50 protein-coding genes and 3 pseudogenes (2 of these 53 cut by a window edge) are annotated in these 56,266 nt (G+C 69.0%); 31 read left to right on the forward strand and 22 right to left on the reverse strand.

Going from position 1 to position 56,266, the window contains the following annotated elements; all coding sequences use genetic code 11:
- From ACFV1J_RS01535 to ACFV1J_RS01555, 5 genes and pseudogenes are all read left to right on the forward strand, one after another.
- Window positions 1-118 carry the end of a GNAT family N-acetyltransferase gene (locus ACFV1J_RS01535; protein ID WP_385855165.1) on the forward strand. The gene continues 785 nt to the left of window position 1, outside the view, so 118 of the gene's 903 nt are visible here — the last part of the coding sequence; its start codon lies beyond the left edge, outside the window; the stop codon is at window positions 116-118.
- Between the two features lie 486 nt (window positions 119-604).
- Complete coding sequence (locus ACFV1J_RS01540) at window positions 605-739, forward strand: lasso RiPP family leader peptide-containing protein (RefSeq protein ID WP_018090024.1); 135 nt, start codon at window positions 605-607, stop codon at window positions 737-739.
- 105 nt (window positions 740-844) lie between these two features.
- A pseudogene (locus ACFV1J_RS01545) lies at window positions 845-2,778 on the forward strand (lasso peptide isopeptide bond-forming cyclase).
- The gene (locus ACFV1J_RS01550; RefSeq protein WP_385855166.1) at window positions 2,762-3,013 is read left to right on the forward strand and encodes a lasso peptide biosynthesis PqqD family chaperone; all 252 of its coding nucleotides are present in this window, start codon (window positions 2,762-2,764) and stop codon (window positions 3,011-3,013) included. The pseudogene ACFV1J_RS01545 and the gene ACFV1J_RS01550 overlap by 17 nt, the downstream one beginning before the upstream one ends.
- A complete protein-coding gene (locus tag ACFV1J_RS01555; RefSeq protein WP_385855167.1) occupies window positions 3,010-3,441 on the forward strand; it encodes a lasso peptide biosynthesis B2 protein in 432 nt (143 codons plus the stop codon). The genes ACFV1J_RS01550 and ACFV1J_RS01555 overlap by 4 nt, the downstream gene beginning before the upstream one ends.
- 84 nt (window positions 3,442-3,525) lie before the next feature.
- Here ACFV1J_RS01555 and ACFV1J_RS01560 read toward each other — a convergent pair whose 3' ends face one another.
- The 3 genes from ACFV1J_RS01560 to ACFV1J_RS01570 form a co-directional block, all read right to left on the reverse strand.
- Entirely contained in the window at window positions 3,526-4,710 is a 1,185-nt protein-coding gene (locus ACFV1J_RS01560) for an RNA polymerase sigma factor (protein ID WP_385855168.1), read from the reverse strand.
- Between the two features lie 17 nt (window positions 4,711-4,727).
- Window positions 4,728-5,135 carry a YciI family protein gene (locus ACFV1J_RS01565; RefSeq protein WP_385855169.1) on the reverse strand — a complete coding sequence of 136 codons (408 nt, stop codon included), beginning with the start codon at window positions 5,133-5,135 and terminating at the stop codon, window positions 4,728-4,730.
- Between the two features lie 298 nt (window positions 5,136-5,433).
- Window positions 5,434-6,012 (reverse strand): hypothetical protein, encoded by a 579-nt coding sequence (locus ACFV1J_RS01570; RefSeq protein WP_385855170.1) that lies wholly within the window; start codon window positions 6,010-6,012, stop codon window positions 5,434-5,436.
- A gap of 186 nt (window positions 6,013-6,198) precedes the next feature.
- Between ACFV1J_RS01570 and ACFV1J_RS01575 the strand changes: the two genes are divergently transcribed.
- The gene (locus tag ACFV1J_RS01575) at window positions 6,199-6,846 is read left to right on the forward strand and encodes a response regulator (protein ID WP_385855171.1); all 648 of its coding nucleotides are present in this window, start codon (window positions 6,199-6,201) and stop codon (window positions 6,844-6,846) included.
- Window positions 6,847-7,233: 387 nt separating this feature from the next.
- Here the strand turns inward: ACFV1J_RS01575 and ACFV1J_RS01580 are convergent.
- From ACFV1J_RS01580 to ACFV1J_RS01590, 3 genes and pseudogenes are all read right to left on the reverse strand, one after another.
- Window positions 7,234-8,145, reverse strand: a pseudogene (locus ACFV1J_RS01580) (RNA polymerase sigma-70 factor); the annotation flags it as partial.
- A 29-nt stretch (window positions 8,146-8,174) separates the two neighbouring features.
- Complete coding sequence (locus ACFV1J_RS01585; protein ID WP_385855172.1) at window positions 8,175-9,113, reverse strand: NAD-dependent epimerase/dehydratase family protein; 939 nt, start codon at window positions 9,111-9,113, stop codon at window positions 8,175-8,177.
- Between the two features lie 299 nt (window positions 9,114-9,412).
- On the reverse strand, window positions 9,413-9,931 hold the full coding sequence (locus tag ACFV1J_RS01590) for a hypothetical protein (protein WP_385855173.1): 519 nt from the start codon (window positions 9,929-9,931) through the stop codon (window positions 9,413-9,415).
- 402 nt (window positions 9,932-10,333) lie between these two features.
- Between ACFV1J_RS01590 and ACFV1J_RS01595 the strand changes: the two genes are divergently transcribed.
- Window positions 10,334-10,624: a hypothetical protein gene (locus tag ACFV1J_RS01595; RefSeq protein ID WP_385855174.1), complete on the forward strand. Its 291-nt coding sequence runs from the start codon at window positions 10,334-10,336 to the stop codon at window positions 10,622-10,624.
- A 177-nt stretch (window positions 10,625-10,801) separates the two neighbouring features.
- Here ACFV1J_RS01595 and ACFV1J_RS01600 read toward each other — a convergent pair whose 3' ends face one another.
- The gene (locus ACFV1J_RS01600; RefSeq protein ID WP_385855423.1) at window positions 10,802-12,427 is read right to left on the reverse strand and encodes an FAD-dependent monooxygenase; all 1,626 of its coding nucleotides are present in this window, start codon (window positions 12,425-12,427) and stop codon (window positions 10,802-10,804) included.
- Between the two features lie 128 nt (window positions 12,428-12,555).
- Here ACFV1J_RS01600 and ACFV1J_RS01605 point away from each other — a divergent pair, with 128 nt between their 5' ends.
- On the forward strand, window positions 12,556-13,284 hold the full coding sequence (locus ACFV1J_RS01605) for a TetR/AcrR family transcriptional regulator (RefSeq protein ID WP_385855175.1): 729 nt from the start codon (window positions 12,556-12,558) through the stop codon (window positions 13,282-13,284).
- A gap of 90 nt (window positions 13,285-13,374) precedes the next feature.
- On the opposite strand, the gene ACFV1J_RS01610 is transcribed toward ACFV1J_RS01605, so the two are convergent.
- Entirely contained in the window at window positions 13,375-14,439 is a 1,065-nt protein-coding gene (locus ACFV1J_RS01610) for a hypothetical protein (protein ID WP_385855176.1), read from the reverse strand.
- Window positions 14,440-14,727: 288 nt separating this feature from the next.
- On the opposite strand from ACFV1J_RS01610, the pseudogene ACFV1J_RS01615 reads away from it, so the two are divergent.
- A pseudogene (locus tag ACFV1J_RS01615) lies at window positions 14,728-17,920 on the forward strand (BTAD domain-containing putative transcriptional regulator).
- On the opposite strand, the gene ACFV1J_RS01620 reads toward ACFV1J_RS01615, so the two are convergent.
- Entirely contained in the window at window positions 17,863-19,104 is a 1,242-nt protein-coding gene (locus tag ACFV1J_RS01620) for a cytochrome P450 (protein ID WP_385855177.1), read from the reverse strand. The pseudogene ACFV1J_RS01615 and the gene ACFV1J_RS01620 overlap by 58 nt on opposite strands.
- A 171-nt stretch (window positions 19,105-19,275) precedes the next feature.
- Between ACFV1J_RS01620 and ACFV1J_RS01625 the strand changes: the two genes are divergently transcribed.
- A complete protein-coding gene (locus tag ACFV1J_RS01625; protein WP_385855178.1) occupies window positions 19,276-19,821 on the forward strand; it encodes a DUF1707 domain-containing protein in 546 nt (181 codons plus the stop codon).
- A gap of 203 nt (window positions 19,822-20,024) precedes the next feature.
- Here ACFV1J_RS01625 and ACFV1J_RS01630 read toward each other — a convergent pair whose 3' ends face one another.
- Both ACFV1J_RS01630 and ACFV1J_RS01635 read right to left on the reverse strand, forming a co-directional pair.
- The gene (locus ACFV1J_RS01630; protein WP_385855179.1) at window positions 20,025-20,843 is read right to left on the reverse strand and encodes a tyrosinase family protein; all 819 of its coding nucleotides are present in this window, start codon (window positions 20,841-20,843) and stop codon (window positions 20,025-20,027) included.
- Window positions 20,844-20,883: 40 nt separating this feature from the next.
- Complete coding sequence (locus ACFV1J_RS01635; RefSeq protein WP_385855180.1) at window positions 20,884-21,354, reverse strand: tyrosinase family oxidase copper chaperone; 471 nt, start codon at window positions 21,352-21,354, stop codon at window positions 20,884-20,886.
- A 513-nt stretch (window positions 21,355-21,867) separates the two neighbouring features.
- On the opposite strand from ACFV1J_RS01635, the gene ACFV1J_RS01640 reads away from it, so the two are divergent.
- On the forward strand, window positions 21,868-22,440 hold the full coding sequence (locus ACFV1J_RS01640; RefSeq protein ID WP_385855181.1) for a hypothetical protein: 573 nt from the start codon (window positions 21,868-21,870) through the stop codon (window positions 22,438-22,440).
- A 152-nt stretch (window positions 22,441-22,592) separates the two neighbouring features.
- Here ACFV1J_RS01640 and ACFV1J_RS01645 read toward each other — a convergent pair whose 3' ends face one another.
- Window positions 22,593-24,323 carry a DUF4429 domain-containing protein gene (locus tag ACFV1J_RS01645; RefSeq protein WP_385855182.1) on the reverse strand — a complete coding sequence of 577 codons (1,731 nt, stop codon included), beginning with the start codon at window positions 24,321-24,323 and terminating at the stop codon, window positions 22,593-22,595.
- Window positions 24,324-24,895: 572 nt separating this feature from the next.
- Window positions 24,896-25,924: a DMT family transporter gene (locus ACFV1J_RS01650; RefSeq protein WP_385855183.1), complete on the reverse strand. Its 1,029-nt coding sequence runs from the start codon at window positions 25,922-25,924 to the stop codon at window positions 24,896-24,898.
- Between the two features lie 232 nt (window positions 25,925-26,156).
- Here ACFV1J_RS01650 and ACFV1J_RS01655 point away from each other — a divergent pair, with 232 nt between their 5' ends.
- The 7 genes from ACFV1J_RS01655 (at window position 26,157) to ACFV1J_RS01685 (ending at window position 32,893) form a co-directional block, all read left to right on the forward strand.
- On the forward strand, window positions 26,157-26,609 hold the full coding sequence (locus tag ACFV1J_RS01655; RefSeq protein ID WP_385855184.1) for an Lrp/AsnC family transcriptional regulator: 453 nt from the start codon (window positions 26,157-26,159) through the stop codon (window positions 26,607-26,609).
- Between the two features lie 372 nt (window positions 26,610-26,981).
- Window positions 26,982-27,467, forward strand: coding sequence for a GNAT family N-acetyltransferase (locus ACFV1J_RS01660; protein ID WP_385855424.1), 486 nt, complete (start codon window positions 26,982-26,984; stop codon window positions 27,465-27,467).
- A gap of 203 nt (window positions 27,468-27,670) precedes the next feature.
- The gene (locus ACFV1J_RS01665) at window positions 27,671-28,189 is read left to right on the forward strand and encodes a DinB family protein (RefSeq protein ID WP_385855185.1); all 519 of its coding nucleotides are present in this window, start codon (window positions 27,671-27,673) and stop codon (window positions 28,187-28,189) included.
- Window positions 28,190-28,579: 390 nt separating this feature from the next.
- Window positions 28,580-28,825: a hypothetical protein gene (locus ACFV1J_RS01670; protein ID WP_385855186.1), complete on the forward strand. Its 246-nt coding sequence runs from the start codon at window positions 28,580-28,582 to the stop codon at window positions 28,823-28,825.
- Window positions 28,812-29,291, forward strand: coding sequence for a Clp protease N-terminal domain-containing protein (locus ACFV1J_RS01675; protein ID WP_385855187.1), 480 nt, complete (start codon window positions 28,812-28,814; stop codon window positions 29,289-29,291). The genes ACFV1J_RS01670 and ACFV1J_RS01675 overlap by 14 nt, the downstream gene beginning before the upstream one ends.
- Before the next feature lie 256 nt (window positions 29,292-29,547).
- Complete coding sequence (locus ACFV1J_RS01680; protein ID WP_385855188.1) at window positions 29,548-30,765, forward strand: serine hydrolase domain-containing protein; 1,218 nt, start codon at window positions 29,548-29,550, stop codon at window positions 30,763-30,765.
- An 883-nt stretch (window positions 30,766-31,648) separates the two neighbouring features.
- Window positions 31,649-32,893 (forward strand): NAD-binding protein, encoded by a 1,245-nt coding sequence (locus tag ACFV1J_RS01685; RefSeq protein ID WP_385855189.1) that lies wholly within the window; start codon window positions 31,649-31,651, stop codon window positions 32,891-32,893.
- Window positions 32,894-33,057: 164 nt separating this feature from the next.
- On the opposite strand, the gene ACFV1J_RS01690 is transcribed toward ACFV1J_RS01685, so the two are convergent.
- On the reverse strand, window positions 33,058-33,600 hold the full coding sequence (locus tag ACFV1J_RS01690) for an MBL fold metallo-hydrolase (protein WP_385855425.1): 543 nt from the start codon (window positions 33,598-33,600) through the stop codon (window positions 33,058-33,060).
- Window positions 33,601-33,847: 247 nt separating this feature from the next.
- Window positions 33,848-35,755, reverse strand: coding sequence for a BTAD domain-containing putative transcriptional regulator (locus tag ACFV1J_RS01695; RefSeq protein WP_385855190.1), 1,908 nt, complete (start codon window positions 35,753-35,755; stop codon window positions 33,848-33,850).
- Between the two features lie 345 nt (window positions 35,756-36,100).
- Here ACFV1J_RS01695 and ACFV1J_RS01700 point away from each other — a divergent pair, with 345 nt between their 5' ends.
- Genes ACFV1J_RS01700 through ACFV1J_RS01710 form a run of 3 tightly spaced genes read left to right on the forward strand, consistent with a single transcriptional unit; the run spans window position 36,101 to window position 37,959 of the window.
- On the forward strand, window positions 36,101-36,607 hold the full coding sequence (locus ACFV1J_RS01700) for a stress protein (RefSeq protein ID WP_385855191.1): 507 nt from the start codon (window positions 36,101-36,103) through the stop codon (window positions 36,605-36,607).
- A 57-nt stretch (window positions 36,608-36,664) separates the two neighbouring features.
- Window positions 36,665-37,249, forward strand: coding sequence for a GDSL-type esterase/lipase family protein (locus ACFV1J_RS01705; RefSeq protein ID WP_385855192.1), 585 nt, complete (start codon window positions 36,665-36,667; stop codon window positions 37,247-37,249).
- Window positions 37,250-37,302: 53 nt separating this feature from the next.
- On the forward strand, window positions 37,303-37,959 hold the full coding sequence (locus ACFV1J_RS01710) for a TetR/AcrR family transcriptional regulator (RefSeq protein ID WP_385855193.1): 657 nt from the start codon (window positions 37,303-37,305) through the stop codon (window positions 37,957-37,959).
- An 89-nt stretch (window positions 37,960-38,048) separates the two neighbouring features.
- Here the strand turns inward: ACFV1J_RS01710 and ACFV1J_RS01715 are convergent, their stop codons facing one another.
- Window positions 38,049-39,452, reverse strand: coding sequence for an MFS transporter (locus ACFV1J_RS01715; protein WP_385855194.1), 1,404 nt, complete (start codon window positions 39,450-39,452; stop codon window positions 38,049-38,051).
- 399 nt (window positions 39,453-39,851) lie between these two features.
- Between ACFV1J_RS01715 and ACFV1J_RS01720 the strand changes: the two genes are divergently transcribed.
- Together ACFV1J_RS01720 and ACFV1J_RS01725 are read left to right on the forward strand one after the other, a co-directional pair.
- Window positions 39,852-40,631, forward strand: coding sequence for a hypothetical protein (locus ACFV1J_RS01720; RefSeq protein ID WP_385855195.1), 780 nt, complete (start codon window positions 39,852-39,854; stop codon window positions 40,629-40,631).
- Window positions 40,632-41,043: 412 nt separating this feature from the next.
- Window positions 41,044-41,727, forward strand: coding sequence for a TIR domain-containing protein (locus tag ACFV1J_RS01725; RefSeq protein ID WP_385855196.1), 684 nt, complete (start codon window positions 41,044-41,046; stop codon window positions 41,725-41,727).
- A gap of 164 nt (window positions 41,728-41,891) precedes the next feature.
- On the opposite strand, the gene ACFV1J_RS01730 is transcribed toward ACFV1J_RS01725, so the two are convergent.
- Window positions 41,892-42,239 carry a MerR family transcriptional regulator gene (locus ACFV1J_RS01730; RefSeq protein WP_385855197.1) on the reverse strand — a complete coding sequence of 116 codons (348 nt, stop codon included), beginning with the start codon at window positions 42,237-42,239 and terminating at the stop codon, window positions 41,892-41,894.
- A gap of 848 nt (window positions 42,240-43,087) precedes the next feature.
- Here ACFV1J_RS01730 and ACFV1J_RS01735 point away from each other — a divergent pair.
- From ACFV1J_RS01735 to ACFV1J_RS01750, 4 genes are all read left to right on the forward strand, one after another.
- Window positions 43,088-43,291, forward strand: coding sequence for a cold-shock protein (locus ACFV1J_RS01735; protein ID WP_030809828.1), 204 nt, complete (start codon window positions 43,088-43,090; stop codon window positions 43,289-43,291).
- Between the two features lie 361 nt (window positions 43,292-43,652).
- Window positions 43,653-45,125 carry a DEAD/DEAH box helicase gene (locus ACFV1J_RS01740; protein ID WP_385855198.1) on the forward strand — a complete coding sequence of 491 codons (1,473 nt, stop codon included), beginning with the start codon at window positions 43,653-43,655 and terminating at the stop codon, window positions 45,123-45,125.
- Between the two features lie 173 nt (window positions 45,126-45,298).
- Entirely contained in the window at window positions 45,299-45,634 is a 336-nt protein-coding gene (locus ACFV1J_RS01745; RefSeq protein WP_385855199.1) for a CBS domain-containing protein, read from the forward strand.
- 58 nt (window positions 45,635-45,692) lie between these two features.
- Window positions 45,693-46,001 carry an SCO5918 family protein gene (locus ACFV1J_RS01750; protein ID WP_385855200.1) on the forward strand — a complete coding sequence of 103 codons (309 nt, stop codon included), beginning with the start codon at window positions 45,693-45,695 and terminating at the stop codon, window positions 45,999-46,001.
- A 319-nt stretch (window positions 46,002-46,320) separates the two neighbouring features.
- On the opposite strand, the gene ACFV1J_RS01755 is transcribed toward ACFV1J_RS01750, so the two are convergent.
- A complete protein-coding gene (locus ACFV1J_RS01755; protein WP_385855201.1) occupies window positions 46,321-46,539 on the reverse strand; it encodes an EF-hand domain-containing protein in 219 nt (72 codons plus the stop codon).
- 279 nt (window positions 46,540-46,818) lie between these two features.
- Window positions 46,819-47,106: a hypothetical protein gene (locus ACFV1J_RS01760; protein WP_385855202.1), complete on the reverse strand. Its 288-nt coding sequence runs from the start codon at window positions 47,104-47,106 to the stop codon at window positions 46,819-46,821.
- A 949-nt stretch (window positions 47,107-48,055) separates the two neighbouring features.
- Here ACFV1J_RS01760 and ACFV1J_RS01765 point away from each other — a divergent pair.
- A complete protein-coding gene (locus ACFV1J_RS01765) occupies window positions 48,056-48,472 on the forward strand; it encodes a hypothetical protein (RefSeq protein ID WP_385855203.1) in 417 nt (138 codons plus the stop codon).
- A gap of 50 nt (window positions 48,473-48,522) precedes the next feature.
- The gene (locus ACFV1J_RS01770) at window positions 48,523-50,121 is read left to right on the forward strand and encodes a caspase domain-containing protein (protein ID WP_385855204.1); all 1,599 of its coding nucleotides are present in this window, start codon (window positions 48,523-48,525) and stop codon (window positions 50,119-50,121) included.
- Window positions 50,122-50,213: 92 nt separating this feature from the next.
- Here the strand turns inward: ACFV1J_RS01770 and ACFV1J_RS01775 are convergent, their stop codons facing one another.
- Window positions 50,214-50,867, reverse strand: coding sequence for a MerR family transcriptional regulator (locus ACFV1J_RS01775; protein ID WP_385855205.1), 654 nt, complete (start codon window positions 50,865-50,867; stop codon window positions 50,214-50,216).
- Window positions 50,868-50,954: 87 nt separating this feature from the next.
- Here ACFV1J_RS01775 and ACFV1J_RS01780 point away from each other — a divergent pair, with 87 nt between their 5' ends.
- Window positions 50,955-51,437 (forward strand): DUF4188 domain-containing protein, encoded by a 483-nt coding sequence (locus ACFV1J_RS01780; RefSeq protein ID WP_385855206.1) that lies wholly within the window; start codon window positions 50,955-50,957, stop codon window positions 51,435-51,437.
- Between the two features lie 239 nt (window positions 51,438-51,676).
- Here ACFV1J_RS01780 and ACFV1J_RS01785 read toward each other — a convergent pair whose 3' ends face one another.
- On the reverse strand, window positions 51,677-52,141 hold the full coding sequence (locus tag ACFV1J_RS01785; RefSeq protein WP_385855207.1) for a MarR family winged helix-turn-helix transcriptional regulator: 465 nt from the start codon (window positions 52,139-52,141) through the stop codon (window positions 51,677-51,679).
- Between the two features lie 91 nt (window positions 52,142-52,232).
- Here ACFV1J_RS01785 and ACFV1J_RS01790 point away from each other — a divergent pair, with 91 nt between their 5' ends.
- Window positions 52,233-52,832 carry an isochorismatase family protein gene (locus ACFV1J_RS01790; RefSeq protein WP_385855208.1) on the forward strand — a complete coding sequence of 200 codons (600 nt, stop codon included), beginning with the start codon at window positions 52,233-52,235 and terminating at the stop codon, window positions 52,830-52,832.
- 303 nt (window positions 52,833-53,135) lie between these two features.
- On the opposite strand, the gene ACFV1J_RS01795 is transcribed toward ACFV1J_RS01790, so the two are convergent.
- Window positions 53,136-56,266, reverse strand: the final stretch of a protein-coding gene (locus tag ACFV1J_RS01795; protein ID WP_385855209.1) for a hypothetical protein. It continues 12,985 nt past the right edge of the window; the window shows 3,131 of its 16,116 coding nt (coding positions 12,986-16,116); the start codon falls outside the window, past its right edge — the gene reads right to left on this strand; the stop codon is at window positions 53,136-53,138.

Raw genomic sequence — 56,266 nt, forward strand, 5'->3', positions numbered from 1 at the left:
GGTGGCGCGGGGCGCGACGCGCATCGCGGCCGCCACCGACCAGACGAACCTGCCGATGGCGGCACACTTCGCGAGGGTGGGCTACCCGGTCAGCGAGGAGCGCATCGACTTCGTCTGAGCGGACGGGACTTCACGGCGGGCCGCCGCCGGTGCACGGGGGCGGCCGGCCCGCCGTGGGTCAACTGCCGGGAGGCGCCCAGGAGGTGGACCAGCCAGAAGGTCTCGTGCAACTGCCCCGAGGAAGCCTGCGAGGGAGGCCTTGAGGAGTCCTGGGAGGAAGCCCCCCGGGGGGCCCGCGAGGGAGACCCTGAGGAAGCCCACGAAGGAGCCCCCGAGGAAGCCCCCAAGGAAGCCTGCGAGCAAGCCCCGACGAACGCCCCAGTCAAAGCCGTAAGTTTCCTCAACTCCGCTCACAGCAAAACGGATTGATCCCCTCCAGCACCTCGATCCGCCTCCGATCAGCAGGTATGTTCCCGGCCCCGCTCCACCGCACCCGGCCGCCGCCACCGCACCCGTAAATAAATTCGATCATGGCGCGTTCTTTCGGTGTTAGCTTGAGCCGGTGCAGTCGGATGACTGCCGCTTTATACCCATGGAGGCTGATATGGAAGAGCAGAACGAGCTGTCGACCGTGGAGCCGTACGCAGCCCCGATGCTGGTCGAGGTCGGCGAGTTCAACGAGGACACGCTGGGCTTCATCGGCTGGGGCAAGGACATCTTCGGCCACTACGGCGGCTGACCGTCCCTCTGGCTGTCGGCAGCTGACTGGCAATCACCAGCTGGTTCGGCAGCTGGCTGAGCATCACCAGCTGATTCGACGGCTGACTGGTAGGAGTAAGCACAGATGACCGGTGCTGGGTTCGTGGTCCTCCCGGATACGGCGTCCACGGAAGAGGTTCGTGCGCAGGTGCCCTGGTCGGCGCCCCAGGTGTACTCGCATGCCTCTGGACGCCCGTGGCTGGTGGGCAGGTGGCTGCCTGACGCACTACAGGTGGCCACGGCGGGCCCGGTGCAGGTGGCGGTGATCGGGATCTGCCCGGTCACCGCCACGCGGTTGTCCCAACTCACCGCACGCATCCGCAGCATCGCCGACGTCGACGCCTTCGCCGCAGCACTCCCGGGCTCCTGCCACGTTGTCGCCTCGGTCGACGGACAGACCCGCGTACAAGGCAGCATCACCGGACTACACCGGATCTACCACACCCACCTCAACGGCCTGCCCATCGCCGCCGACCGTGCCGATGCGCTGGCCGCGATGACCGGCGCCGGAATCGACGAACGCGCCCTGGCCCTACGCGTGGCCTGCGGCGGACTCGTTCCCCCGCCCCTGAGCGACGCACCCCTGTGGTCAGGCATTTCCGCGTTGCCCCCGGACCACTACCTGGTGCTGCAAGAGCGGCAGACACGTACGGTCCGCTGGTGGCAGCCACCCATCCCGGACCTCTCCCTCGCCGCCGGTGCCACAGCCGTTCGCGAGGCCCTGCAGACCGCCCTCGCCGACCGCAGGCCCACCACAGGCCGGCTGAGCAGCGACCTGTCCGGCGGCATGGACTCCACCTCGCTGTGCTTCCTCGCCGCTCGTACCACCCCCGACCTGCTCACCTTCCGGTGGGGCGAGGCCGAGGCAGGCAACGACGACGCCGCCTTCGCCGCCCACTCCGTCGACGCCCTCGACCAGGCCGAACACCTCGTCATACCCCCCGCCGACCTCCCGGCCCTCTTCACCGACCCGGCCAGCTGCACCGACACCGAAGAGCCCTACCCCTTCGTCCGTACCGCCGCGCGCACCCGCCACACCGCACAGCTGCTGGCCGACCGACAAGCCCACCACCACCTGGCCGGACACGGCGGCGATGAGCTCTTCACCCCCTTCCCCGGCTACCTGCACCCCCTGCTGCGCCGCCGCCCCGTCACCGCGCTGCGGCACGTCCGCGGCTACGCTGCCCTCAAACGCTGGCCGCTGCTGCACACCCTGGCCGCCCTGACCCACCCCGGCACCCAGGCATCGTGGTGGCGCGCCCAGGCCGACCACCTCACCGACCCACCGTCGCGCGAACGCCGCCCCAGCCTCGGTTGGGGCCTGTGGCCGCTACGCGCCCCCACCTGGGTCACCCCCGAGGCCATCGAGACCGCCCGCGAGGCCCTCCGCCACACCGCAACCCACGCCGAGCCCCTCTCCACGGACCTCGGCCAGCACCAAACCCTCCTCGCCATACGCACCAGCGCCCCCTGGTACCGGCTGCTGGCCCGCCCGTTCGTCGACGCCGGCGTCCAACTCGACTCGCCGTTCTTCGACGACCGCGTCGTCGAGGCCGTCCTACGGGTCCGCACCCATGAACACGCCGGCCCCTGGCACTACAAACCCCTCCTCGCCCGGGCCATGCGCGGCATCGTCCCGGCCACCGTGCTGGGCCGCGCCACCAAGGGCGAGTTCAGCGATGAGGCCAACACCGGCCTCCGCCGCAACATCCCCACCCTGCTGACGCTCTTCGACGACTCGGCCCTGGCCGCCCACGGCCTGATCAACCCCGCCGAACTGCGCCGCCAACTCCTGGCCCCCCAGGCGACCAACGCCATGAACATCGCCCTGGAACCCCTCATCGGCTGCGAAACCTGGCTCCGCGCAGCCACCCAACCCACGCCCAACTGACCCACGCCCAACTGGCCCACGCCCGACTGAACCACTCCCAACTGCCCCACGCCCACCCCATCCCACCCTCGCCCGCCCGACCCACACCCGCCCAAAGGACGACCGACAGCCATGCACCTGCACCCTGACGTGGTCTGCACCGACACCGACGACGGCACCGTGCTGCTCAACCAACGCACCGGCCGCTACTGGCAACTCAACACCACCGGCGCCGAGGTACTGCGCCAACTCCTCGACGGCCGCACCCCCCAGGCCATCGCCGCCGACCTCGCCACCCGGCACCACATCGACCCCGCCCGCGCCGAACAGGACGTCACCGCCGTCCTCACCCAGCTGCGCACCGCCGACCTGGTGACCACATGAGCCTCCCCGTCGCCCTGACCGAACGGCCCCGCCTCCCTCTGCACCGCCGTCCCGTACCTCTCCTGGCCGTTGCCGTGGCCCGCCTCCTGGCCAAGACCAAACCCGCCCGCCTGCGCCGCATCCTGGAATTCGCCCGCCGCGGCGCCCCACCGGCCACCGCCGACCACACCCTCGCCGCCCGCGAAGCGGTCGTCTCGGTCAGCCTGCGCTGCGCCGGCCAGGGCTGTCTGCAACGCTCCATCGCCACCGCCCTGCTCTGCCGCCTGCGCGGCACCTGGCCCACCTGGTGCACCGGCGTACGCACCCACCCCTTCGCCGCCCATGCCTGGGTCGAAGCCGAAGGCAACCCCATCGGCGAACCCCATCCCAAGGGCCACTTCAAACCCCTGATCTCCATCCCACCCCTCTCGGGGCAGGGGAAGGACTGAGCAAAGGCACCGAGCAGGCAGGCGGATGGCCCCACGACAACCCCACTACCGAACGGCACGGAGCGGCCGGCCGAGCGCGGTCCGTCAACGACACCGGCGGGCGTTGAGCCGGGCGGCCCGGCGCGTCAGGTGGTCGCGTTCGGCGAGGTTGGGTGCCTGGCGGGCCGCCTCGGCGTACAGCCGTGCCGCCGTCGCCAGGTCGCCGTCGCGCTCGTAGAGGTAGGCCGCCACCGCGGTGTGGCGGGGCAGTGAGTCGTCCAGTTCCGCGAGCGCCGCCAGCCCGGCGCGCGGTCCGTCGGCCTCGCCGACGGCCACCGCGCGGTTGAGCCGGACGACCGGGCTGTCCGTCAGGCGCACGAGCTCGTCGTACCACTCGACGATCTGGACCCAGTCGGTTTCCTCGGCGGTGGGCGCGTCGGCGTGGAGTGCCGCGATGGCGGCCTGGGCCTGGAACTCGCCCAGCCGGTCGCGCACGAGGGCCGCCTGCAGGATCGCGACGCCCTCGGCGATCAATTCGGTGTCCCACCGGCTTCGATCCTGCTCGGCGAGCGGGACCAGGCTGCCGTCCGAGGCGGTCCGGGCGGCGCGCCGGGCGTGGTGCAGCAGCATGAGGGCGAGCAGCCCCGCGACCTCGGGATGGTCGATCTGGGCCGCGAGCTGCCGGGTGAGCCGGATGGCCTCGGCGGCGAGGTCGACGTCGCCGGAGTAGCCCTCGTTGAAGACCAGGTAGAGGACGCGCAGCACGGTGGCGACGTCGCCGGGCTGGTCGAACCTTCCCCGAGCTCTCGGCTTCGCTCCAGCAGGGGAGACCCCAACGCCGGAGACGGTGCGCTTGGCGCGGCTGATGCGCTGCGCCATGGTCGCCTCGGGCACCAGGTAGGCCTGGGCGATCTGGCGGGTGGTCAGCCCGCCGACCGCGCGCAGCGTGAGCGCGACCGCGGACGACGGGGTCAGCGAAGGGTGGGCGCAGAGGAAGTAGAGCTGGAGCGTGTCGTCCACCCCGGACGCGGGGCCGGGCGCCGGCTCCTCGTCGACGCGCTCCTCCCGCCGGCGGCGGGCGGCGTCCGCGCGGGTCGCGTCGAGGAACTTGCGCCAGGCCACGGTGACCAGCCAGCCCTTGGGATCCCGCGGCTGCTCGGCCGGCCAGACACGGACCGCCTCGACCAGCGCGTCCTGCACGGCGTCCTCGGCCGCCGCGAAGTCGGCTCCGCGGCGGACGAGGACGGCGAGCACGCTCGGGGTGAGGCTCCTGAGCAGGGCCTCGTCCATGTGAGACACCTGAGAGGTCACTCCGTGATGGTGGGCGGCGCGGTCAGGAACGGGCGCACCTCGAGCCATTCGTGGATCGGCTTCCCGCCCGCCCCAGGAGCGGCCGACAGCTCCCCGGCCAGCTCGACGGCCCTCTCGTCACTGTCGACGTCGATCACCATCCAGCCGGCGATGAGGTCCTTGGTCTCGGCGAACGGGCCGTCCGTGACCGGCGGGCGCCCCTCACCGTCGTACCGGACCCACATCCCCTCCGGGGCGAGCGCCTGACCGTCGACGAACTCGCCGGTCTTCTCCAGCCGGTCCGCGAAGTCCTGCATGTACTGCACATGCGCCGAAATCTCCTCCGGCGTCCACCGCTCCATGGGTACGTCGTTCACCGCAGCCGGGGCGCCGCGGTAGTGCTTGAGCAGCAAGTACTTGGCCATCGTGTCTCTCCTCGGTGCTGATGCGACCCATTGTGGTCGCCTTCACCCCGGGGACGGAGCCCGTCACGCGTTCTCGACATCATCGACCGAATTTTTTTGGCCCGCGTGGAAGAGCCTGAACTGAATCAACGGAATGCCACGCACTCATCACTGTGTGTGGTTGTTGGTGTGAGTCTTGGTGTGCTCGGAAAGGGCGGCCGGTGGCCGCCGCCCGGGGTCGCCGGTCGCACCCGACGGCGTGGTGCCCTCGGACCGACGAGTTGTCTGGAGTGGAGGCCAGGCACGGCCGAGGCGATTTTCAGTCCTGGCGGTAGGTGTTGCCGTGTTCGTTGATGAGTACGTAGGAGGGGTTGAGCGCGGCGGCCGCGCGGGCGCGTGCCAGCAGTGCGGTCAGGGGAGGGGCCGGGGCCAGGCCGAGGCGGTTGAGGAGTTCGGTGCGCATCCCGGGCAGGTCTTCCAGTTCCGTGGCCTCGATGTACTCGGCGTCGTTCTCGTCGCGGAGGGCTATGAGTGCCTGCTCGTCCATTTCCCGGCCTGCTTTTTCCCAGTGCAGGGCTTCGTCGGCGCACGGCAGGGCGATGAGCAGGAGCAGTGCGTCCCGGAGGTTGGTTCCTATGAGCCCGGCGGAGCCCTCGGAGTCGGCGAACAGTACTGGGCGGTGCTCGTCGTCGCCCTCACCGCACAGGAAGTACGTACCGCCGCCGTGGTCCTTGGCGATCGGCTCCAAGGGGGCACCGGAGGCCAGCCGTACCGGTTCGACGTGGGTAAGGGGGCCGAAGGCTTCGACGAGGGTGTCGAACTCGAAGGGGAAGTCGGCGAGCAAGGCAGCCTCGCGGTCGGCCTTGAGCCGGTCGAGCAGTGATCCGGATGTCTTCACGGGCGGGACTCTATAGCGGGAATTGGGAACGTCTCGGGCCGGTCGCCGCTGTCCGCTCCCGAGGCTGGCCGCGATGGTGACCACGGTTAGGCCATTGGGTCCGCCGGCCGCGCGTGCCTAGCGATCGCACGATCGATGTGATGGGACCATCACCCTGTTTTCCGTCTCACAGGGGCAGGTTGTGTCATGCAAAGTACGGTAGATCTGCTGGGTGCGCTGTCGACTTTCGCATGGCCCATCATTGCCGGTCTGGTGATCTGGCGCCTGCTTCCCACCATCAAGAAGGTCATGGGCTCCCGGGGATTTACCGTAAAGATCGGGTCGGCGGAGCTGTCGGTGCAGGAGGTCTCGGAAAAGCTCTTGAAGACCACGGCCGACATCCAGGGAAAACTGGCTTCAGTCAGTGCGTCCGAATACCCGGAGGAGGAGAGCAGAAGCACCCTCCCGCCCCTGCGAAGAGTGCTCTGGGTTGATGACCATCCCTCGCACAATGCCTACGAGGCGGCGCAGTTGCAGGCCTTGGGCGTGGACGTGGTGCAGGTCGAGACGACTGATCAGGGAATCAAGGCTGTGTCGGCGGCGGTACCGCCGTTCGACGCGGTCATCTCCGACATGGCACGGAACGAGAACGGCAGCTTTCACGCGGATGCGGGCCTGGAGCTCGCGAGAGAGATTCGCGCATGCGGCCAGCACGTACCTGTATTCGTCTACGCATCCGCCCAAGACCTTGCCAGAACGAGCGAGATCCTCGCAGCAGGCGTCAATGACGTCACCAGCTCGTCCACCCGACTCTTCGCGATGCTGCGCAAAGTGGGGGAGTTCCCGCATGAGTAACGGGGGGACAGGATGCTCCCTCGCTGCGCGCGGCGAGTGCCTGGCTGGTGAGCAGGCGGCCGGAGGCCGTTGGCTCCGAAGGCTGGGCGACGCGGGATGACCTTTCCTGCTGGTTGCTACGCGTTCTGGTGAGCGGTCCTGGCAGGCGTGCGGAGCGGGGCGAGTGCCTGCGCCCACGCCAGCAGCTCGTCGACCAGCCGGTGCACCTCCGCCGTGTGCAGTTCCCGTGGCTGGAAGTCGGTGAGGTGGGTGGTCCTTGGCGTTGCCGTGATGGCCCTCGGCGGATTTCTCTGGTGGGTTTCTCTCGGCGGGTTTCTCTCGGTGTCCTTGCCTTGGCGCCCGCTGCATCCAGCGCCACAAGGTCCGAAATCCCGGTCGGTCGTGCGATCAGTCCGCGTCGCGGCGGGCCTGCCGCGTTTCGCGCAGGATCGCCCAGGCATCCGCTACGGGGCCGACATGTCCGAGCTTGTCGGGGTTGCTCACCGTGCGGATCGTCTGGATCTGCCCGTCGAGGATGTCGAGGGTCCAGGTGTGGGTGAGCTTGCCGTTCCGGTCGCGGAAGATCGCGCCCGGCTGGCCGTTCACCTGATGCGGCTCCATGATGCCGCCGATGCGGACGAACGGCGGGAGGAGGGCGGCGAGCACCCGGGACACATGGTCGACGCCGTAGAAGCCGTTGGCCCACTGCGGGGCCTTGCCGCCGCTGTCCGCGACCATCTGTACGTCGGCGGCGAGCAGTTCCCGCACCCCGTCGATGTCCCCTTCGGTGAAGGCGTCGAAGAACCGCAGCGCGAGTTGCTCGCGCTCGCGCCGGTCGGCCTCGAAGCGGGGCCGGCCGGCGTGCATGTGGCGGCGCGCCCGTACCACCAGTTGGCGGCACGCCGCCTCCGAGCGGCCCACCGCCGAGGCGATGTCCGCGAAGCCGAACTCGAACACCTCCCGCAGTACGAACACCGCCCGCTCCAGCGGGGTGAGCCGCTCCAGCAGGAGCAGGGCCGCCATGGACACCGAGTCGGCCAGCTCGGCCGAGCGTTCGGGGTCCTGGTAGGGATCGGTCAACAGCGGCTCCGGGAACCACGGCCCGACGTATTCCTCGCACCGGACGCGGGCCGAACGCAGCACATTGATCGAGATGCGGGTCACCACGGCCGACAGGAACGCCTTGGCCGAGGCGGGGGGCGTCGGGGATGCCGCATAGCGCAGCCAGGTCTCCTGGACGGCGTCCTCCGCCTCGGTCACACTGCCCAGAATCCGGTAGGCGATCGAGAACAGCAGCGGCCGCAACTGCTCGAACTCCTCTTACGGCGCGGCCTTTTCCCTGTTCAGGGTCACGCCAGCTCCTCCTTGAAGCCCTGCCGCCACGACGGATGACGCAGCTGCCAGCCGAGCTCCCGCTTGGCCTTGGCGTTGGAGAAGCCGCGCCCCTCGGTCATCATCACCACCGCCTGGTCGCCGGCCAGCAGCCGGGCCAACCACACCGGGGTCCGCATCGGCCGCTTGGCGCTCGCACACGCCGCCAGGTGTGGCAACCAGTCACTCGCCGGAGCCGGTTCGTCGTCGACGATGTTGAAGACGCCCGTCGCCTTCTGCTCCACGGCCAGGACGGTGGCGCTCGCCGCATCATCGAGATGCACCCACGAGCTGTAGCCGGTACCACGTCCCACCAGCGGGTATTGCCGCTTGCGCACCAGCTCGACCTGGTCGTCGATGGCGCCCGGCCCGTAGAACGCGCCGTAACGCATCACCGCACCGCCGGCCTTGAGGACCACGTCCTCGACACGGCTCAACGCCTTCAACCCCACATGCGCCGCCGTCCCCTCAAGCAGGTCCAACGGATCCTGTTCGGTCTTCACCCAGCCGCCCTCGCGGATGCCGTTCCACGAGGCGTACGCCTGCGCAACGACGTGGGACACACCGGTGGCCTCGGCCGCCGCCAGCAGGTGGTCCGTTCCTTCAGTGCGCAGCCGGTTGGTGGTGGCGAACCAACGGTCCGGATGCTTGATATCGGGCTTACCGGCGTGCGTTACGGAGATCGCGGTCATCTGGTGCACGATCGCCTCCGGCCGGGCCTTGGCGATCGCCTCACCCACCGACGCCGCATCCAACCCGTCCATCACCACACCATCCGCGCCCACCTGCGCCAGCTGGCCCAGCTTGGCCGCACTTGTGGTCGTGGCCGTCACCTGGTGACCACGGGCCAGAAGTTGCGACACCAGCCGCCGCCCCAGAACCCCGGTCCCACCTGCCACGAACACCCGCATGCCCATCACCTTCCTGCCTGACGTGAGCGTCTGTCTTCGCTACTCAAGACAAGACAGCCCGGCCGTTTGTGACATGGGAGGGAGGGCGGACGATGAAACAGGCAGTCTGTAGGGGCGATTGCCGCCCTGGCCCGGACCGCACCGCCCTGGCCTGGCCCGGCCCGGCCCGGACCGAGAGAGCTGGCTGGGCTGCCCGCGGGTGCCCCGGCATTCCACCTGCTCCGGGAAGCAGCGACTCAACAGTCATCCATCAGTCGGGGAACCAGCGACTCATCAGGGGCGGTTGCGAGTGGGTCCGCGCCCGGTCACGCGCGTTCCCGGGGGCGCTGGATACCGTCTTCCGCTTTGACCGGCCGCCACGATGGGTCTTTGACCCTCTGCGCATCGGCGGCGATCTGCATCCAGCCGTGTTCCTCGGCGAACACCTCGCCGGTGCCCTCGGCCAGCGCCCTGCGGACGATGTCGCACACGTAGACCGGCCCGGCCTTGTGGACGGGGTCGACGATCACGGCGGGGTCGTCGTCCTCGTGCGCGGAGCGCTCCCAGTGGCCTCCCGCCGTGAACAGGATCGTCTCACCGAGGTAGGCGCCCAGCCCGCGGAGGTAGAGGTCGATGCTGGATGCCCCTCCCGGCTGTGCCTGGTAGGCGAGCGCGGCGTTCTCCAGAACGGGGAGGCTGTCAGGGCTGTAGTCACACACGAAGTCATCGGGAAGCGGCAGACCGCCGCGTGCGGTGAGCTTACCGATCTCGATTCCGATTTCGTCCAGCCAGATGCGCTGAGCTTCGCTGCCATCGTGGGGATAGGTGCTGGGAGGCACAGGCATGCACTCCAGCCTAGGCGCCCGATAGGGCAGGACGCTCAAGTCCCTTGTGCAAGCGCATTGACGCTGCGACATCGACACTGCGACATCCCCGTGCTGGGCGAAGCGCGTCCGTGCCTTCGCCCGGCATCGCTGCCGCTCTCGTCCGACCCCCGCGACCAGTCGCGAGCGTGAGGGGCGAGCAATCCCCAACACGAGGGGGCGACAGTCGCGATCACGATGGACGGAACTGTACGGAGGCGCGGACGCTGCCTGCGTCGGGGGCGTCGGCCGCGGTGCCCTTGACCAGCCCTTTTGTGTCGACCGGCGGCCCGGGGCCTTCTGAGGTAGTTTTTTGTTAAATCGCCTGTATCCCGCCTGACCCGCTCGTCAGCGGGCGGGGAGGCGAGCAAGGAGGTGCGCACCATGCGCGCGCAGCACATCAAGCGCTCGTTGGCGGCTGCCGCCGCCGGCGCCCTGCTGGCCGGCGGCGCTGCCATCGGAACGACTGGCACCGCAACGGCCGCTCCGGCCGCAGGTCCAACGACGGTGGCGAGCCAGCACGCCAAGTGCGTCTGGCACAAGGGTTTCTGGATCAAGCACTGGCAGAAGGGGCACTGGGAGTACCGGTGGCACAACGGGCACTGGAGCAAGCACTGGAAGCCCGGTCACTGGGTGAAGGTCTGGCACAGCGGCTACTACATCTGCAAGCGGTGAGCCGGACTGCTCATGGGAGGACTTGGATGATCGACGTCATCGCTCAGTACGTCGGCTGAGGCGGACACCGAAGGGGCTCAGCCCACCGGCTCGCACTGGCTCAGCCCACCGGCTCGTACTTGGGGCAGCTCAGCTCACGGGCTCGTAGTCGGAGCAGCCCACCGGCTCGTACGCGGGTCAGCCCACCGGCTCGCACGCAGGTGAGGACGACGGCGCGCCGGCCCATCGGTGCAGGGCGGCTTCGAGGCCGGTGGCGGCGGCCATGTCGGTGGTGTCGGAGGCCCAGGCGACCACCCCGTCGGGGCGTACCAACACCCCGGTCGGCGTCGCGTGGTGGTCCCTCACGCTGCTGACTTGCCGCCCGGCCCAGGCCGCGGCGAGGCGGGCGAACGCGCCGTCCGGAGTCCGGTCGAGCAGCAGGAACCCGCCGTCGTGACCGTGGTCGACGAGACGAGAGCCGTCCCTCAACCACAGGTCGGGGACGAACCGGCCGACCCACGGATGGTCGCCGGGCAGGTCGATGCGCTGCGCGACGCCGGAGATCTGCTTGACCGCGTAGGTCGTGCCCGCCCGAGTGCGCAACAGATCGCCGACGACCTCCCGTAGCGCGGCCGACTTGGCGTCCCCGCGCATCACCCCGGTCTGAGCCCGCGTCCAGTCCAGCACCCAGGCGCCAAGGGGACGACGCTCGGCGTCGTAGGTGTCGAGCAGCCCCTCGGGTGCCCACCCGGCGACCACGGCCCCGAGCTTCCAGCCGAGGTTCATCGCGTCGCCGACGCCAAGATTGAGCCCCTGGCCGCCGAACGGCGAGTGCACATGCGCGGCATCGCCGGCCAGCAGCACCCGCCCCGACCGGTAGGTCGCGGCCTGGCGGGCGTTGTCGGTCCAACGGGTCGCGGGGCCGCGCAGCGCGGTCAGCGTGACGTCCGTGCCCGAGACCCGGCGCAGACTGGCCTGCATCTCCTCCAGGGTCACCGGCGCCGAGCGGTCTGCGGTGGCGCCGTCGAACTCCACGGTGACCACCCGCCCGGGCTGTGGCCCGTAGCGGTACGCCCCCCTGGCCGACCACACCCATCCGTCCGCGAGCATCGAAGCGTCGGCGATGTCGACGACCGCCACGTGCCCGGTGAGTTCGGGATCGGTGCCGGGGAAGTCGATGCCCGCGAGGCGGCGCACGGTGCTGCGCCCACCGTCGCACCCGACCAGCCACCGGGTGCGCACCGTGCCGGCAGTGGTGCCAACCGGTACGCCGTCACTGGCGATTACCTCGTCACCCGTCCTTACGCCGTCACTGGCGTTTACGCCGTCACCGGTGTTTTCGAGCGAGGTGACCTCCACCCCGCGACGCACCGGTACGCCGAGTCGCGCGACATGGTCGGCCAGCAGCTCCTCCAGCTCACGCTGCGGCACCATCCTCGCTCCGTCGACCGCGGCGTGCGCCGCGAGGTCGGCATCGGACCAGTCCACGAGGTCGGCGTCGAGGACCATCCCCGCGAAATGCCCGGTGAACCGCGACTCGTGCGCTCGTCGGCCACCACCGGGCTGCTGGTCGTCGGCCTTGCGGGCGAACGACCCCACCCGCTCCAGGATCTCTCGCTGCACCTTTTCGGCGGCGGGCAGCAGGCCGCGGCGGTCGAGTGCCTCGGCCGTCGGCACGTTGATCGCCCCGGCCTTCATCGCTTCGCTCGGCTCGGCCAGTCGCTCAAGAACCTGCACCCTCGCCCCGGAGAGCGCCAGCTCCGCGGCGAGCACCAGGCCCACCGGCCCGGCTCCGACCACGGTGACGTCCACGTCCAAGTCCATGTCTACGTCCACGTTCTCTTCCACGTCTATGTCCCCGTCCCCGTCCCCGTCCACGTCTTGCTTCGCATCCCTCATCACGAACAGTGTTCTATGTGCGAACAGTGTTCGTGTCAAGTTATAGTGGTGGGGTGAACCCGAGAGAGCGACGTGCGGCGCGCCACCAGCCGCCGAACCCCGACGCCGAGGCCGGCCCCAGGCCGCGGCGCCGCAAGGCCCCGATCACCGTGGAGCAGGTCATCGACACCGCGCTGGGCGTTGTCGCCACAGAGGGCTACGAGGCTCTGACCATGCGTCGGCTGGCAGGCGCGCTTGACACCGGACCCGCCTCGCTCTACGCCCACGTGGTCAACAAGGCCGACCTCGACGAACTGCTCATCGGGCGGCTGTGTGCCGAGCTCGTACTGCCCGAGCCCGACCCCGCGGCCTGGCGGGAGCAGATCCGTGGCGTGTGCACCCAGATCCGCGACCAGTACCTGAAATACCCCGGCATCTCCCGCGCCGCCCTCGCCATGGCACCCACCGACCTTGAGACCTTGCGCGTCAGCGAAGGAATGCTGGCGATCCTGCTCGCCGGCGGTGTCGCCCCGCAGGCCGCCGCCTGGACCATCGACGCCCTCTTGCTGTACGTGGCCGCCTACTGCCTTGAGGTATCGATCGTGCGCCAACGATCGGCACAGGATGACGCGGTGTGGGTCGTCGACCGCGACGAACTGCTACGCCGTTTCACCGCCTTGCCCGCCGACACCTTCCCCCACACCACCCGCCACGCCGCCGAGCTCACCGCCGGCGAGGGCCACGACCGGTTCGACTTCACCCTCAACCTGATGCTCGACGGAACGGCCTGTCGCGGTGACTGAACGACCACCGCACGGCCAGGCCCAAGGCCCCGTCCACTGGTCGCCGCGCCTGACGCGGCGTCCCGGCGGCGCGCGCCTTCGGTACGGCGCTCAGGAACGTTGCATACCCCGCACACTGTCCAACAGGTCAAGTCCTCCACCCGCCGATCCACGTTGAGCCCACGAGAGCGCAATGATCCCCACCGCGCTGATCACATAGGTGGTGACCGTGGCCGGCACGTCGAGCAGGGTCAACACGACGCCCAGTGCCGCAACCACAGCCACGGCAGCCACCGGCTTGTAGCGTCCCCGGTCAGGAACGGCTGTGACGCCGGCGAGGACTGACGCGTCGAGCAGTGTCCCCAGCGCACCGGTGGCGTATCGGTCCATGCTGGTGAGGACGAGTTGCGCAATGTCTCGCAGCGCGTCATCTTCGGCCCCCTCGTCGAGACGGGATTCAGCCTGCCGGAGAACCGCCACTACCTTGCGGGCGTGTTCGCTGAGGCCTCTTTGACGGTGGGATCTCCGATGGACGGTACCTCGCCTACGGCTTCCCACGACGATGGCGCTTGCGTAGCTGTCCAACGCACGTGCCACGGCACCGAGCTTCTTGGTCCGACTCTGGCCCCGCGCCGTTCGTGCGGCAGCGCAGGCGGAGATCACTCTGCTTCCCCTGCCGAGTAGCTTCCAACGGCGGGCGTTGACCGACTTGGCGGAGAGGGAGGGAGAGGTCCCGGTGGCCGTACCCCAGAGCAGGAGCCATACAACCCAATACAGCATGAGGAAGAGGGTGAGCAGGCTGCCGAGGATGGCAAGTGGGATGATTCCTCTGGCCAGTTCTTCGGGGCTCGCTTGGGTGAGACGTCGCAGTGCTCTCTCCCACCAAGCCGCGAAATGCACATCGCGTCCGGTAACGGCGTCCAAGGCTTGACGTGCCGGGATGACGGTGATTCCCCACAGCCAATAACCGGCGAGGAGTTGCTTGGTCAGCGTCAGAGGGCCCTCCGCCTGCGCGTACCTACGCAGCCCCACTCGGATCGCGGGCGACGGTCGCGGGCCGAGGGAGAGGGCGGTCAGGCTTTTCTCCAACGACTTGACTGCCGCATCGCCACGGCGAAGACGTAAGCGCCGTACCAGGCCGGCCAAGCGGCGCAGGGTTGCACGGATATGCGACACGCTACAAATCCCCCGTCATCCTCCGTCTTCGACGCAGCCCATGGCGACCCGCGCCATGCGACCCCCGCCGCCGCGGGAAACGAGAAGATAGCAGCGCAAGGCGACCCCTGAGTGCTTGGGACCGCTTCGCCGCACCAGGGGTGCGGGTCCCCAACAACTACCGGTCAGTCGGGTGTCGTTGAGCCGCATCCGAAGATGCCTGGATCGTTCCGAAGGCGCTCGCACTGTTCCGAAGGCGCCTGGGCTGCTCCGAAGTTGCCTGCCCCACGCCCATGACAAAATCAGCGGGTGCAGATCGGGATGCTGGGTCCATTGGAGGTTCGCGCGGACGACGGCGGTCCGGTCGACGTGCCGGGCGCGCGGTTGCGGGGACTACTGATCGCTCTCGCGCTCAAGCCGGGGCAGGTGGTGCCCAAGGCGTCGCTCGTCGACTGGATCTGGGGGGAGCACCCGCCCGCCGATGCGACGAACGCCCTGCAGCGCTTGGTTTCCCGGCTGCGGAAGGCACTGCCGGACGGGGTGGTCGAGGGGCAGATCGACGGCTACCGGTTGAGGGTGGAGAACGAAGCTGTCGACGCCGTGCGGTTCGAACGCCTTGTCATCGCGGGCCGGTCCCGCACCGAGGACGGTTCCCGGCCGGTGCGGCTACTGCGTGAGGCGCTCGGGCTGTGGCGCGGGGCGGCCATGCAGGATGTCGGTCTGCAGGACAGTGCCGCGTTCGACGCCGCGGTCGCCCGGCTTGAGGGGTTGCGCCTGACCGCCACGGAGGAGTGGGTCGACGCGGAGGTCTCCCTCGGGCGCGGTGCGGAGATGATCACGGAGCTGACCGACCTGGTGGCCGCGCACCCGCTGCGGGAACGGCTCGTCGCCGCGCTGATGCGCGCCCTCGCCGCGGCCGGACGCGACAGCGAGGCGCTGCTGGTGTACCAGCGCGCGAGGGAGGCCCTGGCCGACGCGCTGGGCGTGGACCCCTCGCAGGAGCTGGCCGCGCTGCACGTCGCGCTGCTCCGGGGCGAGTTGGGACGCAGCGGGCCGGGACGGGGGGAAGCGAGCCGCAAAACCAACCTGCGAGCCGAGCTGACCACCTTCGTCGGCAGGGGCGCGGATGTCGCCGCGGTCCGCGAGCTCATCGCCGAGCACCGGCTCACCACCGTGATCGGGCCGGGCGGCTCGGGCAAGACCAGGCTGGCCACGGAGACCGCGCGCACGCTGCTCGACGACCTGCCGGACGGGGCCTGGCTGGTGGAGCTCGCCGCCGTCGGCGCGGACGGCGACGTGGCACAGTCCGCGCTCGCCGGGCTCGGTCTCCGGGACGCTCTGCTCGGCGGGCCCCCGAACGCGGAGCTGACGGACCGGCTCATCGCCGCGGTCCGCGAGCGGGAGGCGCTGCTGATCCTGGACAACTGCGAGCACGTGATCGAGTCCGCGGCGGGGTTCGCCCACCGGGTGCTCGGGGAGTGCCGGCGGCTGCGGATCCTGGCGACGAGCCGGGAACCGCTCGGCATCACCGGGGAGGCACTGTGGCAGGTCGAGCCGCTGGCCCTGCCGGAGGGGGCCGCGGACGGAGAGGAGATCGAGTCCTCACCCGCCGTCCAGCTGCTGCGGGACCGGGCCCGGGCGGTGCGCCGGGATCTCGCGGTCGATGCCCACACGTTGGCGACGATGGTGCGGGTCTGCCGGGCCCTGGACGGGATCCCGCTGGCGATCGAACTGGCCGCGGCCCGCTTGCGCACCCTGTCCGTCGACCAGCTCGCAGGCCGGCTCGACGACCGGTTCCGGCTGCTGACCAGCGGCAGCCGGACCGCGCTGCCGCGGCACAAGACGCTGCGCGCGGCGGTCGACTGGAGCTGGGAGCTGCTCACCGACGCCGAGCGGATGGTCCTGCGCAGGCTCTCGGTGTTCTCCGGCGGGGCGGGCCTGGAAGCGGCCGAACGGGTCTGCGCGGGCGACGAGGTCGAGCCGGAGCAGGTCCTTGAACTGCTCATCGCGCTGGCCGAGAAGTCGCTGCTGCGCGCCGAGGGCGACAGTACCCCGCGCTACCGCATGATCGGCACGATCAAGGAGTACGCCGGGCACCGGCTCGCGGAGGCGGGGGAATCGGAGCGGGCACGCCGTGCGCACCTGGCCTACTTCACCGAGCTCGCCGAGACCGCGGAACCGCACCTGCGCCGCGCCGAGCAGCTGGACTGGCTGGCCACGCTGGAGACCGAGCACGACAACATCGGTGCCGCGATGCGCGGCGCGCTCGCGGCCGGCGAGGCGCAGGCGGCGATGCGGCTCGCGGCCGGCGCGGGCTGGTACTGGTGGCTCGGCGGGCACAAGACCGAGGGCATCGAGCTGATCACCGCGGCCACCACGACGCCCGGTGAGGTGACCGACGAGGTCCGGGCCACGGTGTACGCCCTGGGCTCGATGTACGTCACCTCCGGCCTGGGCGACGAACACCTGGCCGCCGAGTGGATCCACCAGGCGTACCGATTCAGCCAGCGCAGTCGGCACAGCCGGCGCCGCCACCCGGCGATAGGGCTCGTCGCCCCGGTGGAACGCATGCTGCAGGCGCCCGACGCGTTCCTGCCCGCGTGGGAACCGCTGCTCGACGACGAGGACCCCTGGGTGCGCGCTGGCCCGGCTGCACCTGGGCAAGATGCGGATCGTGCTCGGCCACGAAGGACGGGACGCGGACGCGTACCTGGAGGGTGCCCTCGCCGAGTTCCGGGCGCTCGGCGAGCGGTTCGGGATCTCGTTCGCCCTGACCGAGCTGGCGGACCGGATCGCCATGCGCGGCGAGTTCGCCGATGCGTGCGAGTACTACGAGCAGGCGGTCGCGGTCGTCACCGAGGTCGGTGCCACCGAGGACATCATCCTGTTGCGGTCGCGGCAGGCGCAGCTGTACCGGCTGCTGGGCGACGAGGATGCCGGCGCGGCCGCCATCGCCGAGGCGCAGCGGTGTGCGGAGCGGGTCACCTGGCCCGGCGCGCTGGCCCAGTTGGCCCTCTCGAAGGCGCAACTCGCCCGGTACGGCGGAGATGCCGAGGAAGCGCACGAGCAACTCGGCGTCGTGACGGCCGTACTGGGCGACGAAGCGGAGCAGGCCAACCTCCGCGCGGTGACGCACGACCTGCTCGGCTACCTCGCCGACGACCTCGGCGAGGCCCGGGCACACCGCACGGCGGCCTGCGCGGCGGCGTCCGAGGCGGGACACGCACCGCTGATCGCGCAGGTGCTCGTCGGGGTCGCGGACCTGGCCCTACGCCGCGACGACCACGAGCAGGCCGCGCGGCTGCTCGCGGCGAGCGCGGGCGTGCGCGGGCTACAGGACCGCTCCCACCCGGACGTGGCCCGGATCGAGCAGACCGCGCGCCGCCGCCTCGGCGACGCGCGGTTCGCGGAGGCGACTCGGGACGGGACGCGGACCAGTTGGTCTCAGCTGGCCGAGGTCACGCTCGGCGTCCAGGTGACCGGCAGTTCGTGGACGCCGTAGATGTTCATGTCGGTCTTGAGTTTCACCTCGTCGGCGGGGATGGCGAGTTGGAGGGTCGGGAGGCGGCGCAGCAGTCCGTCGAAACCGGCACGCATTTCGATGCGGGCCAGTTGCTGGCCCAGACATTGGTGAACGCCGTGCCCGAAGGACAGGTGACCGCGGGCCTTGCGGTGGATGTCCAGGGTGTCGGGGTTGTCGAAGCGCTGGGGGTCGTGGTTGGCGGCCAGCAGGGAGACAACTACGGTCGATCCCTTGCCGATTGTTTCACCGCCCAGTTCGATGTCCTCCGTGGCGTAGCGATAGAAGATGTCCGCAACGGACAGGTAGCGCATGAGCTCCTCGACGGCATCGGGCAGCAGATCCGGGTTGGCGCGCAGTTCGGCCAGCTGCTCGGGGTGCTCCAGGAGCGCGAAGGTGCCCAGGGCCAGCATGTTGGCGGTGGTCTCGTGTCCCGCGAGCAGCAGCAGGAAGGCGACACCGGTCAGTTCCTCGATGCTGAGGTCGTCATGGCGAGCCAGGTCGGACAGTATGTCCTCGCCGGGGGCGGCGCGCTTGCGTGTGACCAGCTCGGCCAGGTACGTGGTCATCGCGCCGTACGCGGCCACCTTCTCCTCCAGCGACTGGTCCTTGACCAGGAACTTCGCGGAGTTGACCTGGAAGTTCGCCCGGTCCGCGTAGGGGACACCGAGCAGTTCGCAGATCACCAGTGAGGGCACCGGCAGCGCGAACTCCTTGACCAGGTCGACCGGCGGGGTGAGGCGCGCCAGCTCGTCCAGTTGCCGCTCGACGATCTCGGTGATGCGCTCCTCAAGTTGCTTCATGCGTCTGACGGTGAAGGCACCGGTGAGCTTGCGCCGCAGCCGGGTGTGGTCCGGCGGGTCCATGGCGATGAACAGGCCCGGGATCTGCGGGGACGGTTCGGTGGGGGCGGGCATGCCCGGGGTCTCGTACGGCACGTGCAGAATGCCGATGTCCTGACGGGAGCTGAACCGGGTGTCGGCCATGAGCTGGCGGACCGTGTCGTAGCCGGTGACCAACCAGCCCTCGTGACCGTCGGGGAATGCCAAGGGACTGACCGGACGAGCCTCGCGCAGCCGGGTGATCTCGCGGGGCGGATCGAAGGGGCCCGCATCGCGCTCCATGGGCAGGCCCTGTGGGATGGGAAGGGGAGCGGTCTGACTCATCGGCGGTCCTTTCGTGGTGGCCATTGCGGCCACCCTCTCCGGCGGACCTGACATATGACTGACACGGCTCTGACACCGATCGATCCGCAGACGTGGTCGGCCGTGCCGTCCGACGCCTTGCCTGCCTTCGGACGTTTCGCACCTACCTCGTCGACCCGGCACTAGAGTGAAATGGTGATTTCTCCGCAGGAAGAACCATCGCCACTGCTCCGTGAAGACGACCGCGAGACGGCCGTGCAGCGTCTGCAGGAGGCATACGCTGATGAGCGCGTTTCGCACGAGGAGATGGAGGAGCGTCTCGACCAGGTGCTCACTGCCAAGACACACAGCGAGCTCGCATCGGCCCTTGCCTCCCTTCCGGGGGAGAATCCGGACACCACCTCAACGATCGCCGCCGCCGGCGGACGGATCCATCGGGGCGGCACATGGCGGGTACCTCGGATCCTCAAGGTCGAGTCCGCGTACGGCAGGGTGGACCTGGATCTGTCCCGGGCGGTCATCGAGCATCCGGCCGTCGACATCGAGCTCCAACTCGGCACCGGCGGAGCCAAAATCACGGTGCCTCGCGATGCGATCGTTGAGGTCGAGGGCCTGCACACCGGGTGGAAGGACCTGCGCTACAAGCCCCCGCGACGTGCCCGCTCCGGCGGGCCGAGGATCCGAATCTCCGGAGCCATGGGATTCGGACGGCTGAAGATCCGCCACGCGCGGCGTTGAAGCTCCATCCCTCTTCTCCCCTTCCCACTGGGGCCGCCTTCTCCCCTTCCCACTAGGGCCGCCGGGGTGGGGCGTTGTACGGGGGCGTTGTACGGAGAGGGAGATGGCTGGGCAGGGGCGGGCACATCGGTGTCAGACACATCGGTCTCAGGCACACGGGTACCAGGCAAGCAGGCGCCAGGCAAACAGGCGCCAGGCACCTGTCACGCGTAGGTGTAGAACTTGGTGTGGTCCAGGAGGTCTGCCGGTGTGACGTCGTTCCACGGTTTCATGGTGTCGTGGAGGCCGACGACGTCTGGGGTGTTGCCGGTCGGTAGGTAGCTCGCGCTGGGATGGAGCTTTTGCCAGTCGGCCCAGAGCTTGTCGATGAAGCAGTGATGCAGCCAGAAGACCGGGTCGTTGGGTGAGGCGCCGGTGGTCATCTGTCCGCCGACCCAGACGTGCACCCGGTTGTGCAGGTTGGGGCCGCGCCAGCCCTCGAGGTGATTGCGGAAGCCGTCGGAGGCGCTGTTCCAAGGGGACGTGTCGTAGGTGTCCATGGCGAGCACGCGGTCGACCTCGGTGCGGGTCGGCAGATCGCGGACGGCGGCGCCCAGCGCGCGGCGCAGGAACGTCCGGCCGTCCACCCTGAGGTTCATCGGCCACCTGCCGCCGCTGAAGGCGAACGGGCCCGAGGTCACCCGGCCGTCGCCGTTGCGTCCGTCACCTCCGAGGAAGTCGTCGGCCCATAAGGAACTGCTGGGGCTGCGGTCGATGGTCCAGTCCCAATAGGGGAGGGTGACCGAGGGGGTGATGCTTTGGAGGGCCTGCTCGAACTGCAGCAGGAACCTGCGGTGCCAGGGGAGGAACGACGGCGAACGATGTCCGGTGCGCTCCCCCTCGTCGGTGTCGGCGATGATGAACGCGTTGTGGGTGCTGATGAATTCGTCGTAGCGGCCGGTGCGCTTGAGTTCCAGCACTGCGTCGACGAAGTTGCGCTTCTCGGTCGCGGTGAGGTTCGCCTGGTTCTTCCTGACTGCCATGTCGAGGACTCCTCGGTGGGGGGCGGGCAGCGTCGGGGTCTCAGCCGGTGATGACGGGGACCAGGCCGGCGCCTTGGAGCTGTCGGACGGCGGCCCGGGCCAGGGTGTGCGGGGTGCTGAATTTCTCGTAGTGGTTCACCAGGCTGATCCAGGTGCCGTCGGCGTTCTGCATGACATGGAGGTCGTCGTTGTCGATGCGGACGACGAAGTCCATGCCGTCGTGCGGGTCGGCGAGCCGCTGCGCCTGCCTGCCGTGGGCTGCTTGGCCGCCGTGCGCATCGCCCTCGTGTGCCGGCCAGCCCTGTATGTGGCGGCCCTGGTAGACCTCGTCGAACGGCTCGGGCTCGGGCATGGCGCGACCGCCGCTGCGGTGCCCGACCGCCGCGGGGTGTCGGTGACCGGTGGGTCGTGCGGCGGCACGGTCGGCGGAGGCGATGGGTGCGGCCAGCACCGCTCCCGCGAGCGATGCGGCACTGCCGTGCAGCACCTGGCGCCGGGTGGGACGCGACATGTTTCACTCCTCTGATGGGCCTCGGCGCACCTCCGTGGCACGGCCGCCGCGGAGGCGTGAACCGGCGTACCGAAGGTCGGTACGTGCCGCCCCATGCTGACAGGGACGAACAGGTCATCAAGTCGGCCCGCAGGATCGGGCCACAACGGAACAACTCCCGTACCGGGGTGCAAAGTTCAACGGCGTTGATCGTCCTTGTACGGGGCCGGGGACCTTCCCCGGAAGCGGATATTCCGCGGTCTGGGCCGCCACCCACAGCAGATTCTTTTCTCCGCACCACACACCGCGATGCCGCACGCGGCCCGAACTCGGCGTGAATGGCAGGGGCTGGGGTGGGATGGGCTGGGCTGGCCCGGGGGGAGCGGCCGCTGGGGCTACGGCGCCGGGCCGCGGTCGGCCACCGGTCCTGACACAGCTTCTGCTCTTGGAGCGTTACGGGCACCTGCCCCGCGACCCGTTCGGCGTCGCATCTGTAGCCTGTCTCTGTGCTGGGGGGAGCTCATGCGCTTTGTGATGACCGACAACTATGCCGCGATCGTCATGTCCGTCGATGCTGGACTGCTGGTGGTGGGTGCCGTGCAGGCCCACGGCACCATCAACACGGTCAGAGAACGCATCAGAGCAGTGAATCAGCGACATACGGCAGCCGTGCGAGTGATCGCCGACCGGCTTCGTGCAGGTGAAGAACCGACGCATGCCGAACTGTCCCGGGCCCATGGTTTGGCCCGAAAGGCAACGGGAGACCTGAGGCGGCGGTTCGAGAGGCCGGCAACCGTGGGCTTGATGTGGGCCATCATGTCGTTCTGGCTCGTGGTCTCCGTGATTGCGACACTCTGGTGGTCGGCAATGGAGGGACATGGCCAAGCCCCATGGCTGGCCGAGGGCACGTGGGCAGCTACGGCCGCCGCCACCATCGTCCTGCTGGCAGAGACGGTTCTCCGGTTCTGGTGGGCGGGCGAAGCGGCGACGGACGACTTGGAACAGCAACAACTCCAACGACAAGGTGCGGCAGTCGACATGGACGCCGAGTTGTACCACCGTGTGACGCAGCGCCTGGATGAGTTCGCCCGTGGCGGCCAGCCCTGAGCCCGAGGAGCAGGCGGCGCCCGCCTCCGCGGCAGTGCGAGCAGCGGGGCCGTTCGCACCCACCCGGCCCTGGGCGCACGTTCCACCGTGCCAGCGCCGGCGCGGCAGAGGTTGGCCGGCGACCGGAGCCCTGCTACGAGGCTGCCTGGTGCCTAACAGGGCTGGGAATCGGCCTCGGCGAGGGCGGTTCTGATCGCTGCTACCAGCGCGAGCCACTGCTCGCGAACAGGAAGACAGGCCATAGCGTCGATGTCTTCCTCGAGGTCAGGCAGCGAAGAGTCAATACGGCCTCGGCCTCGGCGAAGGACCCTGAAGGTGCACTTGACCAAGCCGTACTGGTACCGGACCTCGGCGATATCGGCGAGAGGAATGGAGTTCGTCCTGTCTCGCTTTGCTGGAGGGGCGGTGCTGCCGAAGGAGAGTCTTACCTTCTCGCCGTCGAAGGACGCCCAACCATGGGTGCCTTCGGCGACGTATGGCGGGGCACCGGAGCGAACCCAGGCGCGGGGACATCCGCGCGTCTGTGAGTGGGCCTGTGAGTGGTCCTGCACGTGGGCGGCGGTGCTCGCCGCCTTGATGCGCCCGCTGATCTGCTCGGCGACAGCCTCAGCCTGTCTTTGGGCACCCGGCTTGATGAGCAGGGTGTTCAATTCCTCCCATTGGGCAACGGGATCCACCGAAGGCTTGAGAAGGTCAGCCCCCTCGCGCACCATGAGGCGCAGTGACTGTTGCCCGATGGGCGGGGCGAGGTCCAACTCGACTCCTGCCAGGGACGGATACGGGTAGCTGCGGCATCCCAGCGCCGCTTTCAGACGTCCCTTTTCCTTACTGGAATACGCAGTCTCCGCATACGCAATCTCCGCATACGCAATCTCCACGCGGTCCTCGTAGACCGTGACCTTTCCGTCGAAACCGTGGACCTCGGCGGGCACTTGAGTGCCGGCACCGGTGCGCGGCACTGGTACGTCGACCGGGAGGGGCGCCGGCGAGCCATCGGCAGCATCCTCGAAATGACATGGCCAGATGCTGCCGGACGGCCGAGTCGGACCCTCCGCGAGTTCCGAGCGCCAACGGTCGATGACTCGCCTGCGCAGGGACGTCTCCAGGGCGGACCTGTGTGACCAGCCCGTCTGAAAGACGAGGGGTTCGAGGCTCGGTGTTCCGGCCGTATCGAAACGGATCGCCGCCCGGATGGTCCTTCTGCCGTACAGCGACAGCATCGCGGGCCATTCCGGCAGCTCGTTGTCCGGGAATTGGCCGCGCATTCGTGCCCGCAGCCGGAATCTCTCGTAGTGGTGACCGTCCCCGCATACGACGATCAGCAGCCGCTCCAGGGGCAGGTCCGCCGTTACGTGTGCGTACTCCCAGTCCAGCCCGTCTGAGTCGCCGGTGGTGATGACCACGAGCGATGCGGTGTGGATGAGTTCGCCGACGATCTTCTTCCACCCGCTGCCGTGCCGGCGGTAGTAGATGCGCTGCGCACCGAGTTGGGGAAGCCGGTCCGTGGGGTCCCCGATGGCAATGACGGGTGCCACCTCGGAGAGTGCCCTCACCAGCAGTTCCTCCTCACTCAGCTTCGGCATCCCCAGAACGGTCAACGGCCCGTGCGGCACCATGTCGCGGGTGCGGGAATCCACGTCGAATCCGCGCAAGTAGAGAATGAACGGCTGCTGCGGGACGACCAGTTCGGCGGAGTCGGCCAGTTCCGTCACACCCCTGGCGCTGGCCAGCTGCCGTCCCCGTTGGCGCACACGGAACCCCACACCCACGAGTGCCGCGCAGGGATACGTCATCCAGGCGTGGCCGTCGAATCCGTAAACGATGCCCAGCGACGACAACAGCATGACGGTCGACCCGACGGCGACGAGCACCTTGGCTTTCACCGAGCACCCCGCGGACGGGACGTTCCCTCTTCGGCGCCCTGCGACCACTTCGCCATCCAGCCACCTTCCGCACGGAGATGACGTCCTCGCACCTGATCAAACAACGCCTCTTCGCTCTGCGGTGTCCCCTCCGCCGCGGCGGTCCTTCGGGGAAGCAGAGGGCGACCCGGGACTGGGCACTCTGCTGATTCCCGACGTAACACCACGGACTCGTCGGCCTCGACCACCGACTCGTCGGCCTCGACCACCGTCTGATTCTGCCGGACCTCCGGCCCCAGAGGCAGAGGGCGGAGGGCGACCGGAGCCGTCGCCGCGCGCACTCCCACTCGCGCGGGTCGCCGCATGCTCGTGTTGAACGACGGCGCGAGGTGTGGGTGGGGGCGAACACCTCTCCGCTCGATGGCCAGGTCGGCGTCGAGCACCTTTAGGTGGGCCGTGGTGGGCGTGGTGGGTGTGGCGGCCGCGGCGGTCGTGGTGGCGATTGCGGGGTTCGCCCGAGCGGAACAGCGGCCGGCCGCACCCAGAAGGGGAAGCGGAGCGCTCGGGGTGCTCCACGCGGGAGCGCTCAGCGGCTATCGGGCGCCGTCGGTCGCTCCTTGCGCGGTGGGTGCAGGTGCTGCGGGCTCGTCCGGCATGGGCCCCGCCTTCGTCGCAGTCTGAGCGGTCGCGGTACCGGAAGGCTCGCTTCTTCCCGCGTTCGGCTTCGGCGTGGCTCCCTGCCCCCGCTCGATCATGCCCAGCGCCACCCCGACGATGATGATTACGCCGCCCGTCACCTGGGCGATCCGGATCGACTCCCCGTTGATCACGACGGCGCCGAGGACCCCGAAGACCGGGACCAGGTTGAGGATGTTGACCGCGACGCTCGACGCCATCCTGCGCAGGCCGTAGTTGTAGAGCAGGAAGCCACCGACCGAGCACGCCACGGCCAGGTAGACCAGCAGCGATGAGCCGCTCGCGCTCGGTATCCGCCAGTCGTCGGCCTCCAGCAGCGACGCGAGCAGGAAGCCGGCCGCGCCCGCCAGTGTCTGGTAGTAGGTGACGCTGGCGGCGTCCTGGCCGGCGCTCGCGCGTTTGCCGAGCACGTTGTAGCCGGCCCAGGCCAAGCCGCCGAGCAGCAGCAGGATGTCCCCCAGCCAACGCGAACTGCCGCCCACCTCGGCCCCGTTGCGTACGACGAGGAAGGCGCCGACGGTGGCCAGCAGTACGCCCGCCACCCTCAGCAGCGGCATCCGGGCCCGGAAGACGACCAGTTCCACCAGCATCGTCATCAGCGGGTACGTGGCCACGATCAGCGATGCGTCGGACGCCGTGGACAGGTCGACACCGACGTTCTCCAGGATGAAGTACACGGTGATGCCGAGGAATCCGCTCAGGTAGAGCTGCCGCCGCTGCCGCGGGTCCGGACGGGTAGGGCGGCGCCGGCCCAGCCGTACCATCACGCCCAGGAGCAACGCCGCGAGGGTGAACCTGATGGCGCCGATACTGAGCGGGCCGACATCCTCCAACACCTGCTTGGTCACCGCGTACGAGCTGCTCCAGAACAGCGCGGCCGCCATGACCGCACCCACCGCCCACACCGTGGGTCCTCGTCCACCCATATCAAGTCGCCCCTCTCCACTACCCACTGCCGCCGACCACATCGCCACGCCGCCACACCGCCACGGAACAAGCCGAAGGGCCGAGAGGACCGAGAGGACCGAGGTGACGTAGGGACCGTGCGAACCGAGCGACCGAACGAACGTCAGTCAACTAAGCTGGAGGCTAACAAGATCATCGATGGTAATGCGGGGAGTCCGAATTAACTTCGGAATCCGGCGGAGTGAGGCGAGCATGGACGAACTAGATTCGGCGCTGGTGCGGATGCTCCAGGAGGACGGTCGGCGCACCAACCGGGACATGGCGGAGGAACTCGGTATCGCCCCGTCCACGTGTCTGGAGCGCATCCGGTCGCTACGCAGAAGCGGCATCCTGACGGGATTTCACGCGGAGGCAGACCTCGCGGCGATCGGCCGCGGGCTCCAGGCGGTGATCGCCGTACGCGTCCGCCCGCCGACGCGTGCGGTGATCGAGGCTTTCGAGAGCTTCCTGGAGAGGATGCCCGAGGTCATCTCGATCTTCGTCCTCACCGGGAACGACGACTTCCTCGTGCACGTCGCCGTCCGGGACACCGACCATCTGCACGCAGTGGTGCTCGACAAGCTGACGAAGCGCCCGGAACTCGCCGACGTACGGACGTCGGTGGTCTACGGGCACCGGCGCAAGAAAGTCATCGGTCCGGCGTGACCGCGGTGCGGCAGCGGTCGTGGACCCCGCTTGCGGCGCGCCACCGGGCCGGTGGTGCGGTCTCCTTGGCCGCCGGGCGCTCAGCAGCGGTGGTGCTGCGTGTCAGCCGGAGGACTCACCTACAGCGGTGTGGGTGAATGGACCGACGGGGCCACACCGGTTCTACGTGCTGGTGCTGTGCCCGGGGAGGTCCACCGGGTGGCGGTCGTGATGGTGGATGACGTGGCGGGGTGGCTGTGGGGTGCTCGAAATCATTGGACGCCCTTTGGGTTGGTCGGCGAGCATCCGTAGGTGACAGATGAAACCGATTACGAGGGACCGTTCACGCGGAGCCCGAGGTGGGTACGTTTTGCCGAGCTGTCCGGCGGGGCGATGTCCGCTTTGCTCGATGGGGACCTGTCCGAAGCCAGCAGGATCGCCGGGGTTTCGCTGACCGAGTACTTCGTGACCGACAGAGCACGCTGGCTATGGCAGTTCCGGCTCGGCCAGATGGCCGCTGATCCGGGCCAGGCTCGGTGGATGGTGCGACAAGCGGTCGTCGGCGACAACGCTCTCGTCGTCGGACATGCCGGGTTCCATGGACCGCCTGATGAGGTCGGCATGGTCGAGATCGGCTACTCCATTGCTCCCGACTTCCGTCGCCAGGGATATGCCCGATCCGCGCTGATCGAGTTGCTCCGCCGGGCAGCGGCCGAAACCGCAGTCACGACTGTGCGGGCGACGATCAGCCCCGACAACGTGGCCTCCCTGGCCACGATCTCGGGATTCGGCTTCGTTGAGGTCGGAGAGCAATGGGATGAGGAGGACGGTCGTGAACTCATCTTCGAGGTTCCTGCCCGCCGGGTTCCACCCGCTTGACTCACTGCGGATGTGGATGCGGGTGCGGATGCGGGCGCGTTCGCGGGGTTCTTGGTCGGTCAGTCTGCGTATCTTGACCGGGTCTGCCACTGCACCTCCATTCGTCCGATCGGATGTGTCCCCATGTCCAACCGGCCGAGTTATCTCCGACGCGAACACCAACCCGGTGAACCTTCCCGGTCAGAGCACTAGTGGAGTGTCTTATGGAATTCATCGAAGAACCGCCCATGAACCTCTCGGCCCCCGGCGAACTTATGGCGGGGTACCTCGACTTCTACCGCCACACGGTGCTGCGCAAGCTCGACGGTCTGTCCGACGAGGAGTTGCGCCGTAGCAGAGTTCCCTCGGGGTGGGCACCGTTGGAATTGCTCAAGCATCTGGCCCATGTCGAGATGCGGTGGCTCCAGTGGGGCTTCGCCGGCGAGACCGTAAGGGAGCCGTGGGGTGACCTGGAATGCCGCGGCGGGAGGTGGCGGGTCGGCCCGGAGGAGACGTTCGCAGAGATCAGGGCGTTCTTCGTGGAACAGTGCGACCGTTCCCGTGCGATCGTTGCCGGGGCACGATGGGAGGACCGCGCCGCAACCCTTGGTGGGAAAGTACTGCCGGAGGGGGAACGGCCCGCGTTGGGCTGGATCCTGTTCCATCTGCTCCAGGAGTACGCGCGGCACACCGGGCACCTCGATATCGCACGCGAACTCGCTGATGGCAGCGTCGGCGAATAGGTGAATAGGCGAATAGACGAATAGGCGCGCGACGTCCGGCCGCACTTGACCCGTTCTTGGTCCGCGACACCGGCCCGGACCAGACGTAACCTGCCCGATCTCCCTGAGTGCGGCGTTCCCTCAAGCAGAACACGCAACTGGCCTGCGGCGCGGAGCTTTGAGCGCCTCTCGGGTTCTTGCGCTCATCCGCCGATCCTGGCCAACACGCCGCTGGGAAAGACCGCCCGGAACCACAGCGCGGACCACTGCCCGGACCTCCGCACCAACCTCCGCACGGACCTCCGCCCGAACCTCCGCCCGAACCTCCGCCCGTGCGCACCCACTTGTCGGCGTATCCGCACGCAAGCAACTTTGGTTGACTATCGCGATTAGTCAACTAAGGTTGCTTGCATGCCTGTCGATGAGAGTCCTGTACCGCAAGAGCCTGGTGACGCTTTGGCGGCTGTCGCGGCGCTGCGACGTCTTGCTGATCAGTTGGAGGACGCTGCGGTCGAGCAGGCCATGCGGGCGGGTTGGGGTTGGCCGCAGGTCGCCGAGGCGCTCGGTGTGACGCGCCAAGCCGTTCACAAGAAGCACGCCAAGCGGCTCATTGATGCCGGTGTCACGTTGAGGAGGCGCGGTAGTGAGCGCAATTGATAAGTACCTACACGCAGTCATAGTGCAGGCGACACGGGAAGCCCGTGAGGACGGATCGGCAACGATCGAGGCGCACCATCTCCTGTTGGCGGTTGCCGCCGAGTACGAGGCCACCACGCACCAGGTGCTGAACACGGCAGGACTCGATCGCCGAGCGATCCGCGACGCGCTGGACCGGGAGTTCGAGCACAGTCTGCAGACCGTCGGAGTCTCTCCGTCCGCGCATGCCCTTCCTCGACCTACCCCTGCCGCCAGGCAACCCAAGATCGGCGCATCGGCCAAGCTCGCGCTGGAGCGGAGCTTTGCCTCCGTCGGCCGCAAGAAGGACTTGCGGCCGGCGCATCTGTTGGTGGGGATCTTGCAGGCCCAGGTCGGCACTGTGCCACGAGCACTGGCTCTGGCCGCCGTCGACCAGGCCGACTTGGTGAGCCGGGTGCAGCAGGCGCTCAGCAACCAAGACCTGTGACCAAGACCTGTGACCAAGACCTGTGACCGAGAAGCGCGACCGAGATCTAGACGTGTGACCAAGACGTGTGACGAAGAAATGTGATCACCGGAGATGGCCTGTGTGGCGCATCTCCTGAACGCAGGCCCCCGGCCACTCGACCGCGCGGCGGTGCGGGGCGGGACCTGCAGCCGCGTGAACGTCGCCGTGTGCATCGAGTGCTCGGCCGTGCACGGATTACGGCTTGCGGCTTATCCACCAGCAAAGGAGAGGTTCGATGGACCGAAGCGCTGACTACTACACCAAGGGCGGCCGACCAGACGCCCCAGCAGCCGGGGAGGAAGTCGCTGCGGCGGCAGCACTTCCGGCCTCAATCGTTGACGCTCACGCCCACGCTCACGCCCACGCCCAGGCCCACACCGCCACCCTCACCCCCACCCACGCAAACATCCAACGCTTACTCGACCAGGCAGTGTCCCCCGGGGGCCTCCCTGGCATCCTCGTCGAGGTACGCGATGGCGACCGGCAATGGTCCGGAACGGCAGGAGTGGCTGACACCGCAACCGGTCGCGAGCGCTCACCACAGGACCGGTTCCGTATCGGCAGCATCACCAAGACGTTCGTGGCCACGGTGATGCTGCAGCTGGCGGCAGAAGGTCGACTGGGCCTCGACGATGCCGTGGAGCGGTGGCTGCCAGGCGTGGTCCGCGGCCACGGCCACGACGGCGCCAAGGTGACCCTCAAGATGCTGCTCAATCACACCAGCGGGATCTTCAACTACACCGAAGATCAGGAAGCCCTGAACCGCGGGGAGACCCACACCCCCGAGTCGCTCACGCAGATCGCCATGGCGCATCCGGTCGCCTTCGCACCGGGAGCGGGCTGGGCGTACTCCAACACCAACTACGTCCTCGCCGGCCGGATCATCGAACGGGCCGGCGGCCGGGCCCTCGCCGACGAAATCGCCGACCGGATCGCCGGCCCGCTCGGCCTGACCGGGACCTACCTGCCGTGCGGCAGCGACCCGACGATCCGTGAGCCGCACTCCCGGCACTACACGAAGTTGTTCCAGACCGACCCTGCCGCCCCCGTCCACGAGGCGACCGAGCTCGACCCGTCCATGTTCTGGGCGGCCGGCGGCATGATCTCCACTGCCCAGGACCTCAACCGGTTCTTCGGCACCCTGCTGAGCGGCCGCATACTGCCACCAGCCCAACAAAGCGACATGTTCACCATGCTGCCGACCCACGACTGGATCCCGCACACCACCTACGGCCTCGGCGTCTCCTCGGTGCTGCTGCCCTGCGGGGAAACGGTCTGGGGCATGGGCGGTGCGCTCTTCGGCTCATGGTCCTACAGCTACGGCACCCGCGACGGAGCGCACATGCTCACCGTCAACGTCAACGGTGACTGGGTCGACAGGGGCTGGGATGACCCCATCGGCATCTTCACCGACCTGCTGGAAACGAACTTCTCACCTCCGAGCCGGACTTGAGCATCAGATATCACCGACCGAACCGGACTTGAGCATCGAGTATCACCGTCCGAGCGGGACTTGAGCATCAGCATCACCGTGTCGAAAAAATGCGGATGGCGCGCTCAGGGCCGCGTCATCCGCAGGCACGGTACGAGGGGTGCCGTGGTGAAGGGGGATCGGCATCAGGTCGCGAGCTGGAAGCGACCAGTTCCACGCGAGCCAGCGGCCGCCCGGGGGGGGGGAGGCCCACGGCGGTGCCTGCCGGAGTGCGATCACGCCGAGACGGCGTTTGAGCAGATGTCTGAATCATGGGCGCCAGAGCGTGGCGTCTGTCCATGGTGCGCAGGACGAGTCGCTCCTACCTTCGGCATACGCGAGTTCCAGCGCTGGGCGAACTCCGCATTGCTCGCCGGCCGGCCCCGGGCGGTCCTGGCCTCGCGTGCCGTGCCACCATCCGACGGGAGCAGACCAGTGAACGCTGACGGCAGGCAGCCCGTCCGGCCGCCCACCGGCACCATCCACCGCGGACCGGCCGGCCCCTGGCCCGGAGGAACGGCTGCCGTGCGCGGCCGGTCCGCAGATCCGAGCGCTCTCAGGTGCCACTGCGGCCGGTTGCTCACCGACTGCCCAGGCTGCCGGTCCCCCCGCTGCCTCGATTGCGACCCCTACCGATCCGATGACTGTGCCTTCGATCTCTGAGCAATCCCTCGACGGCGTCTGCACCGAGGAGGCCGACGCATCGCCGCTTGCCGCAGGTGGCCCGCGACGCCAAAGCGAGGCACCGGAGCGGTACTTCGTGGTGATCGGTAGCGATGAGGCACGCAGGGTCTGCGGTTTCCTGCAATCGGCGGGACATACGGTGCGCCACCTGGCGCAGCCCACGGATGAGGATCTGCGCCGGGTGCTGGTTCAGGAGCCGACGGGAAGCACGGTCGCTCAGGAGCCGACAGGAAGCACGGTCGCAGGGGTCGCGATCCTTCTCGATGACGACGTCGCGTCCCTGCGCTACGCCCTCGCCGTCGAGCACATCCGTCCAGGCATCAAGCTGGTGGTGACTGTCTTCGACCGGACGGTCGCCGAACAACTCGTGCGCGTGGTTCCGAACTGCCAGGTCACCTCGCCCGCCGAGGTCGCCGCCCCGGTCCTGCTGGCCGCCTGCCTCCAGCCCGACCTGCTGGCCCTGAGCCGGACCCCCTCGGGCCACGTCGGCGCCCGCTGGGAGAAGGACGGCGTGTGCCTCGAAACGTACCGGCCACCGCGCTCCCTGAGATACCGGGCCTGGTTGGGGAAGATCAGGGGACAGCTACGACCCCACGACGGCAGCTCCCGCATCATGCTGACCGGTCTCACCGGACTTCTCGCCGTACTGCTCGCGGACTGGAGCTGGGCCGTGACCCTCAACCACCGGCCACCGGTGGAAGCCTTCTTCGAGGCGGTACGAACCGTCGCCGCCGTCGGCCCGGCGTCCGCGCACGGATCGAGCGCCTATCTGCTGTTCGCCGCCTTCGCCATGCTCATCACCATCGTCTTCACGGCCGTCTTCACCGCCGGTATGGTCGACCGCCTCCTCGCTCCCCGCTCGATCGGCATGGTGGGTCCCCGGGCCCTTCCCCGCGCGGGCCACGTGGTCGTCGTCGGGCTCGGGCAGGTGGGGTTGCGGCTGTGCACCCGGTTGCAGGACCTCGGCATCGGCGTGATCGCGGTCGAACGCGATCCGGCCGCCCCCAACCTCCGCCTGGCCAAGGCTCTCGGCGTTCCCGTCCTCGTCGCCGACGCCACCGACAGGTTCGTGCTGCGCAAGCTCAACCTCCACACCGCTCAGGCCATGGCCGCCGTCGCCTCCGACGACCTGGACAACATCGCGGTCGCCGTCGCCGCACGGGCCGTCGCGCCCGATCTGCGCGTGGTCATCCGGGCAGGTGACCACGAAGCCATCGCCGAGACCCAGTCACTGTTCCGGATCGGCACCGTCCACGACCTCGGCAGTCTGAGCGCCGCGTACACCACCGCGAGCCTGACCGGACTCCGCCCCAGCGGCGTACTCGCCCACGGCAGACGGCTGTTGGTGGAGCACGGCAGCGGAACCTTCACGCCGTGGCCGCACGCGCTCCGGTGCGATCACCAACAAGGCGACGACGCTGCCTGAGTGGTGGGGTCCACTTCGCGACCCCACCACCCACTGACTGAACGACCTGGACGAGGGAGGAAACCTCACCACCTCACCACCAACGAGGCCATACCAACCTCACCACCAACGAGGTCACAAACGTCACCACCGCCGAGGCCCTACCCCTGCAAGCTCGCCTCCTGTTACGGCCGAGACGTTGGCAGGGTGAAGCCTTCGCCCAGTTCGGGGGTGAAGACCTCGTACGCCTCGCCGGAGGCCGCGTCGAGGAACCGGCCCAGTTCATCCGGCTGGGTGCTGTAGATGCCGTCGATGTGGAATCCGTCGTAGTGGATGGGTATCGCCACCTTCGCCCCCAGCAACCGGGCGGCGACGGCCGCACGTTCCGCGTCGAGCGCGCCGGGGTAGGGGCTGGCCGGCCGGCAGTGCGGGAAGCAGAGGGCCGGTCCGTTGATGGGGGTCAGCACGGCGTCGAACGGGCCGTACCGGTGGGCGGCGCGCCACCAGTAGCCGTGGAACATGCTGTCGCCCAGGTGGATCACGCGCGTGCTGCCGGCCTCGATCGCCCAGGACACCTGTGGGTCTCCGATGCCGTCGACGGCGGGCACGGCAGCGATGGTGAAGGGCCCGATCGTGGTGGTTTCCCATGGCGCCAGCGCGCGCCGGGGGAGATCGAATGCGGTGAGTTCCCGACCGGCGCCGCCATGGCAGCCAATCAGGAGATCCAGTTGCTCGACGACGACACCGCGGCGGCGCGTGCACGACGACGCATGCATGCCCTCATCGGCGCGTAACGGGCGCAGAGACCGGGCTCAGCGAGCGCTACGGAGATGCCCCCGGCGCCCCACCGGAGCAACAGACGCACCAGCCCCGGAAGTCCGCGGAAGCCGAGAAGGCGGGAAACGCGCCGAGTGGCGGAAGCCGAGAAGGCGGGAAACGCGCCGAGTGGCGGAAGTCGGAAGCCGGTGCCCGCCGTCAGTTGAGGGACGGCCCGCCCCGGGCCAGGTGGCCGAGCAGCCGTCGTACGGCCTGGTCCTGAGCCCATCGGGGCTCCTCCGCCGCGACGCGCTGCGCGGCGTAGATGCGCACCATCTCCGACCGCACGTAGTGGCCCTGGGCGTGCTCTTCGAGGAAGTGGGCGTCGCACAGCTCGGCGAGGTAGCGGCGGGTCAGTTCGAGGTCCCCACCCACCAGGACGCCGGCGTGGTGGACGCCCACACACGGGCCGGGGTGCAGGCCCAGGAAGCGGAAGAGCCGGGCGGCGCCGCTCGACAGGGCACGGTAGCTGAGGTACAGGCATGCCTCCATGGCCAGATCGGCGTCGTGCGCGGACAACTCCTGCAGCCGGCGCCGTTCATCGGCCAGTTTCTTCGCCCAGCACGTCAACGACCACTCGGGGTGCGCCATCAGCCTGGCGGCGGCGATCCGTAGCGCCAGCGGCATCCGGTCGCACCATTCCACGAGGGCCCCGGCCGCCGCCGCGTCCGCCTCGACGCGCTGCCGCCCCAGCGCGTTGCACAGCAGTTGCAGCCCCTCCTCGGAGGTGAGCGGCCCCACTTTGACCAGCGCGGCGCCGTCCCGTACCACCAGTCCGTTCAGTCGCCGCCGACTGGTGACGATCGCCAGACAGCCCGGCGACGCGGGCAGGAGGGGGCGCGCCTGCTCGGCGGTGCCGGCGTTGTCCAGCACCACGAGCATCCGCCGGCCGGCGAGCAGCGAACGGTAGAGCGCCGAGGCCTCCGTCACGGACTCGGGGATCTCCGCTTCCGGGACGCCAAGGGACCGCAGGAATGCCGTGAGTACGGTGCCGGGCCGCATCGGAGGCCGCTCGAACCCCCGGAGATCCGCGAAGAACTGCCCGTCGGGGAACTCCTCCTGGTGGCGGCGCGCCCACTGCACCGCGAGGGATGTCTTGCCGGTCCCGCCCGCGCCGGCGAGTACCAGGCACTCCGGCCGAGGCAGCCGATCCAGATGCTGGTCCAGCACCGCGATTTCGCGGTCACGACCGCAGAAGTCCGGTACTACAGGCGGAAGTTGGGCGATGCGGGGCAGAGGGCCGGGCCGGTGGTCGCAGACGTACGGGGCGACATACGGCGCCGTCCTTGGACCAGCGCACGCCGGGGCGGCCGGTGCCGGGTTCCGTATCGCGGGCTTCGGGCGGCGGGCGGCGGCCGGCGCGGGGCTGCGGTCGCTGCCGAGGAGTTCCAGGTATGCGTCGCTGAGCGCGGGGCCGGGGTCGATGCCCAACTGGTCCCTCAGACAGCGACGGGCGCGGTGGTAGTGGTCGAGGGCCTCGGCCTGTCGGCCGGTGGCCTGCAAGGCGCGCATCAGCAGCGCGGTCAGCTCCTCGTGCAGCGGATGCTCGGCGATCCACCCGGTGAACTCCGTGACCAACTCCCTGTACCGGCCGAGCTGCAGCAACCGTCCGCCCAGTTCCTGCAGTGCGGCCAGCCGTGCCTGGGACAGTCCGACGCCCAGTTTCTGCCGTACCCGCTCGCTGGGTACGTCCGCCAGGGCCTCGCCCCGCCACAGTCCCAGGGCCTGACGCAGCTTCGTGACGGCGGTGCGGGGGTCGGCCTCCCGGGCGTCGGTGACCAGGCACCGGAAGCGGTGCGCATCGACCGAGTGGGGATCGGCCAGCAAGACGTAACCCTGCCCTTGCGTGGCGAGTTCGGCATGACCCGCCAACAGCCGCCGCAGTCGGTGGACATGGTTGTGGACAACGCCGCGCGCCCGGGCCGGCGGATCCCCGTCCCATGCCAGGTCGATCAGCCGGTTCACCGGGACCACCTGATTGACCTCGCTGATGAGCGCCGCGGTCACGGTCCGGATGCGTCCCGCTCCCAGGGCCAGTACCAGGCCCTGATTCGTCTGGATCTCCACCGGTCCTAGAAGCCGCAGCTCAACCATCTTGCCCTCTGTTGCTCGGCGCCGAACGGGGCTCGCCCTGACGGCCCTTGTGCCATTAAAGACCACGCAAATGACTACTGCGTGACAGGCCCCGCGTCTCACCGCACTTCGTAACATGTCCGGTGTGTCAGGGCGCAGCCGGCACCGGTGCGCGACGCGGTCCGATGGCGAAGCCGGGCCGCATGAGCGCGACATGAGCCGTTCATGAGCGAGACCGCCCAACGTGGTGTCCGTGCCGGAGCCGCGGCTGTACCCGCTGTCCGGCCTGCCTTCCGCCGTGGGGGCGGAAGACACACACCACATGGACCGAGGAGAAGAATGTCCACTTCGAATGCCCTGAAGAAGAGCGTGGCAGCGGTGACCTTGGGTGCCGCGCTCACCTTGGCGGGTGCCGCATTCCCGGCCACTGCAACGGCCGCCCCGGTCACCGCCGCGGCGGCGGCCGAGTCGCCGGTCACGGGCAGCGCGAACGCCAACGTCAATTTCAACATCGACGTACTCGGCATCGCGAACAAGATCGAGTCGTCGATCAAGACCGCCCAGAACCGCGAGGGCTTCGTCAAGAACCTGCGGGAATCGGCGTTCTACGCCGCCGGAGGCCAGTACAACGTGATGGTGATGAACCTCAGCCAGGGCTACGACCATCACCTCAACGGCGTGAAGGCGTACGGTTCTGCCACTTACGACGGCGTCATCTACGGCATCTGGGTCTTCGAAGACGGCGAGTTCACCAACCTCGGTGACGGTGGCTACATCAACTGGGCCTTCCAGGGCTGGTTCGACCGCCCGAACAACGGCGGCTACGTGAAGTTCTACCGCCCCTGACCGCCTGATCGCTTGATCCCCTGACCTCCTGATGCCTCGGCGGCCCAACTGGCCTTGATGCGCACGGCCGATGCCGGGGCAACGGTGCCGCGGCCCCGGCGAGGGGTTGCTTCCGCACCGGCCTTCAAAGGGCCCGACTCTTCGGGGTCGGGCCCTTTGCTCAGTTGGCCCTTCGCTCAGTCGACATGGAATGCGGTTTGCCCTGCCACGACGGCAGACACCCTCGACCACCAGATCAAGGGGATGCGGGACTTCGCCCCGGACCTGCTGCACATCCCGTGCGGCGCCAACGACCTCCTGCGCCGCTCACCGGATTTCCGGGAGATCGAGCGGCACATGCGCAAGATGTACGACCTGGCGGCTGAGACGGGTGCGCAGCTCACGACGTTCACCCTGGGGCGCTCCTACGTCGTACCGGTCTTCCCTGACTGGACGGAGCGCGTGCTCACCCTGAACGACCTCACGCGCGCCCTCGCCGGCGAGTATGACGTCGCCGTGGTCGACAGGTGGGATCACCCCGTCAACTCCCGGGAGAACGTGCTGAGTGCGGATCGCCTCCACTTCTCCACGTCGGGCCAGGCCGTCATGGCGACCGAGATGGTCAGGGCACTGGCCGCCCTCCTGGCCCGCCGCACGCCCTGAGCGCAATGGGTGCGCTCTCCTGCACCTCGCATACAAGAGGTACGATCGACCGTATGGACACTGGGGCGCGAACGACTGGGGCGCGAACGTTCGTCGCGCGGGCAGACACCGGGTCGATCACCGACAAGCGCCTGCTCAAAGGGGCGCGAGCGCGTGAGACCGCACTGCGGCGCGCCGTCGACATCGCTTCCCTCGACGGGCTGGACGACGTGAGCTTCGGCCGTCTCGCGACCGATACGGGCATGAGCAAGGCAGGCATCCAGACCCTCTTCAGGTCCAAGGAAGTGCTCCAGCTCGCGACCATCGATTATGCGCGCGAAATGTTCATCGACGCGGTCATCCGCCCGGCGAGGGAAGCGGATCCCGGAGTCGACCGGCTGCGTTCCCTGATCGACCACTGGATCGATTACGCCACAACGCCGCTGTTCGAAGGCGGCTGCTTCCGTGTCGCGAACATCGCCCGATTCGACAGCAAGCCGGGAACGATCCGCGACGCCCTGCTCCGCAACCAGCAGGAATGGCTCGACACCATCGGGAACGAATTGCGGAACGCCGTCCAATCCCATGAGATCGAGGAACTCGACATCGACCTCGCGGTCTTCCAGATCGATTCCGTGCTCTGCGCGGCCAACACGGCTCTGCGCCTGGGAGACGAAGACGTCATCGCCAAGGTTCGTCGTACCGTGGACGATCTCCTGAAAACGGTCTGAACACTTCACGCGCCGGGCCGTGCGGCGCAGCAGGTGCCGGCGCCTCCCGGGACTCGCTCCCCGAAGGCGCCGGCACCTGCCGCATGTCGTCACGCCTTCGTCGTCGGCGCCTTCGGCAGGAGGAACACCATCAGGGCCGCGAGCGCCGCGATGGCGAAGGTCGTCAGTGACGTCAGCGCGAAAGCGTGTCCCGCGGCGTGCACCTTGTCGCCCGAGGCGGCGCCTGTCTGGAAGGAGTGGAAGAACACCGCGCCGACGACCGCCACGCCCAGCGCGGCGCCGACCTGCTGGGCGGTGGACAGCGAGCCCGAGGCCATGCCCGCGGACTGCGGCTCGATCCGTGCCAGGACCGTATTGAGCAGCGGAGTGATCAGCAACCCGCCCCCCACGCTCTGCAGCATCAGGGTCGGGATGATGATCAGGGGCGTCAGACGCGGCCCGGACAGCAGCACCATGGCGGTCGTCAGGTAGCCGACCGCGAGGACGACCGCACCGACCTCCAGTACGCGGCGTCCGTACCTCGGGACGATCCGTCCGGCGATCATGCTGCAGACGAAGAAGGTCACCGCCGCCGGCGTGTAGACCAGCCCGGAACCGAGGGCCGACATGCCCAGCCCGTCCTGCATCGAGACGGACAACGCCAGGTAGTACGAGGTCAGAAGCGCGTACACGGCGAGGACGAGCACGATGCCGAGCGAGAACGAGCGCTGCGCGAAGAGCGACAGCTTGATCAGCGGCTCACCACCGCGCCGTTCGACCGCTCGCTCCAGCGCGACGAAGAGCGCCAACGCCACCGCGCTGCCCGCGAAGCACGCCCACGTCCACCAGGGCCAGCCCGCGTCCCGCCCCTGGATGAGCGGGTAGGTGAGCAGCAGCAGTGCCGTACTGAGGACCAGGACGCCGGGCACGTCGAGCTTGCGGGTCCGCTCCGCCCGTGACTCCGGTACGTACTTGAGGGCCAGCAGGATCGTCACGACGCCGATGGGGATGTTCACCCAGAACACCGAGCGCCAGTCGGAGCCAAAGAGATTCGCGCCGATCAGGAGGCCACCGACCAGCTGACCGCTGACCGACGCCATGCCGATGACGACCCCGAAGACACCGAAGACGCGGTGCCGGCTCTGCGCTGAGACCGTCAGCGTGATGACGGCGAAGACCTGCGGCACCATCAGAGCCGCGCCCAAGCCCTGGACGATGCGGGCACCGATGAGCACGCTCGGACCGCCCGCCATGGCACAGGCGATGGACGAGAGCGTGAAGACCGCCGCCCCGATGATGAAGACGCGCTTGCGCCCGTACAGATCCGCGAGCCGGCCGCCGGTGATCAGGAAGACCGCGTAGCTCAACTGGTAGCCGGCGAGGACCCATTGGAGCTCACTCGCGGTGGCCTTGAGATCGGTCTGGATGGCCGGGCCGGCCACGACGACGATGAACGAGTCCAGGATCGCCATGAACATACCGATCATGACGGTCGACAGCGCGACCCAAGGCACCGCCTCCCCTGGACCCGGCTGCGCGCTGGGCGCCGCCTTCAGTGTGTGGCTGGCATTCGATGACACGTGAGGTATCCCTTTCGCGGAACAACGCACTGGCTCAGCGGTCCCGAGCCCGGCCAAAGAATACGCACGGCCGTATGTGTACTGCAATCGGTTATCCCGGTCCGCGATTGCCTGGAGGGTCAACTCACCCCGGCCGACGAGGCGTTGGCGCTCTCATGAGGGGTTCGTGAGCCGAACATGAGCGAGGGGGCCGAGCCTTCTGGTGTGTCGGGCGCGGCGGCAGGTCCTTCGTGCCACGTGGCCGGTGGCGCTCCGCTCCGGCCGGTTCGGAGCTGGCGCACATCCCGACGCACCACGGGGGGCCGCCTTGCCAGGACGGTCACACCCGCGGCGGTGAACGGAATCGCAGGGGCGCAATCCGCGCTTCAGGTGGAAGTAGGGGAAGCAGAAATGAACCAACGAGTACGCAACGCCGTTCCGTCCAGCAGGGGTTGGCGGGCCAGGGCGGCCGTCGTGGGATCGATGGCTGTCGCGGCGACGCTGTGCCTGGCCATCACCCCGGCGCAGGCGGACGGCGGCGGAGGTGGCTGGGTGACGTCGCCCCCCGGTGGATACACCCCCGACCCGGGCCCCGACTGGAGCACTCCTGAAGCGGTCGGGAAGTTCCTCGCCGATTGTGGCCAGGACTGCACGTTCACTCCCACCTCATGGGTCGGTGAGCCGTCCGAGGGCACGCCGACGATGCTGGGGAAGCCCCGCGAGAACTGCACCACCGAGAACGTCGACTTCAACTACGGCGAGTCGGAGACCACCGGCGAAACGACGATCGTAGGCCTGTCGCTGGGTGCGAACCCCGTCTCACTGTTGCCGAAGATCGAGCACAACTGGTTCACCCAGAACACGGAGAGCACCCAGACCACGGGCACGCTGAAGCCCGGCGAGGTCGGTTGGTTCGACGAGGTGACGGTCAGCCGCAAGGCGAAGGGAAACTGGCAGCTCGCAGGAGTCGATCCGTCCAACCCCTTCGCTCCGGTGAACGCGCACAACAAGTACGGGCCGCACGAATTCACTGATGTCGAGTCCGACATCAGTTACAAGGTCATACGGGTCCAGTCCCGCGCCATGACCGAAGACGAGCGCACCACCAAGTGCGGCAACTCAAGCCCCAGCTAAAGCAGTTGACGTTGACGCACCTTGCGGTGATCGCCGGCACCTCGTGAGCGGCCCGGAACCGGGGAGGCCCTGCCGGCCCCGGTGCGAACCTCACGATCCGCCACCGGTGACCAACAGGCTCCCCCTGTCTCCACCCGCCTCCACGGCCGATCACGTAGCAGCCCCAGGTCTCTGACCTGGGGCTGCTGCACGTGCGCAATCCACACCATCAACGTGGACGTCGCTGTCGGGGACAGCTACCCATCGTCCCCGCGCCCCCGCGCCCCCGCGTCCCCGCGCCCCCGGGACACCCATCCAGGCAAGACACCAATCGACGCATTCCTCCGATGAAAGCACACGACACCCGGTAGCCTTTTGGCTCGACACAGCACGTCACTTCGCCACCCAAGCGTTCGCATCGCGGGAGGGTTCGATGGCTCGTCCCTCGCTCTTCGTCGGGTCGTCATCTGAGGGATTACGGATCGCGGAGGCCGTCCAGGTCGTTCTCGACGACGTGTGCGAGGTGGAACTCTGGACGCAGGGAAGCTTCGGACTCACCCAGGGAACACTTGAATCCCTTGTCTCGGCCCTACCGCGCTTCGACTTCGCCCTGCTCGTACTCACCGCCGACGACTTGACGGTTTCCCGCAACGTGGAAAGGCCCACGGCCAGGGACAATGTTCTCTTTGAACTCGGGCTGTTCATCGGCGCATTGGGCCGCGACCGTACCTTCATGCTCTACGACCGCACGAATCCCCCCGCCATGCCTTCCGATCTGGCTGGAATTGCGGCTGCGACCTTCGCCCCTCAAGCCAGCGGAAACCTTGAGGCAGCGCTAGGCGCGCCGTGCACGAAGATCCGCCGCGCGGTGGAACGACTGGGAGCCAGGGCCGACAAGCGATTTCGGGACCTGGAGAAGGCCACCACCAGTGTTGAGGACGTCGGCGCCACCATGCAATCGCTCCTCCGCCTTCTGGCCCGGTCTCGCAAGGTGGAGCTGGACATCATTGCGACGCAGTTCGGCCGCATGATCGATCCCCGCAAGCTGCAACAGATGAAACAAGACCTGGCTGACCTGGATCGGACTCTGGGCCAGGAGGAGAATCCGCGTCAGTAACGGGGCAGGCGAGCGCCCATCATCCGATTCCGAGAAGCCTGCGTCCGCTGCTGCCTGCAGCTCAGCCCGCACGGGCGGGCGTCAGCGCATTCCGTTGTGCCGTGCAGGGCGTGGCGGAGTGGGCCATGGCCACGGTGGGGGAGCGCGGCGCGCCACGGTGTGCGTCAGGTACCGGGGTCTCGGCTCGGCTCCGCAGCGGTCCGGCGCAATTCCTCGTTGAGCTGCTTGGCCTCTTCGAGCTGGTCCTCAAGGATGACGATGCGGCAGGCGGCCTCGATCGGCGTGCCCTGGTCGACGAGTTCGCGGGCGCGCGCTGCGACGCGCAGCTGGTAGCGGGAGTACCGGCGATGGCCGCCTTCGGAACGCAGGGGAACGATGAGGCGGGCTTCGCCGACGGCCCTTAGGAATGCAGGGGTGGTGCCGATCATTTCGGCGGCGCGGCCCATGGTGTAGGCAGGGTAGTCGTCGTCATCGAACTTGTCGGTGGCGCGCGAGGTGGTCTTTCCGGTCAATTGAACCTCTTCATAGGGCGCTTCGGGCCCCTGGGTCGTAGGGCACCAAGGCCTCGAACGATGTCAACGTCATCTGTCGGCGCCGGGCACCGGCCTTCTGCTTCCGCCATTGCGCTCAAGGGGCGGAGCTGCGGGGACCGCAGCTGCATGACCGGGGATGCCTTCCCGTCCGGGGATCGTGGTGCCCGAGCGGGCAGGACCTGGCTCGGCTGGTCCAGATGGCGTCCGGGCTTCTTTCTCCCGGGTTCTCTTGCGGAAGTCACCCGGCGCGGTGGTTCACGTTTTCCACGCGTCGCTGACCTCGTTGACTACGGTAGAAACCGTAGCTGCGGGGATAGGGAATGTCTACCGTGATCATAACAGGTTTTCCTCAGCCGGAGTCCCACAATCAGGCCGTGTCGACCCGCCGTGCGCTGCTGGTTCCGTAGTTCCGTGCCGTGATCCGTCCCGTGCGGCCGTGCGGTGCGCCCAGGTGGGGCCGGTGCCGGCCCGCGGCGGCGGAGGCCGGGTGGCCGCCGAAGCGGTCGGATTCTTCCGCCGCGCAGGGGCGAGCATCGACGTCGAATATCTGGTGCCGCCCCTACAGTTTTACCCACCGGTGCGGGGTGGATTTCTTATCTCCACGAAATCGTCTGGGGCGTGTGCTGTGCAGGGTGGTCAGCGCCGTGCTAGCGTTTTACTCAGTTGCAGTTGTGGTTCCCGAAGGCTTCGAGAGCCCTCGCCGTCGTATACGGTGGGAGCTCTTTTCTTTCCCGGTTTCCCGGAGTATTTCCGACGGGGTGATCATCGCGGCGACATGGAGCCCACACAAGGTGGGCTCCGGATACTGCCCCGAAGGAGATATGAACATGGCTACTGGCACCGTGAAGTGGTTCAACGCGGAAAAGGGTTTCGGCTTCATCGAGCAGGAGGGCGGCGGCGCCGACGTCTTCGCTCACTACTCGAACATCGCCGCCCAGGGCTTCCGCGAGCTGCAGGAAGGCCAGAAGGTGAGCTTCGACGTCACGCAGGGCCAGAAGGGCCCGCAGGCCGAGAACATCGTTCCCGCCTGACGTTGACGTTGGTTTGACGCTGAAGCGTGCATCGTAGCTGGGGCCCGCACCTTGGGTGCGGGCCCCAGCTCGTTGCCTTGCGTTCTTCCGTTGTCCGCCACCACGGCCGGGCAGACAGCGCGTGGGGCAGCCCGTTCGATCGCCGCGCGCGACAACACTGCGGTGCGGATCGGTAATCCGCCGGATCCGAGCCGGAAAATCCCGTGCCCTTCATTTCGGCGTCGCCGACCTGACATCGGGGCCACATATATTTCCGCCCCGCTCCGCCTCATCTTTTCATCGGTTCGTTCTTGCGATTCTTTGTATTGCGGCTCATCGTCGCCGGGAATTCCTCGACGTACCGCATCGAGGAAGGTTCTCCATGAACCGCACAGTCCGCTCGAAAGACCGCTCGCCCCGCGCCCCCTGGGCCGGCTCCGGCCGCGGGAACCACCGCTCGCAGCCGTCGAACCGTTCCGGCGGCAAAGGGCGCCGTCCGGCCGCACGGCCGGGAGAGTTCGCCCTGCCCGTCACACACACTCCCGCCCTGCCCCCGGCCGCAACCTTCGCGGAACTGGACATGCCGCCCGCGTTGCTCGCATCGCTGACCGCGGAAGGGGTGACGGTCCCGTTCCCGATCCAGGCCGCCACACTGCCGAACTCGCTGGCCGGACGTGACGTTCTGGGCCGCGGGCGCACCGGCTCGGGCAAGACGCTCGCCTTCGGCCTGGCCCTGCTGGCCCGCACCGCCGGGCGGCGCGCCGACGCCCGCCGGCCCCTGGCCCTGGTGCTGGTCCCCACTCGGGAGCTGGCTCAGCAGGTCACCGATGCCCTGACCCCCTACGCCCGGTCCCTGAAGCTGCGGCTGGCCACCGTCGTCGGCGGACTGTCGATCGGCCGCCAGGCCGGCGCGCTGCGCGCCGGCGCCGAGGTCGTGGTCGCGACACCGGGACGGCTCAAGGACCTCATCGAGCGCGGTGACTGCTGCTTGGACCAGGTCGCCGTCACCGTTCTGGACGAGGCGGACCAGATGGCCGACATGGGCTTCATGCCCCAGGTCACCGCCTTGCTCGACCAGGTCCGGCCCGAGGGGCAGCGGATGCTCTTCTCGGCCACCCTGGACCGCAATGTGGACCTCTTGGTCCGGCGCTATCTCACCGATCCGGTGGTCCACTCCGTCGACCCCTCGGCGGGCGCCGTCACCACGATGGAACATCACCTGCTGCACGTCCACGGCACCGACAAGTACGCCACCACCACCGAGATCGCCGCTCGCGAAGGCAGGTCGATCTTGTTTCTGGACACCAAGCACGCTGTGGACCAGCTCACCAAACACCTGCTGATCAGCGGTGTCCGTGCCGCAGCCCTGCACGGTGGAAGGTCCCAGGCCCAGCGCACCCGCACCCTCGCCCAGTTCAAGACCGGCCATGTCACGGTGCTCGTGGCCACCAACGTCGCTGCCCGTGGCATCCACGTCGACAACCTCGACCTCGTCGTCAACGTGGACCCGCCCGGCGACCACAAGGACTACCTGCACCGGGGCGGCCGCACCGCCCGCGCCGGTCAGTCCGGCAGCGTCGTCACCCTGGTTCTGCCCAACCAGCGGCGCGATATGGACCGCCTGATGGCCGACGCCGGCATCACCCCGCAGTCCACCCAGGTCCGCTCCGGCGAGGCCGCACTGAGTCGCATCACCGGTGCCCAGGCGCCGTCCGGAGTTCCCGTCACCCTCACTGCCCCGTCCGTCGAGCGTGCCCAGCGCAGCGGCTCCGCCACGCGCGGCCGGCGCAGCCGTACCGCCTCGGCACGACGCTCCGCCGGATCGCCGCGTACCACGACCCCGATGTCTCGGTGATGTCCGCGGTGACAGCCCTTCCCGGGCGCGGCCGCCCAGCGTCAGGCCCTACCGCGGCTGCGGACGGCGTCCCTCGCCTTCTCGGATCACGAACGCCCGCCCGGAAGGACTCATTGATGCCGTGTGAGGCACGTTTCCCCAAAGGCCATTCCGGAAGTGCGGCCGGCGATGCGATGATGTCTCCGGGACCACAGGTCGGTGACGACATGGTCGTCGATCTGGCCCTGGCTGTGCTCAACGGCGCACGCGCCGACCATCTCCTCGTCCGCGACGAGGACGGGCGGTGCGCGGGCCTGGTCACCCGTTTCCAGATGACAGCCCACCGCCACGATGCCTGGTACACCGAGGAGACTCGGTTGCGGGACATCGGCTACGACCGAGGGCCCTTTACCTCACCTGCGATGTCGGTACGCGACGCGGAACGTGCCATGCGACGGCGCGCGCTGTGCGCCTCACCCGTGATCGATGAGGACGGACACGCCCTGGGAGTCCTCGTCCTCACCCCTTGACCCCTCTCCCACCGGGCCGGCAAATCGTTCCGGCTCCCCCTCGACCTGAAGAGGCACCATGCGCTGTGTCATTGCCCGTTTCCCCTTCGACCTGATCAAGACCGAGGTGCAGGATGCGATGAAGGGCATCACACCCGAACCCTTGACAGGTGAGACCGTGCTCATCGGTCGTCGCCAGTACCCCGTCAAGCAGGTCGGGGAGATCATCACCAAGCAGGATCGCCGAGACTTCACCGCCGGCGAAGTCACCCGAGCCCTGACCCGCCTCGGCTTCGAGTGCCGCCCGGCTGCCGCGTTCGTGCCCCCGACCCCCGTCACACCCCTGGAGGCGGCGTCGGCCCTCCTGGGAGACCCGCACCGCCCCTGACCCGGTCACTGTGGGCGCAAGCCGTCCCCAGTCACCACCCCAGGGGGCGAACAGCGTGCTCCCGAGGGGGGCGGCGATGTGGAAGTCGGGCGCCCGCCTGCCCATGCTTGGCGGAGGCGTAGGGCAGCAGGAGGCCGGGCGCCCGGCCTGGCGGACCGGACCGGACGGGAGCGGCACCGGCTGCGCATCGGGCGCGCGGCGCCAGCGGTCCTGGATTGCGAAGGGGCCAAGATCCGAACCGTGCGGTCGACGGCTCGGACACTGGCGCTGACCTTCGTCCTCCCGGGTCCGGCAGGTTCATGTGCCGGACCCGGCAGTGTCAGCCATTCATGGCCGCCCAGAACTCCTCGAAGGACATCTGACGGTCGCCGTTGGTGTCGAGCGAGTCGATCAGCTCCTGGGCCTGCGCCTCGGTGATCTGCGTGCCCTCCAACTCCGCCACGACCTTCCGGTATTCGTCCGCGGTGACCTGGCCGTCCCCGTCGACGTCGTAGCGCTCGAAGACCTTGCGCGCCGCCGTCTCCACGATGTCTGCCATTTTTGCTCCGCCCTTCTGCGATCTTCGCTGACGGGCCCAGGTTATCCGTCCGCCCGGAGCGAGGCGGACGCACCCAGCCTGCCCAGTGCTCCCAGGCTTTCCCCCGTCCAGGGCCGGTGCGGGCGGCGGGCATGCCCTGGAGTGCAGTCCGGACGGCCGGGACCCGCCACCGGCTGTGCCTGGCCAACTACTTCTCTTCAGCGCGGTGGAGTTGAAGCCACTGCTCGCACAGCCATCGATCATGCGACGGTGTTCGGCGTCGAGCGTGCCGGCGGTCGGTCAGTGTGCGGAGGCCACGACCTCCCCGGCCGTGATCTGGGGCGGGTTGGGCATCAAGGCCGCGAGGTTGTCGCGCACGAATTCCGCTGCGGTGGAGACCGATTGGTCGGCGCCGGTCCGGTCGTGGAAGATGCTGGTGGAGACCATTACTCCATTCCCGGCGTCGATCCAGTAGTAGGCCACGAAGCCGGGGAGTTGACGCATGAGCGGGACGAATCCGTCTTTGACGATGCGTCCTGCCTCGGCTGGGTCGGTAACCCCTTCGTAGCGTCGGACTGCTGCGTACATGGCCGATCTCCTTGTGGGGGCAGGGGCGTGCTTGCCTGGAACGCCGTACCCCTGCGGTGGCTGCCTGGCTCGTCAGGAGTCCGTAAATCACCTGAAGGGCCGTCTTTGGTGACCTGAAGGGCGGTGTCTGGGATCCGAATGGCGTGCTGGCGCGGTGGTGGCCGGTCGCGTCAAGGGCCTCGCGTGGCGGGAGAGGCAGGCAGCCGCTGAGCTCGCGGCCCTGGTGGGGGAGAGGGAACTGGACGGTCGTTCCGTGGTTTTCTGTCGCGACGGCGTTGCGACGGCGTTGCAGCGGCGTTCAGCGGCATTGCACCGGCGTTGCAACGCCTTGTGCGGTATCTGAGCAGGTGCTTTGACCCGCCGAGCGTCGGGAGGAGCGCCGTGCCGACTACTACCTCGGACACAGTCCGGGCGAGTACAACGCCCCACTGGCTGCCGGGGTCTTCGATTTCCCAACGGGCCTGCGGCTGGTCAAGAAGCGCGGTGAACTCATGGCGGCGGCCGCCGGCGGAAGCAATACCTGAAGGACTTCACCTTCGCGGACCCCCCACACCGGTGATCGCCAATGTGACCGGACTCCCGTACGCGCCGGGCGAATTGGTCCCCACCCTCGGTGACCAGATCGTCCGGCCCGTACGGTGGGCCGACAGTATCCGCTACCTGCTCGGCCGGGAATCTCCAGTTGGAACGCGAGGAAGTGGGTGGCCGGTTGCTCCTTCGCATGGTGAAGACCCTCAGCGCTGCCAGTACGGCCGTCGGCCCCATGGAGGCCAGGAACTGCAACGCGGCGGATGGCAGCGCGGTACGGGGAGGGGGTACCGGCCGGCGAGCGTCGACCGTGACGGCGAAAGGGGACATCGGCGCCCCCTGATCGTGTCAGGATGGCAGCGGCCACCCGTCGTGGCCAACGCTGTGCACGAGACGGATGGGGCTGTGGGGAGATGCCGCCATGGGGGAACTGACACTGACCGTCGAAGCGCCGGACGCCGAGGCCGACTTACGGGCGCTGCACCAGTGGCTGTCGGCCGACGACGGGCTGCGCGGCCGGGTGCGCCGGAGGCACACTCCGCCGCCGCCCGGCCACATGGGCGCCGGCGCGGACGCGCTGACCGTCATCCTGGGGTCGAGCGGCATCGCCGGGCTGATCGCCCCGCTGTGCGCCTGGCTCACCGGCCGTCGCCGCGACGTTGCCGTCACGCTGGAGGCGGACGACGGCCGTAAGGTCACCCTCGACGTGAAACGCGCCGCCGACGAACAGGCGGTGATCCGCATGGCACAGGAGGCGTTCCGTTCGCTCGCCGAACGGCCCGATGCGCTCCCCGGCGGGCAGCGGCCCGGCGCGCGGCCCGCTGGGCGGGGGGAATGAGCGGGCACACGGCCGGTCCGAGACTTCCGCACGGTCCCAGCAGTCGGGCCGTGCTGATCGGAACCAGCCGCTTCAGCAGCGCCGAACTGCCCGACATGCCCGCCGTCGAGGCGAATCTCCGAGCGCTCAAGGCCGCCCTGACGCACCCCGCGCACGGTCTGCTGGGTCCCGAACACTGCCGGGTGGTGTCCGATCCCGCGGACCAGGCCAGCGTCGGCGCGGCGCTGAGCTGGGCGGTACGGGAGGCGGACGACCTCCTGCTGGTCTACTACGCCGGCCATGGGGTGTTGGACGACGACGGACTGTTGCACCTGGGGCTGCGGCACACCGACATCGACCAGGCAGGCTTCTCCGCCGTACCGATCGAGCTGGTCAAACGCAATGTGAGCGACGCGCGCGCCGCCTACCGGGTGCTCCTGCTGGACTGCTGTTTCTCCGGGCGGGCGATCTCCGCGATGTCCTCACCGGCCGGACTGGCCCTCGGGCAGCTCGAGATGGCCGGTACGTATCTGCTGACCGCGTCCACGAAGACGACACCGGCGCACGCCCCTCAGGGCGCCGCCCACACCGCGTTCACCGGGGCCCTGCTGACCGCCCTGGCCCGGCCGGCCCCGCTGACCCTCGACGAGGTCCACGCCCAGGTCGACCGCGAACTGCACGCCCGGGGGCTGCCGCGGCCGCAGCGGCGGGCGGCGGGGAACGCGGGGGCGCTGGCGCTGGTACGGGGATGGTCGGAGCGGGCGGCGGCGCCACCGCGGCCCGAGGCCCCGCCCCGCCCGTCGGCGCCGCCGCCACCACCGCCCCGTGCGTCGGCGTCATCGCCACCACCGCCCCGCGCGTCTGCGTCACCGCCACCATCGCCCCCGTGGCGCGCGCCGGAGGCGGGGGTGTTCCACCTCGGGCAGCCGGCGCCCGCTCCCGTACGCCCCCGGCGCCGCGGTGCGGTGGTCGCGGCCGCCCTGGCCGGGGCGGCGACGGTGCTGCTGGCGGTGTCGCTGGTCAAATGGCTTCCGGGCGCCCTGGGGGACGATGACCACGGCGGCGGAGACAAGGCGGGGCCCCAGCGCACTCCCGCCACCCAGCACGGCAAGGCGCCCTCCACTCATGCCGGCGAGACGCCGATCGCGGCGTCGCCCAGCACCCAGCCGTCCCGCCGCACATCGTCCGAGCCGAAGGCGGTGTACCGCGACAAGCGGCTGGTGATCCCCGGCCCGTCGTGCGGACTCAGCGGCGATCAGCTCCTCGATCTGGACCACGCCACGGTGGCGAAGGGAGACGCCTACGGGAGGGCGAGCGCCGATGCCGAGCTGCTCTACGGCGGTTGTCTCGGCGAGGGCGGCGGCACCGCTGGCGGCATCAAGCTCAACGACGCGTCCACTGTGGCCCGACTGGGCCAGGCCGACCCCGGTACCTCCACGGCGACGGCCTGCCGGGCCGCGGCCAACGAGCGCGCGGTTCCCCTGCCCGTCTTCTCCAAGGACCTCGCCGCCGGCACGATCTGGTGTCTGATCACCACGGAAGACCGAGTGGCCAAGCTGACCATCACCAAGGCCGGTGGGCCGTACGGCCAGGGCTTCCCAGGCAGCGGGGCGGGCAATCCCACGCTGGAGCTGACCGCGACGCTGTGGGAGAAGGCGGAGGGGACGTAGGCGGGGCGGGAAGGTGGAGGGAAGGGAAGCCCCCTAGAGGCGGGGGAAGGCAGGGGGACCTCACTGGACGGGATCGGAGTCCGGTCGTCCCCCTAGTTCCCCTGGTCCCCCTCCCCCCTGAACCGCCGGGCCGATTCCTGGATGTGCGCCAGCCTGCGCAGGCTGAGCAGCACCGGTTCGTACAGCACGGTCAGTGCGACGGCCGCCTCGATCTGCCCGGCGGCCGTGGGCTGTTCCTCCACCGTGTCCAGGTCGGCGACGGCGAGCTCCGCGGCGAGGCGCCCGTACGGCAGCAGGTGGGCGGTGTCGCACGGGTAGCCGAGACGGACGAGCGCGGCGACGGAGGCGACGAGCGTGCCGAGGACGGGGGAGTGTTCGGCATGCATGCCGCGCCAGCCCAACTGCTCCAGCAACGCGTCCACCGAGCGGCGCGCGGTCCTGGTCGCCTCGTCGTCCTCGGCGGGCCCCGGCTCGTGCGGCAGCGCCCGGGTGGCCGCGCCGAGCCGCATGTGGTGGTCCAGCGACGTGTCCTCCGCGGCCGCGATCACCTCCCGCGCGACGGCCACCGGCACCTTGCCGATCTGGATCAGCGCCCGCACCAGGCGCAGCCGGCGCAGATGCTCCTCGCCGTACGCTGCCTGGGTGGCGGTGACCCGGTGGCCGGGCTGGAGCAGCCCTTCCCGCAGGTAGTACTTGATCGTCGCGGTGGACACCCCGCTGCGCTCGCTCAGTTCGGCCAGTCGCATCCTCTTGTACCTTCCTTTGGATACTGGCACTATCCAATCATGGATAGCGACGCTATTCAAAGAGATCGAGGGGGAGCGCGCGTGCGCATGGATGTGCCACCCATAGCGGGGCGGGTCACGGCGGCGGCCGAGGGGGACGTGGTGGTCTTCCTCATCGGGATGCGGATCAACCGATGGCGGTCGGTGCGCCACTGGCTGCCCACCTTCATGGCCATGCCGCGCATGCTCAAGGAGCTTGCGCGCGAGGGGGATAGCGGGCTGCTGGGATTCCGGGGGTACTCGGCCGGGCCGCGCACCCACACGGTCGTCCAGTACTGGGAGTCGCGCGAGAAACTGCTCGCCTACGCCTCGACCCCGGAACGGCAACACCGCCCCGCCTGGACGGCGTTCAACCGCCGTGCGCGGAACGCCGCGGGGAGCGTCGGCATCTGGCACGAGACGTACATCGTGCCGGCGGGCTCGTACGAGTCGATCTACCACGGCATGCCGCCGACCGGGCTGGGAGCGGCCTATGGGGTCGAGCCGGTCGGGCGGCGGGGTGAGCGGGCCGCGGAGCGCCTCGCGGGCTAGGTTGACCGGCGGAGAATGCGGGGTGGGCGCGGGGGTGCCCGCCCGGCCGGCCGCCAGGTGGATCGTGCAGGTCAGGCTGCCCCGGGATCGTCCAAGTCCCTCATCGGGGCGGTGAGATCCTCGACAAGGTGGCCGCATATCGCCGGCGAATCTCCGGCCTCAGGCCACGGGTGGTCCGGCTGTAGGTCGCGGTCTTGCCGATGGTCCGGGCCCGGTGGCGCCGCGACATCGCATGAAGGTCATTTGTGGTCGTTGGTCGCAGAAGGCAGCCCCTGACGGGCGGCCAGCCGGTCCAGCAGGCCGGTGAGTACGGCGCTCTCCGCCGCGGTGAGGTCCGCGGCGAATTCGGCGTCGGCGGACTGTGCCAGCTTTCCGCAGACGGCGAGCAGTTCCCGGCCGTGTTCGGTGAGTGTGAGCACCTGGCGTCGGCGGTCGGCCGGGTCCCTTACCCGCTGCACGGCGCCAAGCTTGTGAAGGTGGTCGGCGAGTGACACGACCAGGCTGGGCGCGACGCCCATCACCCCGGCGACCTCAAGCTGCGACGAGGCCTTCCCGGTGTCCAGCACGACCATCAATCCGACGTGTTTGGGCTTGAGTTGATGGGCCTCGATGCGGGCCGCGAAGAGATCGGTTGCCATCGCACCGAGCACGCCCAGGCGGAAAACGACGCTGGAGTTCACCTTGGGTAGAGCCACGAACAGCATGCTACAGTAGGCGAATCATTCAGAGTGTGAATGATTCGACTCGTGACTGAAAGTCGTGACTGACCGAAAGTCGTGACTGAAAGGGCCCGCCATGCTCAGCCCTGCCACCGTCCAACTGCATCTCGCCGACCTCCAGGAAGGCATCGTCGAGCTCAGCGGCACGACTCCACCGGCCACGATCAGGCGATCCGTCGGCTTCCTGGCGCAGCTGGCCCCTCTTCTGGACCTCCCGGTCACCCTCTCGGCTGCGCCACGTCCCGGCGGCCCCGCAGTCATCAAGGAGGCATCCCTCCCCGCAGCGCCCGTCTTCGTCCGCAGCGGACCGTGTGCCTGGGACGATGTGGCCACCCGTCGGGCCATCATTGGCCAGCACCGCAAGAGCCTCGTTCTGTGCGGTGTGACCAGCGAGATCGTCGTGCTGCACACGGCACTGGACGCCATCGCGGCGGGCTTTGAGGTCACCGTTCTCCTGGATGCCTGCGGTGGACTCTCGTCGCGCACCGAGCAGGCGGCCTTCCGCCAGATCGAGGCGGCCGGAGGCCGGATCACCGGCGTCGCCAGCTTCGCCTCCGACCTCGTACGGGACTTCACCACCCCGACCGGCCGTCAGGTGATCGCGGCCCTGCACGGTCTGATCCAGCAGCCCGCGACCGAACCGGCACCGCAGCGACCAGCACACGCGACGGCCTGACAGAGTCCCGGTCGACCGTGGTGATCTCCGTGTGTCGCTGTACGAAGGAAGCACCGCGCGGACATCGACGATCTCCCCGGCCTCCGGCCTGGGGCCTGCGGCCTGGTGAAGGGGATATCCCAACTGCGCGCCAATCGCCGTCGACTTGCCCCCGGCGGAATACGTCGCCGCTGCCGGCGAATGCAGGGCATGGCCAGCCCGACGGCCCCACGCGGCCAGGCACGCTCGTGTGCTCGCGTGGTTCCGTCCCCCTCAACTCGGCTCTGCATGAGGGGAGTTGCGATGCGTGCCTGGCTGGTCGACTCAATCGTCAGTGGCGGGAGGACGTGGGAGATCGACGACGATCACCACCTGGTGGAGGGCGACCACCGGGTCCGCGTCCGGCGGAGTGCCGTCGGGGAGCGCGCTACCCCGGGACTCCGTGGCGACGGTGATGTCACCGGGGTGGACGAGAGTCTCCGCGCCACTCTGCAGACTGGCCAAGTGGACGGCCACGAACGACCGGAACAGGTGGGCCACGCCTGCCGCGCGTTGCGCACCAAGTCTGATCGCCTCGCCGAAGTGTGGAATGCCCTCAAGCAGGCCGTTGGCGTGGCCGATCATCACCACCTGGGGCGGGGGGAGGTCGGACTGGACGTTGGCCACTGAGGCCCAGGCAACCTCGAAAGCGAGCCGGTTCACGATTTCCCGCTGGCCGTTCGGCGGTTCCGTCGCGTCCTGTGTGAACTCGACGCGACCGATGGCGTGTCGCTCGTACTGGTACGGGACGTCCGGGGCCACAGCCGCGTGAGTGGTCTGCACGGGCGTGTGGTGCTCACTCTGCTGAGGGGGCGCTTCGTGGGGTTCCGGCAGCGATGCCGGGGACGCCGGCGGTGTCGCCTCCGCGCTGTGCTGAGGGGCCGGCTCGCTCACGGCAGGGCTCGCCGCTGGCTGTGGGTCCTGCACCTCGCTGGTGGATTCTCGTAGTGCCGCCTCACCGCCACCGCCACCGCCACCGCCAGCGCCAGCGCCAGCGCCAGCGCCACCGCCGTCTGAATGCCGGCGAGCGGGAGATCTGATCGTGGAGTCCTCTGCGGCCGGCGGAGGGTCGCTGATGCTGCGCTGGAGCCGGGCCTGCTGCGGGGCCGCGGGGGGCGGGGTGGGGTGGACTGCGGGGGAGTCGGCCGTGGCGGAGTCGGCCGGGATGGCGTCGACTGTGGTGACGTCGGGCGGGGTGGAGTCGGCCGTGGTGGCTTCTGTCATGGGGGAGTCGGCAGTGGGCCGGTTCTCGGATACGTCGGCTGGTTCGGATGCCTGGGGGGCGTTGGGGGGCTCGGTAGCTTCCGGGGCTTCCTGGGCATCCGGGGTCTCCCGGAGCCCTGGGGTTTTCTGGTGCTCCGGGTTCTCCGGGTTCTCCGGTCCCTGTCGGCTCTCCAGATTCTCGGGAGTCCGGGAGGTCACTGGTGCCTCGGAAGCATCAGATACGGCAGATGCGTCGGATGCGCCGGATGCCTCAGGGCCCTTGGAGTGGGTCGAGGCAGCGGTGTCGTCGGCGCGGGAAGCCTCGGGTTCGGTGGTGGTGGGGGCTGTTTCCTCCGCTTCGGGTTCGGTTCTGGTTGTCTCCTCCGGCTCAGGTTCGGGGGAGTCCGTTGCTGGTTCGCTCGTGGGGGTGTGATCGGTCGGGGTGGTCGCCGTCATGGCGTCTGTTTCCTTGGCGGTCCAGTAGTAGACGTGGCCGGGTGTGGCGGCGGTGTCGCCGTAGGGCCCCTGCTCGTCGTACTTCTGCGTGATGACCCGCACGGGCTGGCGTATCAGTGCCCGCGGCCCCGTGACGGTCGTCTTGCCGGGCTCGGTGGACTCCTTGCCGTGCGGGAGGACGGGCGGTGCGAGGGGCCTTGAGGAGATGCCCGGTGCGTGCGTCACCGGAGCGTCGCTGTCGAAGGTCCGAGCCCCCTCGATCCGCAGGGCGTTGAGCGGTGCCACGGGAACGGAGACCAGCGGTTTGCCGGTGGCGATGGTGACGTCCGCCGGTGTGATGCCCCAGTTGAGCGAGGTGGTCGCCGAGGTCGATGCGTCCGGGGCGGTCGAGACGGTGATGTCGTCGCTGCCGTTCTCCCGGACGGCGATCTCCTCGGGGTCTCCGGTCGGCTCCAAGTGGAACTGGAGGCCGGTCCTGCCGTCCTGGCTCAGCGGCACGGTGCGATAGCCGTCGCCGGGGTCCTTCAGCTGGTGGAAGACGGTCGGCAGGCTCTGGGAGGACAGCACCCGGCGCAGCGGAACCTGCTGGTCCAGCGGCAGTCTCTGCTCGTCGACCAGCGGGTGGGAGGCCGCCAGCCGCGGGTCGGCGAGGAACGAGCCGATGACGCGATGCGCCTCGGCGGGACTCATCGCGCTGGTCCACTCAACGAGCCTTGACGTCGTCGCGCTCCAGATCGACGACGTGGCCGATCCCACCCGGCCCAGCACGCCGTCCGGCCAGGGACGTGGTGTGGTCAGCACCGTCTGCGCGTCGTTCAGCAACTGCACGGTTCCGTCGAAGCCGACGAAGTCATGAGCCGCCTCCAGCGCGCGCTGCCATCGCTGGCGGTCCTGCGCCGTCGCGGTGATCTGCTGGAGGCCGATGGCGGCGCCGCCGTCGTGCACCTCCGTCTCCTGCGGCTCCTGTGGCTCCTCCGGCACCTGCCGGGGTACGGCGTCGCCCGCCGCCGCCTCCGCCGCGGATGCGGTCTGTGTGAGCTCCTTCGGGACCCGAATCTGGACCCGCCACGGCGGATCGACATGCCTCGGCTGCTCGGGCAGGTTCACGAACCTGCCGTACCCGGTCCGGCGGGTCACCGTCACCTCGAAGCGCAACCGGTTGCTGAACCGGACGGTGCCGTCCCCGGACGCGGACGTCGTGTGCTCGACCTTGGTGGTGACGCCGGAACCGGCGCTCTTGCTCCGGCCACCGTCGATGCCGCCCCGGACCCCATGGGTGAGGTTGCTGAGCTCATCGACGTCCTTCGGCGTCTGGAACGACAGCCGGATGTTTCCCTCGACACCCGCGGTCCAGGACCTGCCGGAGCTGCCGCTGGCGGTCTGTTCGACGGCGACCTCGCGGCTGACGTCGGCCGCGGAGTGATCGCCTTCGTCGCGCCACTCCTCCTGTGGGATGCCGCGTACCAGGACCTGGGTGACGGTCCGCTGGGTGCGGGTCTCGTGCACGTGGTAGTCGAGGATGCCCCTGCCGACGAGATCGTCGAAGCGGGCGGAGAGGTTGTCCGGGGAGAACGTGTCGGCGAACGGCAGCGCCGCCTCCGGGACGGGATCGTTCTCGGACCGCGGTCCGCGGATCTGCCGGTCGATCTCCTGGAGTATCTCCTCGGAACCACGGATGTCGGCGATGGCACCGCCGGTCAGCCCTGACTCCAGTGCGGGAGCCCGGCGCGGTTCCGGCAGGGGGCCGAAGGGCCGGT

Origin of the sequence: Streptomyces sp. NPDC059649 (assembly GCF_042734445.1) — a bacterium.
Classification (GTDB): domain Bacteria; phylum Actinomycetota; class Actinomycetes; order Streptomycetales; family Streptomycetaceae; genus Streptomyces.

What these genes read in the sequence shown, in the direction of transcription:
- ACFV1J_RS01560 (WP_385855168.1), bottom strand. Translation starts at nt 4,710, where the DNA reads ATGGACGAGGCCCTGCTCAGGAGCCTCACCCCGAGCGTGCTCGCCGTC.
- ACFV1J_RS01710 (WP_385855193.1), top strand. Translation starts at nt 37,303, where the DNA reads ATGGACACTGGGGCGCGAACGACTGGGGCGCGAACGTTCGTCGCGCGG.
- ACFV1J_RS01550 (WP_385855166.1), top strand. Translation starts at nt 2,762, where the DNA reads ATGCACCTGCACCCTGACGTGGTCTGCACCGACACCGACGACGGCACC.
- ACFV1J_RS01725 (WP_385855196.1), top strand. Translation starts at nt 41,044, where the DNA reads ATGGCTCGTCCCTCGCTCTTCGTCGGGTCGTCATCTGAGGGATTACGG.
- ACFV1J_RS01740 (WP_385855198.1), top strand. Translation starts at nt 43,653, where the DNA reads ATGAACCGCACAGTCCGCTCGAAAGACCGCTCGCCCCGCGCCCCCTGG.
- ACFV1J_RS01705 (WP_385855192.1), top strand. Translation starts at nt 36,665, where the DNA reads ATGCGCACGGCCGATGCCGGGGCAACGGTGCCGCGGCCCCGGCGAGGG.
- ACFV1J_RS01595 (WP_385855174.1), top strand. Translation starts at nt 10,334, where the DNA reads ATGCGCGCGCAGCACATCAAGCGCTCGTTGGCGGCTGCCGCCGCCGGC.
- ACFV1J_RS01540 (WP_018090024.1), top strand. Translation starts at nt 605, where the DNA reads ATGGAAGAGCAGAACGAGCTGTCGACCGTGGAGCCGTACGCAGCCCCG.
- ACFV1J_RS01575 (WP_385855171.1), top strand. Translation starts at nt 6,199, where the DNA reads ATGCAAAGTACGGTAGATCTGCTGGGTGCGCTGTCGACTTTCGCATGG.
- ACFV1J_RS01635 (WP_385855180.1), bottom strand. Translation starts at nt 21,354, where the DNA reads ATGTCGCGTCCCACCCGGCGCCAGGTGCTGCACGGCAGTGCCGCATCG.
- ACFV1J_RS01750 (WP_385855200.1), top strand. Translation starts at nt 45,693, where the DNA reads ATGCGCTGTGTCATTGCCCGTTTCCCCTTCGACCTGATCAAGACCGAG.
- ACFV1J_RS01625 (WP_385855178.1), top strand. Translation starts at nt 19,276, where the DNA reads ATGGTGATTTCTCCGCAGGAAGAACCATCGCCACTGCTCCGTGAAGAC.
- ACFV1J_RS01585 (WP_385855172.1), bottom strand. Translation starts at nt 9,113, where the DNA reads ATGGGCATGCGGGTGTTCGTGGCAGGTGGGACCGGGGTTCTGGGGCGG.
- ACFV1J_RS01765 (WP_385855203.1), top strand. Translation starts at nt 48,056, where the DNA reads ATGGGGGAACTGACACTGACCGTCGAAGCGCCGGACGCCGAGGCCGAC.
- ACFV1J_RS01680 (WP_385855188.1), top strand. Translation starts at nt 29,548, where the DNA reads ATGGACCGAAGCGCTGACTACTACACCAAGGGCGGCCGACCAGACGCC.
- ACFV1J_RS01700 (WP_385855191.1), top strand. Translation starts at nt 36,101, where the DNA reads ATGTCCACTTCGAATGCCCTGAAGAAGAGCGTGGCAGCGGTGACCTTG.
- ACFV1J_RS01650 (WP_385855183.1), bottom strand. Translation starts at nt 25,924, where the DNA reads ATGGGTGGACGAGGACCCACGGTGTGGGCGGTGGGTGCGGTCATGGCG.
- ACFV1J_RS01780 (WP_385855206.1), top strand. Translation starts at nt 50,955, where the DNA reads ATGGATGTGCCACCCATAGCGGGGCGGGTCACGGCGGCGGCCGAGGGG.
- ACFV1J_RS01660 (WP_385855424.1), top strand. Translation starts at nt 26,982, where the DNA reads ATGTCCGCTTTGCTCGATGGGGACCTGTCCGAAGCCAGCAGGATCGCC.
- ACFV1J_RS01745 (WP_385855199.1), top strand. Translation starts at nt 45,299, where the DNA reads ATGATGTCTCCGGGACCACAGGTCGGTGACGACATGGTCGTCGATCTG.
- ACFV1J_RS01785 (WP_385855207.1), bottom strand. Translation starts at nt 52,141, where the DNA reads ATGCTGTTCGTGGCTCTACCCAAGGTGAACTCCAGCGTCGTTTTCCGC.
- ACFV1J_RS01670 (WP_385855186.1), top strand. Translation starts at nt 28,580, where the DNA reads ATGCCTGTCGATGAGAGTCCTGTACCGCAAGAGCCTGGTGACGCTTTG.
- ACFV1J_RS01775 (WP_385855205.1), bottom strand. Translation starts at nt 50,867, where the DNA reads ATGCGACTGGCCGAACTGAGCGAGCGCAGCGGGGTGTCCACCGCGACG.
- ACFV1J_RS01555 (WP_385855167.1), top strand. Translation starts at nt 3,010, where the DNA reads ATGAGCCTCCCCGTCGCCCTGACCGAACGGCCCCGCCTCCCTCTGCAC.
- ACFV1J_RS01620 (WP_385855177.1), bottom strand. Translation starts at nt 19,104, where the DNA reads ATGAGTCAGACCGCTCCCCTTCCCATCCCACAGGGCCTGCCCATGGAG.
- ACFV1J_RS01655 (WP_385855184.1), top strand. Translation starts at nt 26,157, where the DNA reads ATGGACGAACTAGATTCGGCGCTGGTGCGGATGCTCCAGGAGGACGGT.
- ACFV1J_RS01735 (WP_030809828.1), top strand. Translation starts at nt 43,088, where the DNA reads ATGGCTACTGGCACCGTGAAGTGGTTCAACGCGGAAAAGGGTTTCGGC.
- ACFV1J_RS01755 (WP_385855201.1), bottom strand. Translation starts at nt 46,539, where the DNA reads ATGGCAGACATCGTGGAGACGGCGGCGCGCAAGGTCTTCGAGCGCTAC.
- ACFV1J_RS01665 (WP_385855185.1), top strand. Translation starts at nt 27,671, where the DNA reads ATGGAATTCATCGAAGAACCGCCCATGAACCTCTCGGCCCCCGGCGAA.
- ACFV1J_RS01760 (WP_385855202.1), bottom strand. Translation starts at nt 47,106, where the DNA reads ATGTACGCAGCAGTCCGACGCTACGAAGGGGTTACCGACCCAGCCGAG.
- ACFV1J_RS01565 (WP_385855169.1), bottom strand. Translation starts at nt 5,135, where the DNA reads ATGGCCAAGTACTTGCTGCTCAAGCACTACCGCGGCGCCCCGGCTGCG.
- ACFV1J_RS01590 (WP_385855173.1), bottom strand. Translation starts at nt 9,931, where the DNA reads ATGCCTGTGCCTCCCAGCACCTATCCCCACGATGGCAGCGAAGCTCAG.
- ACFV1J_RS01600 (WP_385855423.1), bottom strand. Translation starts at nt 12,427, where the DNA reads ATGGACTTGGACGTGGACGTCACCGTGGTCGGAGCCGGGCCGGTGGGC.
- ACFV1J_RS01630 (WP_385855179.1), bottom strand. Translation starts at nt 20,843, where the DNA reads ATGGCAGTCAGGAAGAACCAGGCGAACCTCACCGCGACCGAGAAGCGC.
- ACFV1J_RS01790 (WP_385855208.1), top strand. Translation starts at nt 52,233, where the DNA reads ATGCTCAGCCCTGCCACCGTCCAACTGCATCTCGCCGACCTCCAGGAA.
- ACFV1J_RS01640 (WP_385855181.1), top strand. Translation starts at nt 21,868, where the DNA reads ATGACCGACAACTATGCCGCGATCGTCATGTCCGTCGATGCTGGACTG.